The following is a 40,838-nucleotide window of genomic DNA, read 5'->3' as shown; positions in this document are numbered from 1 at the left end:
GGCGGCGTGACTCCAGGCAAAGGAGGCACCACTCACCTGGGCCTGCCGGTGTTCAACACCGTTGCCGAAGCTGTCAAAGCCACCGGCGCTGACGCATCGGTCATCTACGTTCCGGCTCCTTTCTGCAAAGACTCGATCCTGGAAGCTGCATTCGCCGGCATCAAGCTGATCGTCTGCATCACTGAAGGCATTCCTACCCTGGACATGCTGGATGCCAAGGTCAAGTGCGACGAGCTGGGTGTTACCCTGATCGGCCCTAACTGCCCAGGTGTCATCACTCCGGGCGAGTGCAAGATCGGCATCATGCCAGGTCACATCCACTTGCCAGGTAAAGTCGGTATCGTGTCGCGTTCCGGCACCCTGACTTACGAAGCTGTGAAGCAGACCACTGACGCCGGTTTCGGTCAGTCGACCTGTGTTGGTATCGGTGGTGACCCGATTCCGGGTTCGAACTTCATCGACATCCTGAAGCTGTTCCAGAACGACCCACAGACCGAAGCGATCGTCATGATCGGTGAGATCGGGGGTTCGGCTGAAGAAGAAGCGGCTGCCTACATCAAGGCAAACGTGACCAAGCCGGTTGTTTCCTACATCGCTGGTGTGACTGCTCCTCCGGGCAAGCGCATGGGCCACGCAGGTGCAATCATCTCCGGCGGCAAAGGCACTGCAGACGAGAAATTCGCTGCGCTGCAAGACGCTGGCGTGAAAACTGTCCGTTCGCTGGCAGACATCGGCAAAGCCTTGGCTGAGCTGACCGGTTGGGAAATGAAGAAGTAAGCATCGCTTGCTGATCATTGTCTGATCGACAAAGGCCACCTTCGGGTGGCCTTTGTGTTTTCCGGAGATTTTTTATGTTTACCCAAACCCTGTAGGAGTGAGCTTGCTCGCGATGGCTGTGTGTCTGATTCATTTTCATGACTGGCACGCAGCTATCGCGAGCAAGCTCTCTCCTACAGTCCGGATATCAATCAATATGTAGGATATTTCCGAAATGCGACACGGATGTGCATGCATCGGTCGGTCTGCCCTGTAATGGCGCGTGAAATAGGGTAGGCTACCCGCCATTTTGCTCGGTCAGCCCCCAAAAGGCGCTGCTGTGCCCAACGGGCCTGTCCTAAAAGGATGGGCAGCATTTCCCTCCACCCATTGGGAAATCCTCTTCTTAATTCCGATTCTGCAGTGTGGTTTCTTTAATGAAAGTGTTGAAAGGCCAGGACATCCTGGCACTTGGCTTCATGACGTTCGCGTTGTTCGTGGGTGCTGGCAATATCATCTTCCCCCCTATCGTGGGTCTTCAGGCGGGTCCTCATGTGTGGATGGCGGCGCTGGGCTTTCTTGTCACAGCGGTAGGCCTGCCCGTGGTGACCGTCGTGGCGCTGGCCAAGGTCGGCGGTGCCATGGACGCCCTGAGCAGTCCGATCGGTAAAGTGGCAGGCACTGTGCTCGCTGCTGTTTGTTATCTCTCCGTAGGGCCGCTGTTCGCAACGCCGCGCACCGCCACCGTTTCCTTTGAAGTGGGTCTGGCGCCTCTGACTGGCGAAAGCCCGCTGGCGCTGTTTCTCTACAGTCTTGTCTATTTCCTGCTGGTGTTCTGGATTTCGCTGTATCCAGGACGCTTGCTGGACACCGTCGGACGCTTCCTGGCGCCGCTCAAGATCATCGCTCTGGCGGTGCTCGGTATCGCCGCCTTCGCGCTGCCTGCCGGTGACGTGGGTACGGCACAGCCGGCGTATGTCGCTGCACCGTTCTCTCAGGGCTTCATCAATGGCTATCTGACCATGGATACCCTGGGCGCGCTGGTGTTTGGCATCGTCATCGTCAACGCCATTCGTTCCCGTGGCGTCGAGTCGCCACGCTTGATCACTCGTTACGCCATCATCGCAGGCCTGATTGCGGGTCTGGGGCTGGCGCTGGTGTACATCAGCCTGTTCCGTCTGGGTTCGGGCAGCCATGCGGTGGCGGCTGAAGCCACCAACGGCGCAGCAGTGCTGCATGCCTATGTGCAAAATACCTTCGGTTCGCTGGGCAGCGGTTTCCTGGCCGTGTTGATTTCTCTGGCCTGTCTGGTCACGGCAGTGGGTCTGACCTGCGCCTGCGCCGAATATTTCAGCCGCTTGCTGCCGCTGTCCTACAAGACGCTGGTCATTCTGCTGGCGGCGTTCTCGCTGCTGGTGTCCAACCTCGGCCTGACCAAACTGATCCAGTTCTCGATCCCGGTGCTGACGGCGATTTACCCGCCGTGCATTGCGCTGGTCGCGCTGAGCTTCTGCAAGGAGTTCTGGCGTTCCCAAGGGCGTGTGGTGGCTCCGGTGATGCTGGTGTCATTGCTGTTCGGTACGGTCGATGCGATCAAGGGGGCCGGTTTCGGCGATTATTTGCCTTCTGCCGCTGCACACCTGCCACTCAGTGAGCAGGGCCTCGCCTGGTTGATCCCGTCGCTGATCACCCTGTTCGGGGCCTTTGTGGTCGATCGCGTGATGGGCAAGCGCAGTGAAGCGCTCGCGTAGAGGGCGCGCATGGGGTTGACCCGATTGCTGTTCAATGACGCTGCAAAAAAATAAAGCCCGCTAAATGCGGGCTTTATTTTTTTGAATCTTTGGAACTTACGGCTTAGTTGTCGCGGGTGCCTGCTCGTTCGCCTCTTTCGCGCGCTCTTGAGCCGCTTCGGCATTCTTTTGTGCAGCTTCCTGGCTTTCTTTGGCCGCTTCGTTCACTTTGTCTTGAGCCTGTTGCATCGACTCTTGAGACTGTTGGGCAGCCTTGTTGGCATCCTGTTGTTTATCCTCGGATTTTTTATCGCAGGCAGCGAGGCCCAGGGTGGCAGAGAGCATGAGGGCAATGGCTAAAGTCTTACGCATGGGGTGTTTCTCCTTATTGAACATCGACGTGCCTTCGAACACGTGCTAATTAATTTGGTTCCCTCTTTTGTGGGAATAAATAGTGCGCTGTTTCAGACGTGTTACGCCGGAGTGTGCGAATGTTCTGATTAATCGTTTTTGCCCTTGGCTCAGCGGACGCTACCTCCGTTAGACAGGCGTTAGTTGTTCATGAAGATTGTGCGAATTGAAAATCCGCACCCTTGAAATCCCCACGCCCGTCCCCACTTTGATGACAACCCGCCGTCCAGCCTTGTGCTGTCGGGCCTTTGGGCGGCAACCCTATTCGTGTGGACTGATTGGAGTTTGATGACCATGAGTGTGGAAACTCAAAAGGAAACCCTGGGCTTCCAGACCGAGGTGAAGCAACTGCTGCACCTCATGATCCATTCGCTGTATTCGAACAAGGAAATCTTCCTGCGTGAGCTGATTTCCAACGCGTCCGACGCGGTGGACAAGCTGCGCTTCGAGGCGCTGTCCAAGCCTGAACTGCTGGAAGGCGGTGCCGAGCTGAAAATCCGTGTGAGCTTCGACAAGGCCGCGAAAACCGTGACCCTGGAAGACAACGGCATCGGCATGAACCGCGACGATGTGATCACCCATCTGGGTACCATCGCCAAATCCGGCACCGCTGATTTCATGAAAAACCTGACTGGCGATCAAAAGAAAGATTCGCACCTGATCGGTCAGTTCGGGGTGGGTTTCTACTCGGCGTTCATCGTGGCGGACAAGGTTGATGTCTACAGCCGCCGTGCCGGTACTCCCGCCAGCGAAGGCGTGCACTGGTCGTCGAAAGGCGAGGGCGACTTCGAGGTCGCGACCGTCGAGAAAGCCGAACGCGGCACCCGTATCGTGTTGCACCTGAAAAACGGTGAAGACGAATTCGCTGATGGCTACCGTCTGCGTAACATCATCAAGAAATACTCCGATCACATCGCTTTGCCGATCGAACTGCCAAAAGAGCAGATCGCCGTGGAAGGTGAGCCTGCGCCAGCGGAGGAGTGGGAAACCGTCAACCGCGCCAGCGCGCTGTGGACCCGTTCTCGTACCGATGTGAAGGACGAGGAATATCAGGAGTTCTACAAGCACATCGCCCATGATTTCGAGAACCCGCTGAGCTGGAGCCACAACAAGGTCGAAGGCAAGCTGGAGTATAACTCGCTGCTCTACGTCCCGGCCCGTGCGCCGTTCGACCTGTACCAGCGCGAAGCGCCACGCGGCTTGAAGCTGTACGTGCAGCGCGTGTTCGTCATGGATCAGGCCGAGTCGTTCCTGCCGCTGTACCTGCGTTTCATCAAGGGTGTGGTGGACTCCAACGACCTGTCGCTGAACGTCTCTCGTGAAATTCTGCAGAAAGACCCGATCATCGACTCGATGAAGTCGGCGCTGACCAAGCGCGTGCTGGACATGCTGGAGAAGCTGGCGAAGAACCAGCCGGAAGAATACAAAGGCTTCTGGAAAAACTTCGGCCAGGTGATGAAAGAGGGCCCGGCTGAAGACTTCGCCAACAAGGAAAAAATCGCCAGCCTGCTGCGTTTTGCGTCCACTTCTGACGAGAGCGGCGAGCAAAGCGTGGCATTGGCCGATTACCTGGCCCGCGCCAAGGAAGGTCAGGACAAGATCTACTACCTGACCGGCGAAAGCTACGCACAGGTCAAGAACAGCCCGCATCTGGAGGTCTTCCGCAAGAAAGGCATCGAAGTGCTGCTGCTGACCGATCGCATCGACGAGTGGCTGATGAGCTACTTGAGCGACTTCGACGGCAAGGGTTTCGTCGACGTGGCTCGTGGCGATCTGGATTTGGGCAAGCTGGACTCGGAAGAGGACAAGAAGGCCCAGGAAGAAATCGCCAAGGACAAGGAGGGGTTGATCGAGCGTCTGAAAGCCGCACTGGGCGATGCAGTCAGTGAAGTGCGTGTCTCCCATCGCCTGACCGACTCACCTGCGATTCTGGCCATCGGTGAGCAGGATCTGGGTCTGCAAATGCGTCAGATTCTGGAAGCCAGCGGGCAGAAGGTTCCGGATTCCAAGCCAATCTTCGAATTCAACCCCACTCACCCGCTGATCGGCAAACTGGACAACGAGCAGAGTGAAGACCGCTTCGGCGAGTTGTCGCACATTTTGTTCGACCAAGCAGCGCTGGCTGCGGGCGACAGCTTGAAGGATCCGGCCGCTTATGTGCGCCGTTTGAACAAGTTACTGGTCGAACTCTCGGTTTAACATCGCAACACGTCAAAACCCGCTTCGGCGGGTTTTGTCATTTGAACTTCCTCATATTTTCAATCGTAGGAGTTGGCAATGAGCAACGTTACTGTGGAGTCCGTGGTGTATCAGATTGACGGCCAAAGCTATGAGAGTCGTCTGGTGTTCAGCGAAGGCGCGAAAGCGGTGCCGGGTCTGGTGATGGCGCCCAACTGGATGGGCATCAGCGAAGACGCTGAACAGATTGCCATGCAGGTGGCCGCCAAGGGTTACGTGGTATTGCTGGCTGACCTGTATGGCCAGGGCGTGCGTCCGACCAATGCCGACGAAGCGCTGGCCGCGATGATGCCGCTGAAGAATGATCGTGGTTTGCTGAACAAACGCATGCAGGCTGCGTTGGACCAACTCACCGCACAAACGTTAGCGGCGGTGGACAAAGCCTCACTGGCGGCGTTCGGTTTCTGCTTCGGCGGTTGCTGTGCGCTGGAGCTTGCGCGTACTGGCGCTCCACTGAAAGCGGCAGTGTCGTTCCATGGAACGCTGGACACTACCAACCCGGCCGATGCCAAAAACATCAAAGGCAAGGTGCTGGTCTTGCACGGCGCGTCTGACCCGCTGGTACCGAAAGAGCAGTTGCCTGCGTTTGAAGCTGAAATGAATGCGGCCAATGTGGACTGGCAACTGCTGAGCTACGGCGGGGCGTTCCACTCCTTCACTGATCCGCATGCCAACAACCCGGGCGTACAGATGTACAACCCGACAGTTTCCAAGCGTGCGTTCACCGCCATGCACAATCTGCTGGATGAAGTGTTCGCCGGCTAACGCTATTTAGCTGGCACCCCGCTAAACCCTGTGGGAGCGAATTCATTCGCGAGAGGTCAGTACATCCGACGCTGATGTGTTGGGTGTGCCACTGTTTCGCGAATGAATTCGCTCCCACAGGTTCTGTGCTCGACGCGTCGTTCGAGTGTTACTTCCTGCCCGCTGGCAACTCAATCCTCGCCACTTCCCCCGGGACCGTCGGCCAGTCCCCGGCCGCCCATTTCGCCCTTGCCTGATCGATCAGCGCTGGATCGCTGGCGACGAAATTCCAGTTCATTCTTCTCGGACCATCCAGCGGTGCGCCGCCGATCAGAACCGCGTGGGATTCGCTGTTGGCACACAGCGTCGGCTCGCTGCCAGCATCCAGCACCAGCAGACTGCGAGGCTCCACTGGCTCGCCGTCCAGTTCCATGCCGCCTTCAATCACATACAGTGCTCGCTGTTCATGTTCCGCCGGGATCAACAGCGTTGTCGCCGCTTGCATCTTGAGTTCGGCATACAGCGTCGGTGAGAGCACCGGAACCGGGGAGGTCAGGCAAAACCCGGTCCCCGCGATCATACGAATCGCGATGCCCATGGCGTCGCTCAATGGCAGGCTCGTGGCGGGGTGATGGCTGTAATGCCCGGCACCTTGCTCATGCTCCTGGGGAGAGGCCAGCCAGACCTGCAAGCCATGCAGCCGTGAGCCGCTCTCGTGCAAGTCCTCCGGGGTGCGTTCGATGTGGGCGATCGCCTTGCCTGCGGTCATCCAGCTCACTTCGCCGGGCAATACGCGCTGATCGCTGCCCAGACTGTCCTTGTGCTGAATCTCCCCTTCAAACAGATACGTCAGGGTCGACAGGCCGATGTGGGGGTGTTGGCGAATGTCCATTCCGCTGTCAGGCGCGTAAGTGGTTTCCAGCATGTGATCGAAGAACACGAAAGGTCCGACGCTGCGGCATTGAGCGGAGGGCAGGGGGCGCAGAATCGGCTGGCCTTCGACGTCTTCGGCACGGGGTTTGATCGTCAACATGTCAGGGTTCTCATGGGGCTTTGCAACAGCATACAAGGGCAAAATCTCACCGTCTGGATCGTCTGTGCTGACATATCCAATCGAATGGTGGTTATTACGAATCGCTCTCAAATAAATCACTTAATTGTCCTACAGAATCTAGCCTGTTCAGCCGATACTGGAGGCGTTGACCAGCCGCACTTTGAAGGCAGGATTTTGGGGAGGGACCCATTGTGACCGTAAGAAACATGAATATCGCGCCCCGGGCTGCGCTTGGTTTTGGGGTGCTGGCGCTGCTGGTTTTCGGTTTGGGTGCTTTTGCGCTGTTGCAGATGTCCAGCATGCGCAAGCAGTCGGATCTGGTGGAGAGCAAATGGCTCCCCAGTGTCATGGAATTGGGCGTTATGGGGCAGGACCTGATGAGGATCCGCACCCTGACGCTGCGTTTGATGGTCGGACGTGATCCTGCGGCCTTGCAGGATAACTACAACAAGATCGAGCAGCTCAAGGTGAAACTGCAAACGGCGGAACAGCGCTATGTCTCGATGATTGAAGCGTCTCGCGAGCGTGAGCTTTACGAGCGTTTCGCGACTGCCAAGCAGGCGTATTTTAAGCGTCAGACACGGGTCATGGACTTTTCGAAAGAGAACCGTCTGGATGACGCGGTGCAAATCATCAATGGTGAAATGAATCAGCACGCCGACACGATGACTCAGGCGCTCAATGAACTGACGGCGCTGAACAAGCAGGGAGCCAGTAACGCCACTGACGCAGCACAGCAGGTCTTCGGCAGTGCGCTAAGTTGGGTGGCCGCCATGATGGTGCTCACGGCGCTGATCACGCTGGTGCTGGCCTGGGGCCTGACGCGCAGTATCGTTCAGCCGCTGGCGCAGGCATTGGGCATCGCGCAGGTGATCGCGGCAGGAGATTTGACCGCTGATATCAAGGTTCAAGGACGCGACGAGCCTGCGCGGCTGCTGGACGCTTTGAAAGCCATGCAACTGAGTCTGCGTCGCACGATCCTGCGCATTTCCGATTCATCGAACCAGTTGGCGTCGGCATCGGAAGAGCTGAGCACTGTCACTGAAGACTCCACGCGTGGCCTGCATCAGCAGAGCCTGGAAATCGATCAGGCGGCGACGGCGGTCAATCAGATGACCGTGGCCGTGGAAGAAGTGGCGCGCAATGCGGTAGCGACTTCGCAAGCCTCGGATGAGTCCGAACGCATTGCTCAACGCGGGCGACATCAAGTGCAGGAGACTGTTGCTTCGATCAATCATCTGGCTCGGGACGTTACCCAGACCGGTGATCAGGTCGAGGTGTTGGCGCAGAAGGTGTATGGCATCAGCAAGGTGCTGGACGTGATTCGTTCCGTGGCCGAGCAGACCAACCTGTTGGCGCTCAACGCCGCCATTGAAGCGGCCAGGGCGGGAGAGGCCGGTCGTGGGTTTGCGGTGGTGGCGGATGAGGTCCGGGCGCTGGCCCATCGGACGCAGTCGTCGACCCAGGAGATCGAGGCGTTGGTGGGGGATATCCGTCAGGGCACCGACCAGGCGGTCGCCGCGATGCAAGGCAGTAACAACCGCGCACGCTCTACCCTGGAGCTGGCGCAGTCCGCCGGTGTGGCGCTGGACGAGATTGCGCTGGCCATTTCCCAGATCACGGAGCGCAACACCGTGATCGCCAGCGCCTCCGAGCAACAGGCGCAGGTGGCGCGGGAAGTGGACCGTAATATCACCAATATTCGTGATCTGGCGCTGCAAAGCTCGGCGGGTGCCAATCAGACGGCGGCGGCCAGCCAGGATTTGTCGCGTCTGGCGACGGACCTGAACGGGATGGTGGGGGAGTTCGCGGTCTGAGGATGACCTCGTTCTGTGGGAGCTGGCTTGCTGGCGAAGGCAGAGTGTCAGTGCCCTATGTATTCGCTGACACTGCGCCTTCGCCAGCAAGCCGGCTCCCACAAGTACAGATCCTTGTCATGAAAAAGGCGCCCCGAAAGGCGCCTTTTCATGTGCGGGAAACGGCTTGAATCACTTGCCGGTCCAGCGCTTCATCACCAGCGTGGCGTTGGTGCCACCGAAGCCGAAGCTGTTGCTCATGACCAGGTTGATCTCGGCGTTTTCGCGAGTCTTGGTCAGGATCGGCAAGTCGGCTACTTCTGGGTCCAGTTCGTCGATGTTCGCCGAACCGGCCATGAAGTTGCCTTCCATCATCAGCATGCAGTAGATCGCTTCGTGAACGCCTGCGGCGCCTAGGGAGTGACCTGACAGGCTCTTGGTGGAGCTGATGGCCGGAGCGTTGGCGCCGAACACTTCACGCACGCCTTTCATTTCAGCGACGTCGCCGACCGGGGTAGAGGTGCCGTGGGTGTTCAGGTAGTCGATGGTGCCGTCAACGGTGGACAGCGCCTGCTGCATGCAGCGGATGGCACCTTCGCCGCTTGGGGCGACCATGTCGTAGCCGTCGGAAGTGGCGCCATAGCCGACCAGCTCGGCGTAGATCTTCGCGCCACGGGCCAGAGCGTGTTCCAGCTCCTCGACCACGACCATGCCGCCACCGCCCGCGATGACGAAACCGTCACGGTCAGCGTCGTAGGCACGGGAAGCTTGCTCTGGGGTTTCGTTGCGCTTGCTGGACAGGGCGCCCATGGCGTCGAACAGGAACGACTGGCTCCAGTGCTCTTCTTCACCGCCACCGGCGAAGACGATGTCCTGCTTGCCCATCTGGATCTGTTCCATGGCGGTACCGATGCAGTGAGCACTGGTGGCGCAGGCAGAAGCGATGGAGTAATTCAGGCCCTTGATCTTGAATGGCGTTGCGAGGCATGCCGAAACAGTGCTGCTCATGGTGCGGGTCACGCGGTATGGACCGACGCGCTTGACGCCTTTTTCACGCAGGATATCCAGCGCTTCCATCTGGTTCAGGGTCGAAGCACCACCTGAGCCTGCGATCAGGCCGGTGCGTGGGTTGGACACCTGCTCTTCGGTCAGGCCGGAGTCCTTGACCGCGTCCTGCATCGCCAGATAGGCGTAAGCAGCGGCGTGGCCGACAAAGCGGTAGACCTTGCGGTCGATCAGTTCTTCCAGATTCAGATCAATGGAGCCGGATACCTGGCTGCGCAGGCCCATTTCCTTGTATTCCGGATTGAAGCGGATACCAGGGCGGCTGTTACGCAGGTTTTCGGAGACGGTCTCTTTGTCATTGCCCAAGCAGGAAACAATGCCCAGACCGGTGATAACGACGCGGCGCATGCGAATACCCTTAGAAATCGTCAGTGGAGGTGAAGACGCCGACGCGAAGGCCTTCGGCGGTGTAGATTTCACGGCCGTCCACGCTGACCGAACCGTCGGCGATCGCCAGGTTCAGCTTGCCTTTGAGGACGCGCTTGATGTGAATGTTGTAGGTGACTTTCTTGGCGGTCGGGAGGACCTGGCCGAAGAATTTCACTTCGCCCGAACCCAGCGCACGGCCGCGGCCCGGCAGGCCTTGCCAGCCCAGGAAGAAACCGACCAGTTGCCACATGGCGTCGAGGCCCAGGCAGCCTGGCATGACCGGGTCGCCTTCGAAGTGACAGCCGAAGAACCACAGGTCCGGAGTGATGTCTAGTTCGGCGACCAATTCACCTTTGCCGAACTTGCCGCCTTCCTGACTGATGTGGGTGATGCGATCCATCATCAGCATGTTGGGGGCGGGCAGTTGCGCGTTACCTGGGCCGAACAGCTCGCCGCGACTGCAGCGCAGCAAGTCTTCCCGGGTAAAGGCGTTTTGTTTGGTCATGCGAGCTCCTCGATAATCCTGTGCGGCTGGGTGTGGCTATTTGTTTCACCCAATCTGGCCAGCGGGTTGTCCCGCCGCTGGCAGCCTACTCATAGACTATTGCGTTGTAGTGAAAGTCACAGCACAGGTGAAATGAATGTACACCTGTACACTGAAATTGTCCGTTCGCGCGCGTGCGCGGGTCGATCACGGCACACAAGACTGCCGCAATTTATCATTTATCGCCAGTCGCAGATGCTTTAATGGTCAGCCAGCGCTGCAAAACCTGCTGTAAATCAGTGCGTTTGAAGGGTTTGGCCAGGTAGTCGTTCATGCCCGCCTGTAAGCAAATATCGCGATCGCCGTGCCGGGCGTTCGCCGTCAGCGCAATGATGGGCAGGGTGTCGAGCCCCGGTAGTTCGCGAATTCTGCGGGTCGCTTCGTAGCCGTCCATGACTGGCAAGCGGCAATCCATGAGGATCAGTGCATATTTTTCCTTGCTGGCCATGCTCACCGCTTCGGCACCGTCGCCCGCTGCGCTGACCTGTAAACCCAGACTGCGCAGCATGGCCTCAACCACGGTGCGGTTGACGGGGTTGTCCTCGACCAGCAGCACGCAGCCGTCGCGCTCCTGAGGCATTTCGCCCACGGCGCCCGGCGTGGGTAAAGGGTCTTCCTGAGCCACGCGCTGCAACGGGATTTGCAGCGTGAATACCGAGCCGATGCCTTCGCTGCTTTGTGCGCGCAATGAACCGCCCATGCGCTCAGCGAGATTGCGTGCAATCGGCAGGCCCAGCCCGGTGCCGCCGTAGCGTCGGGAAATGGAATTGTCCGCCTGCTGAAAGGCGTCGAACATCGACTCCACCAATTGCGCCGAAATGCCGATACCGCTGTCACGCACTGCACAGGTGAAGAGGATGTGTTGGGCATCGGTCTGTTGCCACCCAGTCTCGACCCGCACGCTGCCGAACTCGGTGAATTTCAGGGCGTTCCCGATCAGGTTGACGAGGATCTGACGGATGCGGGTCGGATCGCCCTTGACCCGCAGCAGGTCCATTCCGGGAGGCAGTTCCAGTTCCAGTGCCAGGCCACGTTGTTGTGCGTTGTGAGCAAACGCCTGTACGGAGGTGGCGATCAGGTCCGCGAGGTTGAACGAAATGTTCTCCAGCTCCAGGGCATCGCGCTCGAAACGGGAGAAATCGAGGATGTCGTTGATGACGCGCAACAGATGCTCGGTGGATTCGGTGGCCAGTGCCGCATACTCGGCCTGTTCCTCGGTCATCCTGGTGGTTTCCATCAATTGCAGCATGCCCAGCACGCCATTCATCGGCGTGCGCAACTCGTGACTCATCATGGCCAGAAACTCGGATTTCGCGCTATTGGCGCGTTCGGCTTCCTCCCGGGTCCTGATCAACTCGTCCATGGCTTTCTTCTGCTCGCGGCTGGCCTTCTCCAGGCCCAATGCCAGGTTGTTGATGTGGCGTGCCAGATCGCCGAGCTCGGCGTCGTCGGCCACCGGCAGCGGCGCAGTGTAATCGCCATGCTGAATGGCTTTGACGGCATCGCTCATGGCGCTGATGGGTTGAGACAGGCTCAGGGACAGACGTCGCGCCAGAATGTACGTAAACAGCAGGGCGAACAGCGCGAGAATGCCCGCCTTGAGCAGGATTTCCTGTTCCCTGAGGTTAAAGGCATCGCTGGACATGCCTACCAGCACGCGGCCCAGATAGTCTTCGACTGGGACGCTGGCGATATCGTCGATGTCGTCGGAATGATTGCCTTCGGATTTGATCTGTTGCAGGCGAATGGGGGCCTGAAACACTTCCAGTTGGTGTGATCGGACGTTGTCTGTGGTCTGTTCGACGTGGACGAGCACTTTGCCCGCGCTGTCCTGAACTTCCAGGAAGCGGACGTGGGGCGTGCTCATGGTCGCCTTCATCAGGCTTTCGAGCACTTCGTCGTTGCCCACGATCACGCCGTATTCGGACGCTGGGGCCAGTTGGTTGGCAATCAGTTGGCCTGTGTGGGTCAGTTCCTGACGCAGATCCTGAATGCGCACTACGGTGAAAAAACTGATCAGTAACAGGGTCAGCAGCAGGGCCGGGCCGAGGCTGAGAATCTGCGTGCGGGTGCTGATGTTCCAGCCGCGTTGTGCCGTCAAGGCCGGACTCCCGCCTGTCGTGAGTGCAATGTTCATTGAAAGCGCCCTAACGATAGCTCATCAGCGGCGCGGTGGAATTTTCACAAAGTGCGCGCATCTTAACCGAGCCGTAGGGAATTTCCTCGTGAAGAGTAGGGTGTCCGCCATTCGCATCTGGCTGTCGTGTTTTGCCGCTGGTGGCGAGCACGGCGCTCCGTATAATGCTGCCATCGCCAGTTCCGATGGCCCTAGATGGATTGTTTTATGACCCAACAGCAACCGATCGCCGTTCTGGGTGGTGGCAGCTTCGGCACGGCCGTGGCCAATTTGCTGGCCGAAAATGGCCACCGGGTCCTGCAGTGGATGCGCGACCCCGAGCAGGCCGAGGCGATTCGCGTCAATCGCGAGAATCCGCGTTACCTCAAAGGTATCAAGGTGCTCGATGCCGTGGAGCCGGTGACAGACCTGCAAAGCGCATTGAGCCAGAGTCAACTGGTGTTCGTTGCGTTGCCCTCCAGCGCGCTGCGCACGGTGCTGACCCCCCATGTCGAGCTGTTGACCGGCAAAATGCTGGTCAGCCTGACCAAGGGTATCGAGGCCCAGACCTTCAAACTGATGAGCGAAATCCTGGAAGACATCGCGCCCAAAGCCCGCATCGGTGTGTTGTCCGGGCCGAATCTGGCCCGTGAGATCGCTGAACATGCGCTGACGGCCACGGTGGTGGCCAGTGAAGACGAGGCGCTGTGCCAGGCGGTTCAGGCCGCGTTGCATGGGCGCACCTTCCGCGTCTACGCCAGCGCCGACCGTTTTGGCGTGGAGCTGGGCGGCGCGCTGAAGAACGTCTACGCGATCATCGCCGGCATGGCGGTGGCGCTGGGCATGGGGGAGAACACCAAAAGCATGTTGATCACCCGCGCGCTGGCCGAAATGACCCGCTTTGCGGTCAGCCAGGGTGCCAACCCGATGACCTTCCTGGGGCTGGCCGGTGTCGGTGATCTGATCGTGACGTGTTCGTCCCCCAAAAGCCGCAATTATCAGGTCGGTTTCGCGTTGGGGCAGGGGCTGACGCTGGATGAGGCCGTCACCCGTCTGGGCGAGGTGGCCGAAGGGGTCAACACGCTCAAGGTGCTCAAGGTCAAGGCCCAGGAAGCCCAGGTCTACATGCCGCTGGTGGCGGGGCTGCACGCCATCCTGTTCGAAGGGCGTACGCTGGAGCAGGTCATCGAACTGCTGATGCGCGCCGAACCCAAGACCGATGTCGATTTCATCTCGACCAGCGGTTTCAACTAATACCCGCTGGCTCAAGGAGAGACCTTTGAACGAATCAAAATTCAAGCAGCACGAATCGATCCTGCTGCGCATCCTGTGGATGCTGGTGTTTGCCGTGGTCTGGGAAGTCGCAGCCGTCGTGCTGGCGGTGGTGGTGCTGGTGCAACTGGCGTATCGCCTGTTCTATGGGGCGCCGAGTCTGAGCCTGATGTCGTTCGGTGACAGCCTGAGTCAGTATTTTGCGCAGATCGGCCGTTTTGGCACGTTTCACACTGACCAGAAGCCTTGGCCATTCGCCGACTGGCCCGCGCCGCGCCCACCGGAAGGCGAGGCTCCGCACACCGTGCCGGCTGCTGCGCACCCGGTGCGGGATGAGGAACCGAAACTATGAAAGTGTGGATTCTGCGTCATGGCGAGGCTCAGTACCGCGCTCGTACCGACGCCGAACGCGAGCTGACCGACAACGGCCGCCAGGAGGTGCTGACCAGCGCGGCGCACCTGCTGGGCCAGTCGCTGCGCTGGATCATCGCCAGCCCCTATGTTCGAGCGCAGCAGACCGCTGAGCTGGTGCGTCAGGCGTTGGGGTTTTCCGAGTCGATCGTGACCGTCCCCTGGCTGACGCCGGACAGCGATCCGCGTAAGGTGCTGGACAATCTGGACCTCTATGCCTCGGACGACGTCTTGCTGGTCAGTCACCAGCCGTTGGTCGGCTCGCTGATCGGTCTGGCGGTGCATGGCAACGTGCAGCAGGCCCACGGAATGCACACGGCGAGTCTTGCTGAACTGGAGGCAGATTTCCCGGTGGCGGGTGCGATGAACCTGATCGGGGTCAGGCATCCGGGGTGATTCGGCCTCGGCCCGGCAGATGATGTTCTCCTGTGGGGGCCGTTCAACTGTGGACTATTCAATAATAAGGACAACCCATGAGCCTATGGCGTGACACCCCCAACCTCGACGCGCTCAACGCGATGCAGAAGAACACCATCGGTGAGCAACTGGACATCCGTTTCGAAGCGTTCGACGATCAGTCTCTGACCGCCAGCATGGTGGTCGATCACCGCACACACCAACCCTACGGCCTGCTGCACGGTGGTGCGTCGGTGGTGCTGGCAGAAACGGTCGGTTCGTCGGCCAGCTACCTGGTCATCGACTCCAGCAAGTATTTCTGCGTCGGGCTGGAAATCAACGCCAACCATTTGCGGGGCCTGCGCAGTGGTCGGGTCACGGCGGTGGCGCATCCGGTGCACATCGGTCGCACCACGCACGTCTGGGACATCCGCCTGACCGGCGAAGACGGCAAGGCCAGTTGTATTTCGCGCCTGACCGTTGCGGTCGTGCCGCTGGGTGAGCAGCCGCCTGCACGCTGAATGCGTCTGCGCTGGCCGGAGTGTCATCCCCGATGGCACTTCCGGTCATTGCCGCCGTGTCAGGCTCACGCACACAATTGCAGCCTGATCACGGTTTCTGGATGCGCCGGCATGACTCAACACGTCTTTTTCGCTCACGCCAACGGCTTCCCGTCCGCCACGTACGGCAAGTTGTTCGCAGCGTTGGGCGATGAGTTTCACATCACTCATCTGGCGCAGCACGCCCACGATCCGCGTTTTCCCGTGACCGACAACTGGCCGAATCTGGTGGACGAGTTGATCCATCACCTGCGTGAACAACCACAGCCGGTCTGGGGGGTTGGTCATTCGCTGGGCGGCGTTTTGCATTACCACGCGGCCTTGCGGCATCCGGAGCTGTATCGCGGAGTGGTCATGCTCGATTCGCCCGTGCTGACGCGTTTCGATCAATGGATGATCCGTGCGGCCAAGCGTTTCGGTTTCATCGACCGCATCACCCCGGCAGGGCGCACGCTGGGCCGACGTGAGGTGTTCAGCGATCTGGACGCTGCGCGGCATTATTTTTCGGGCAAGACCCTGTTCCGCCGTTTCGATCCCGAATGTTTCGAGGCCTATCTGCTGCACGGTTTGCAGCCGGACGGTGATCGATTGCGCCTGCGTTTCGATCCCGCCACCGAGATCAGCATCTATCGCAGCGTGCCGCACACCAGCCCTGGCGTGGCCCGTCACCTGCAAGTGCCGTTGGCGCTGGTGCGGGGCGAACACAGTGATGTGGTGCGCCGCCATCACGCGATGTCGGTGAAAAGCATGCGTGAAGGCGTGTATCTTTCGGTGCCGGGCGGGCACATGTTCCCGCTGGAACACCCCGAGGACACCGCGCAGATGCTCAAGAACCTGTTTTCCCGCTGGGCCACACCTGGCCAGGTCGTCACCCGGATGCAGCCCCGTCAGCGAGCTCGCGCATGAGCTGTGCGGTCGAAGAGATTCGGCTGAGCCTGCCGCACATCGAACTGGCGGCCCATTTGTTCGGGCCGCAAGATGGCTTGCCGGTGATTGCGCTGCATGGCTGGCTGGACAACGCCAACAGCTTCGCTCGCCTGGCGCCGAAGCTCAAAGGCTTGCGCATTCTGGCGCTGGACATGGCCGGGCATGGCCATTCCGATCACCGCCCGCTGGGTGCCGGTTACGGTTTGCCGGATTACGCCCATGACGTGCTGCATGTAGCGCAGCAGATGGGGTGGGAGCGGTTTTCGCTGCTGGGGCATTCGTTGGGTGCCATTGTCTCGGTGATCCTCGCCGGGTCGGTGCCGGATCGTATCAGTCGTCTGGCGTTGATCGACGGCCTGATTCCGCCGTTGGGCGAGCCTGAAGGCGCGGCGGAACGAATGGGCACCGCCTTGCTGGCGCAACTGGCGCAATCGAGCAAGCGCAAGCCCGTTTACGCCGAAATGGACCGAGCGGTCGAAGCCCGCATGAAAGGCATGGTCGCTGTCAGTCGCGAAGCTGCTGAGCTGTTGGCGCAGCGTGGCCTGATGCCGGTGCCGGGCGGTTACACCTGGCGCAGTGACAGCCGCCTGACACTGGCGTCGGCGATGCGTCTGACGCGCGCCCAAGCTTTGTCCTTCGTGAATGCCATTCGTTGTCCTGCACACCTGGTGGTTGCCGACCTGGGCATGCTGGCGCAGAACACCGCGCTGCTCGACAGTGTTTCGTTCGAGGTCACTGTGTTACCCGGTGGGCATCATCTGCATCTGAACGACGAGGCGGGCGCGACCTCTGTTGCAGACTGTTTCAATCGGTTCTTCGCCGTTTCTTGACTTGCGCAGCGCAACTGTCGAGGCTGGGCGGGTTGAAACAGGAGACTGCACGATGGACCACCGCCCACACTCGATTCCCTCCCTCGGACTGCGCTCGCGTGCGGTCGTGATGGCCCCCACGATGATCCGCCCATGAGCCTTTCCACGCGTGCTGCCTGCACGCTCGGCTGGCTGCTGTGCCTGACCGGTTACGCCACGACCGGTCTGGCCGCCGATGTCGCGGGCAGTCAGGACTTTTCCAACTTGCCTCGGCCGACTGACGCTGAAATCGTCGATTACAAGCCCGCTGCGAACCTTGAGCGCATTTTTCCCATGGGCTCGATTCGCAAGATCAGCGGCCAATTGCGCTTCGATGGCCAGGTGGCTTCCCGTGGCACCGCCAGTGCCGTGACCTATCAATTACCGCCAGAGCGGTCCGCCGACGAGGCCTTCACGGCCGCTCGCGAAGCCTTTCAGCAGCAGGGCGCGCAGTTGTTGTTCTGGTGTCAGGCCCGGGACTGTGGTGAAAGCAGCTTGTGGGCCAACGAAGTGTTCAGCAACGCGCGGCTCTACGGGGCCGACAACGGACAAGCCTATTTGCTGCTGCGCCTGTCGCCGGACAGCGACACGCTGGTGGCGTTGTACAGCATCACTCGCGGCAATCGCCGCGCCTTGCTGCATGTCGAAGAGTTCCAGGCTGACGCGCCGCTGGGCGAGGTGCTGCCCACCTCTGCGACCCTGCTCAGAGAGCTGAAGAGCTCCGGTGATCTGGACTTGCCTATGCTCAAGGGTGAGCCCAAACAGCCATGGATCACTTTGCTTTCACGAGGGCTTAATCTGGACAGCACCTTGCGTGTGACGCTTTCCGGGCCGCAGGCCGAGGCGTGGCGTGAGGCTTTGGTCAACAACAGCGTGCGCGCAGCCCGACTGGAAATCGGCAGCAAGCAGACTCAGGGGCTGGTCGTCGAACTCATTCGCTGAGGAGTGTTTTATCTCAGGCATTCAGTTGCTGTTCAATTGGTGTAAGGCGAGCGTCGACGTTCGCCGTTATGCTGCGCGTTCTGGATTTCTCTTCTACGGTATGACCCATGTTCAATAACGATCGCCTGTTGGTGCAGATTCTGCTGCTGGCACTGCTGGGCGCCTGCCTGTGGGTGATGGCGCCGTTCTGGTCTGCGCTGTTCTGGGGGGCGGTGCTGGCGTTTGCCAGTTGGCCGCTGATGCGCCTGTTGACCCGCGCGCTCAATGGCCGGGAGTCAATGGCCGCGAGCATTCTGACCCTCGGCTGGATGGTACTGGTGGCCGCGCCATTGGTGTGGCTCGGGTTCAACCTGGCTGATCATGTGCGCGATGCCACGGCGTTCGTTCGCGATGTGCAGGTCGATGGCTTGCCCGACCCACCCGCCTGGTTGGGCAGCATTCCCTTGGTCGGGGAGCGATTGGTGGGCTACTGGAACACCATCGATCAGCAGGGCGCGGCGATGCTGGCCACGCTCAAACCCTATCTGGGGCAGGTGGGTAACTGGCTGCTGGCCCGTAGTGCGCAGATCGGCGGGGGCATCCTGGAGCTGACCCTGAGTATCGTCTTCGTGTTCTTTTTCTACCGCGACGGTCCGCGTCTGGCGGCGTTCGTGCTGAGCCTGCTGGAGCGGCTGATCGGCGACAAGGCCCAGTATTACGTCGATCTGGTGGCCGGGACGGTCCAGCGGGTGGTGAACGGGGTGATCGGTACGGCAGCCGCTCAGGGCATTCTGGCGTTGATCGGTTTTCTGATCGCGGGCGTGCCGGGAGCGCTGGTCTTGGGTATTGGCACGTTTTTGCTCAGTCTGGTGCCCATGGGGCCGCCGCTGATCTGGATTCCGGCCACGGCCTGGCTGGCCTGGAAAGGCGAGTACGGGATGGCCGTGTTTCTCGGTTTGTGGGGCACGTTCATCGTCAGTGGTGTCGACAACGTGCTCAAGCCGTATCTGATCAGCCGTGGCGGCAACTTGCCGTTGGTGATCGTGCTGTTGGGGGTGTTCGGCGGGTTATTGGCGTTTGGCTTCATTGGCCTGTTCATCGGCCCGACGCTCTTGGCCGTGGCTTATAGCCTGCTGCTCGACTGGGTCGCTGACAGCCGCGCACGGCAGGTGCCCAAATAACGCGCACTGAAGATAAAAAAGCGCCGCCGGACCGGATCCGGCGGCGCTTTTTTATCAGGCGGAAATACTCACGTATTTACCGGCCGTCGCGTTGCTATTGAGGTTGTAGCGGTCGCTGAGGGCAGCAACCATGCGATTCAACGCCTCAGTGGCCTGCGTCGTGGTGGTCTGCTGCTGAGTGTTGTCAGGCTTGAGCGCCGCACTCAACTCGTCGGCGTTGACGCCACCACTGCTGTCGGCGTCCAGGGCACTGAACAGCGAATTGATCGCGTCGGTGCTGGTGGAACTGCTGGAGCCGCTGGTCGAGCTGCCACTTTGCAGGGCGCTGGTCAGTTCGGCGGTCGTGATGCTGCCGTCGCCATCGCTGTCCAGGCTGCTGAACAGGTCGCTGGAGTCTTGCGCGGGCGGCGGAGGCGGTTGTTGAGCCTGTTGCAGGCTGGCGGTCAGCTCTTCGAGGCTGACGGTGCCATCCTTGTTGGTGTCCAGTGCGTCGAATACCTGAGTGCTGTCGGCGCTGCTGTCCGAACTGCTCAGCGCGGCGGTCAGTTCGTCGCTGCTGACGCTGCCATCACCGTCGGTGTCGATGGCGCTCAGCAGGTCCTGGGCTTCATCCGCCGCCGAGCCGCCGTCCATCTGCGTCGGTGGCGGCGGTGGCGGGGTCATGGACGCCAACTCGTCGGCGTCCAGGCTGTCATCGTCGTTGCTGTCCAGATCGCTGAACGCCTTGCTCAGACTGACCGTGATGCCGTCTTTGGAATCGGAGGACAGGGCTGAACTCAGTTCATCCTTGTCGATACTGCCGTCACCGTTGGTGTCGAGCTTTTTCAGCAGGTCGTCGGCGAACTGCTTGCTCTTGTCGGTGCTGCGGGTGGAGCTGCTTGAACTGATGTAGCTGGAATAACTGCTGCTGCCGCTGATACCTGTGACCATCGGACTGACTCCCCATCAGATGAATGAAGCCGGTACGGTGTACCGGCTTATGCAGCGTCGCGGGGTGGGATGTCGTGGGTATGTGGTGTTTGTAACGCGAGTCTTACGGGGGCAGGTACATCGCGGGTGCAGGTTCACCCTGTGGGCGCCGCCTTGAAGGCAAATGCGGTGAATCAGGTCTTTGCGTGACAACTGACAGGACCCCTTCGCCAGCAAGCCGGCTCCCACAGGAGTGTGTGCCGAGTCATAGGTTCGTGATCGACGCCGGTTCTGTGGGAGCCGCCTTGGTGGCGAAGGCGGTTAACCAGCCAACGTAGAATTTCCCACAGTGATGGGGCGTTTTGGTGAGTGAAGGTTGCCCCGACATGTTTTAGCTGCGGGCGTTCAGATCCGTGGCAAATCGATCGATGCCGTCAGGCCGCCGCCGGGAGTTTCTTCCAGGCGCAGATCACCGCCCATGCGCCGGGCGGCTTCGCGGGCGATAGTCATGCCGATGCCCACGCCGCCCGAGTTTCGGTTGCGCGACCCCTCAACCCGGTAGAACGGCTCGAACACCGCTTCACGCAGTTTTTCCGGGATGCCTGGCCCGCGATCGACCACGCGGATCAGCAGGCGATCACTGGAGTCCTCAATCTCCACCCGCGCATGCCCGGCATAGCGCAAGGCATTGTCGATCAGGTTGTGCAGACAGGAACGCAGGGCCATGGGCTGGGATTTCAGCGGTCGGCAACTGCCGCTGGCTTCGACGTCATCGCCATTGTCCTGAGCGTTCTCGGTCAGCGACTCGATCAGCGCCTGCACGTCGAAATACTGCAAGGCCTCGCTGGTTCGCTGCTCATTGAGGTAGGTCAGCGTGGCGTCGAGCATGCCGATCATGTCGTTCAAATCTTGCGTCATCTGCCCGTGCAGCTTGGGCTCCTCGATCTGTTCGACCCGCAGTTTCAAACGCGCCAGCGGAGTGCGCAGGTCGTGGGAGACCGCCGCCAGCATGCGCCCGCGCTGTTGCACCTGCTCACGAATCCGCTCCTGCATCAGGTTGAACGTCGCAGCGGCCTGGCGCGCCTCGCGGGGACCGGTGATGGTCAGCGGTGGGCTGTCGAGGTTTTCGCTCAGGCGTTCGGCGGCATCGCTGATACGCCGGACCGGCCGACTCAGGGCCTTGGCGCCGAACCAGGCAGCAATCACCAGGGTGATCAACTGGAACAGCAGCGGAATCAGCGGGATACCGAAAAACGGTGGTGGCGGACGGCGCATTTCTTCCGCCGCCATGTCGTCGTCCGGTTTGTCCGGGTAGCCGCGCGGCATGTCCTGCGCGTTGTGTGGCGGTGGAGGCGGAGGCGGGCGATGAGGGTCGTAGTAGTGAAACCAGATGAACGCCAGCAGGTGCGCCAGAATGATCGCCAGCAGTGCGCCGCCGAACAGTCGGGCGAACAGGGTGTCAGCCGAGCGGATCAACCAATCTCCCTGGCGTCGAACATATAGCCTTCGCCCCGTACGGTCTTGATCAGTTGAGGGGATTTCGGATCGTCACCGAGCTTCTGGCGCAGGCGCGAGACCAGCAGGTCGATGCTGCGATCAAAGGCTTCGATGGAGCGGCCGCGGGCGGCGTCCAGCAGTTGTTCGCGGTTGAGCACGCGACGCGGACGTTCAAGGAACACGCGCAGCAGGCGGAATTCGGCGTTGGACAACGGCACCACCAGCCCGTCCGGCGCGGTCAGTTGGCGAAGGACGCTGTTGAGGCGCCAGTTGTCGAAGCGCAGCGTGGTACGTTCTTCGGTACGGTCATCGCGCACGCGGCGCAGGATGGTCTGGATGCGGGCTACCAGTTCGCGAGGTTCGAACGGTTTGGCCATATAGTCGTCGGCACCCAGTTCCAGACCGATGATGCGGTCGGTGGGTTCACAGCGTGCGGTCAGCATCAGGATCGGGATATCCGACGAACTGCGCAGCCAGCGGCACAGCGACAGGCCGTCTTCGCCGGGCAGCATCAGGTCCAGCACCACCACGTCGTAGGTTTCTTCGGCCAGCGCCTGGCGCATGGCATTGCCGTCGGTGACGCCAGTGCTCTGGATGTTGAACCGGGCGAGGTAGTCGCACAGCAGTTCACGGATCGGCACGTCGTCATCGACGATCAGCGCGCGGGTGTTCCAGCGCCGCTCTTCGGCCGGTGCGTTGGCGGTGGTGCTGTCAGGGGTCGTTTGCATGGTGCTGCCGCCATGGTGATGCCGCCGGGAAGGGCTGCGAGTGAGGAACGACGCTGCCATGCTACTTCGCTGGCGAGCGGGGCGGAAGGGTGCGGGTAGCAGGTGTCTGTGGATTGTCGTGAATGTATCAGAAAAGCTACAAGCCGCCATTCGGGTGTGACCCCCACCCTTTTTTGTGGGAGCCACCAAGGCGGCTCCCACTTGATTGCGTTCAGCCATGGAGCGGCCTGCACGTGATCGGCAGTTTTTACACTTTCTTTATGCCCCACGCCCACCCTTGATCTCGTTCCTTTACACCCCTCATGAAGACAATTCCCACACGGTAATCGCCGTATGACGGAGAGTGTTTTCATGAGCGTTCTGGATGGGGTGTCTCTGCTGTTGGCGGCAGGGTTATTCGTGTATTTGCTGGTGGCGCTGTTGCGTGCTGGCCGGGTCGAGGAGTGACGGCCATGCACGGTTATGACTATCTGCTGATTCTGGCGTTCTTCGCCCTGGTGTTGCTGCCCGCGCCGCTGTTGGGGCGCTTCTATTACAAAGTCATGGAAGGCCAGCGCACCTGGCTGACCCCGGTGGTGGGGCCAGTCGAGCGCATCTGCTATCGGCTGTCCGGTGTCGACCCGGCCGTCGAGCAAAACTGGAAGACGTACACCCTGGCCCTGCTGGCGTTCAACCTGGCGGGGTTTGTCGTGCTGTTCGCCATTCTGCTGTTTCAAGGCGCGCTGCCGCTCAACCCACAAGGGCTGCCGGGCATGGAGTGGTCGCTGGCGTTCAACACGGCGATGAGTTTCGTCACCAACACCAACTGGCAGAGCTACAGCGGAGAGGCGTCTCTGAGCTACCTGAGCCAGATGGCAGGGCTGACCGTGCAGAACTTCGTCAGCGCCGCGACCGGCATTGCTGTGCTGGTGGCGTTTTGTCGTGGGATTGGCCGCCGTTCGACGCAGCATCTGGGCAACTTCTGGGCCGACATGACACGCGCCACCCTCTACGGCCTGCTGCCACTGTGCCTCGTACTGGCGTTGTTTCTGGTGTGGCAGGGCGTGCCGCAAACCTTCGCCCATTACGTGGACGCGGTCACCCTGCAAGGTGCTGATCAGACCCTTCCATTGGGGCCAGCCGCCAGCCAGATCGCCATCAAGCAACTGGGCACCAACGGCGGCGGCTTCTTCGGCGTCAACTCGGCGCACCCGTTCGAGAACCCGACGGCGTGGAGCAACCTGTTCGAGTTGGTCTCGATCATTCTGATCCCGGTAGCGCTGGTGTTCACCTTTGGCCACTACGTCAAGGACATGCGCCAGAGCCGCGCTATCGTCGCCTGCATGTTCGTGCTGTTCCTGATCGGTGGTGCCGTGGCGCTGTGGGCCGAGTACCAGCCCAACCCGGCGCTGCACATCGCCAATGTCGAGCAGACTGCGCCGATGGAGGGCAAGGAAACCCGCTTCGGCACCACGGCCACCGTGCTGTGGGCGACAGCCACGACCGCCGCGTCCAACGGCTCGGTCAACGGCATGCACGACAGCCTCAATCCGCTGAGCGGCATGATTGCGCTGGCCAACATGATGGTCGGCGAAGTGATCTTCGGCGGTGTCGGCGCAGGGTTGTACGGGATGTTGCTGAACGTGCTGATCGCGGTGTTCCTCGCCGGATTGATGATCGGCCGTACCCCGGAATACCTCGGCAAGAAGCTACAAGCCCGGGAAGTGAAATTGCTGGTGGCGACGCTGATCGTCATGCCGGTGGGCGTGTTGGTGTTCGGTGCGCTGGCCGCCTCGTTGCCCGGCCCGGCAGGCGCGGTGAGCAACCCCGGCGCCCATGGTTTCAGCCAGTTGCTTTACACCTACACGTCAGCCACGGCGAACAACGGCTCGGCGTTCGGCGGTTTCAGCGCCAATACCCTGTTCCACAACCTGATGCTGAGCCTGGCGATGTTCATTGGCCGCTTTGGCTACATCCTGCCAGTGCTGGCGCTGGCGGGCAGTCTGGCGGCGAAGAAGACCGCGCCCCTGGGCCTGAACAGTTTTCCGACCCATGGCCCGCTGTTCGTCACGCTGCTGACCGTGACCATTTTGCTGGTGGGCGGCCTGACCTTCCTGCCGACTCTGGCGCTGGGCCCGATTGCCGAACACCTGAGCCTGGGTTTCTGAGGATCACATCATGAATATGCGTGCTGCTGTACCCAAAGACGTTGCACCGAAACAACCTGAGCAGATCGCCGAATCCGTGAAAACCGGCTTCGCCCAACTGTGGCGTCCGGCGCTGATTCAGGCCTTCTTCAAACTCGATCCGCGCCAGTTGCAACGCGCACCGGTGATGCTGGTGGTCGAATTGACGGCGATTCTGACCACCGTGTTGTGCCTGATTCCCAACCCCGCCGTGCCGACCTTCGTGGCTGTGCAGATCGCGCTGTGGTTGTGGTTCACCGTGCTGTTCGCCAACTTCGCCGAAGCCTTGGCCGAAGGCCGGGGCAAGGCTCGGGCCGACAGCCTGAAAGCCGGAACCGAAGGCCTGAAGGCTCGTTTGCAAGGCGCGACCGGTGCGTTCATCACGGTCAACGCCAGCACCCTGCGCAAAGGTGATGTGGTGCGGGTCGAGGCCGGTGAGTTGATCCCCGGCGACGGCGAGGTCATCGCGGGTATCGCGGCGGTGAACGAAGCGGCAATCACCGGTGAGTCCGCTCCCGTGATTCGCGAATCCGGCGGCGACCGCTCGGCGGTCACCGGCAACACCCGATTGGTCTCGGACTGGTTGTTGGTGCGCATCAGCAGCAACCCTGGCGAATCGACTCTAGACCGCATGATCGCGCTGGTGGAAGGCGCAAAACGCCAGAAAACCCCTAACGAGGTGGCGCTGGACATTCTGTTGATCGGCCTGACCCTGATCTTTCTGCTGGTGGTCGTGACCCTGCAACCGTTCGCCCATTTCGCCGGGGGCAACCTGCCGCTGGTGTTTCTGGTGGCATTGCTGGTGACGTTGATTCCCACCACGATTGGCGGCCTGCTTTCGGCTATCGGGATCGCCGGGATGGACCGTCTGGTGCGCCTGAACGTGATCGCCAAGTCCGGCCGCGCCGTGGAAGCCGCAGGTGATGTGCACGTGTTGCTGCTGGACAAGACCGGCACCATTACTTTCGGCAACCGTCGTTGTGCGGCGGTCTATGCGGCTCCTGGCGTCAGCGGCAAGGAACTGAGCGAAGGCACGTTTCTGGCCTCGCTGGCGGACGACACGGCTGAAGGCAAATCCATCGTCGAGTACCTGCGTGCGCTGCACTCAATGAACGAGCCTGCACCGAGCCAGCTCACCGCCGTACCGTTCAGCGCTGAAACCCGCCTGTCCGGGGTGGATTTCGACGGGCGTGTTTATCGCAAGGGTGCGGTGGATTCGCTGTTGACATTCATTGGCCGTGATCGCGCCGATCTGCCCCTGACCCTCTCCCGCGAAATCGACAAGATCGCCAAGACCGGTGGCACGCCGCTGCTGGTGTCGGTCGACCACACGTTGCTGGGCGTGATTCACCTCAAGGACGTGGTCAAACCGGGCATTCGCGAGCGTTTCGATGAGCTGCGCAAACTGGGCATTCGCACCGTCATGGTCACTGGCGACAACCCGCTGACCGCCGCTGCCATCGCCGCCGAAGCGGGCGTGGACGACGTGCTGGCTGAAGCCACGCCGGAGAAAAAACTGGAGCGCATCCGTCAGGAGCAAAACGACGGGCGTCTGGTGGCCATGTGCGGCGACGGCGCCAACGACGCCCCGGCGCTGGCCCAGGCGGACGTTGGCATGGCGATGAACGACGGTACGCAGGCAGCGCGGGAGGCGGCCAACATGGTCGACCTGGACAGCGACCCCACCAAGCTGCTGGACGTGGTGCAGATCGGCAAGGAATTGCTGGTCACCCGTGGCGCGCTGACCACCTTTTCGATTGCCAACGACGTGGCCAAGTATTTCGCGATCCTGCCCGCGTTGTTTGCCGCCATTTACCCGCAACTGGGCGTGCTCAACATCATGGGACTGACCAGCCCACAGAGCGCCATCCTGTCAGCCATCGTCTTCAACGCGCTGATCATCGTGGTGCTGATTCCTCTGGCCCTGCGCGGCGTGCGGGTGCAGGCGGCGAGTGCGGCGCACCTGCTGCGGCGCAACCTGCTGATCTATGGGCTGGGCGGGATTGTCGTGCCGTTCGTGGGGATCAAGTTGATCGACCTGCTGTTGACCGGCCTGCACCTGGTTTAAGTGCTGTGCTCTGATTGAATTGAGGATTGAATGATGTCGACTATAGTGCGTCCCGCCGTGAGCCTGATTGTGTTGATGACCTTGATCACCGGCGGGGTTTATCCGCTGGTAGTGACCGGCGTTGCGCAGACGGTGTTTCCGGATCAGGCCAATGGCAGCCTGGTGTATGACGATCAGGACAAGGTGCGGGGTTCGGAGCTGATCGCGCAGAGCTTTACTGGCGAAGAGTGGTTTCACCCGCGGCCCTCGGCGGGAGCGTTCGCTACCGTGTCCAGTGGCGCGAGCAACCTGGCGCCAAGCAACCCGGCGCTGGCCACGCGAGTGGCGGATGACGCGGCGAAAGAAACGGTCGAAGGGCAGGGGCCGGTGCCGTTGAATCTGCTCACCACGTCGGGCAGCGGCCTGGACCCTCATCTGTCCCCTGCGGCGGCCGATTATCAGGTGACCCGTGTCGCCTCCGCCCGGCATCTGTCACGAGAGACGGTGCAACGATTGGTGAGCGAGAACACCTACAATCCGCTGATCGGCCCGCCGGTGGTGAATGTGCTGGCGTTGAACCAGAGTTTGAGTGAGTTGCCGACCGCAAAACAGTAAATTGATGGCCGGGACGATTGATTATTACCGCTGACGCGAATCCCTTGTGGGGGACGATCAGAAATCTTCGGCTCAGCGCGATGATTGTGGGAGCCGGCTAGCTGGCGAATGCATCTTGTCAGTCATTCGAACATTGCTTGATACACCGTTTTCGCCAGCAAGCCGGCTCCCACAACGTTTGTACCGGAGCCAGTCAACAAACAGGACACCCCACGTGAACTCAGACACCCGCGCCGACGCCTTGCTGGCTTCTCTCCCCCGAGATGACCGTGGCCGTCTGAAAGTATTTCTCGGCGCAGCCCCCGGCGTGGGCAAGACGTTCGCCATGTTGCAGGCCGCCCACACCCAGTTGCGTCAGGGCGTGTCGCTGCTGGTCGGCGTCGTCGAAACCCATGGTCGCGCCGAAACCGAAGCCTTGCTCGGCGGCCTGCCGCAGTTGCCCATGCTGCGTTCCGAATACCGTGGAGTGATGCTCGAAGAGATGGACCTCGATGGTCTGCTTGCCGCAAAACCGAAACTGGCACTGGTCGACGAGCTGGCCCACAGCAATGCGCCCGGCAGCCGTCACGCCAAGCGCTGGCAGGACATTCAAGAGCTGCTCTCGGCGGGGATCGACGTCTACACCACGGTCAACGTCCAGCACCTGGAAAGCCTCAACGATCAGGTGCGCGGCATCACTGGCGTGCAGGTGCGCGAAACCTTGCCGGACTGGGTGTTGCAGGAAGCCTATGAACTGGTGCTGATCGACCTGCCGCCCCGCGAACTGCTGGAGCGCCTGCGCGACGGCAAGGTTTACGTGCCGGAGCAGGCGCGCGCGGCCATCGACGCGTTCTTCACTCAGACCAACCTCACTGCGCTGCGTGAATTGGCCATGCAGACCGCGGCGGCGCAAGTCGATAACGATCTGGCGCAAGGCTACCGGCAACTGGGTCAGGCCGCGCCTGCGGTGCGCGGGCGTCTGTTGGTGGGGGTCGATGGCGATGCCCAAGCCGAGCGGCTGGTGCGCCATGCCAGTCGCGTTGCCCAGCGTCGGCACCTGCCGTGGAGTCTGGTGCATGTCGACAACGGGCGGTTTTTCGATGAACTGGCCCGCAGCCGTCTGCAAAGTGCTCAGCAACTGGCCGAACGGCTGGGCGGCGAAGTCGTTGTGTTGCGTGCGCCGGAGGTGGCCAAGACCCTGATTCAACACGCCGCCGAGCGTCGCGCCAGCCTTGTGCTGGTAGGCCAGTCCCGGCCTCTACTGCGCCGGCGCGTGTTCGGTGGCGGGCTGGCGGCGCGCCTGTTACGCAATGCACATGGGTTGGAAATCAACGTGCTCGACAGCGAAGCACGTCCTGATCAGCCTCGCTCCATCACCCCGCGCTCGCTGCGCTGGTTCGATTATCTGTTGGCGGTGCTGGCGACGGTCGGGGCCAGTGCGCTGGCGTGGGCGGTGTCCAGCGTGTTGGCTTTGCCCAACATCTCGCTGGTGTTTCTGGCGGCGGTGCTGTTGGTGGCCGTGCGCAGTAGTGTGGGGCCTGCGATGGTCTGCTCGGTGCTGTCGTTTCTGGCGTATGACTTCCTGTTCATTCCGCCGAATTTCTCCCTGAGTATTCAGCGCGAAGAAGACGTGCTGACCCTGTTGTTCTTCCTGATGATGGCTGCGTTGACCGGCAACCTCGCGGCCCGTCAGCGTCGGCAGTTGCAGGCATTACGCGACACGCAGGAAGAGACCAGCGAGCTGCTCGACCTGTCGAAACGACTGACCGCAGCGACGGACAGACAGGCCGTGCTCAGTGCCGCCGAGCATCATTTGGCGGGGTGGCGCGAGCTGCAGCTGTGCATCCTCGATCACGATACAGCCCAAGGCTGGAAAGTCGAAACAGGAGGGCCGCTGGAGTTCGTCGAATTCGAACGCGCCGCCGCCGATTGGGCCTGGCAACACGGCCAGCCTGCGGGCAAAGGCACGGGCACTCTGCCATCGGGCAGTTGGTGGTGGCTGCCGTTGTGGGTCGACGACGCGCCGCTGGCGTTGCTCGGTGTCAGGCCACGTTCGGGGCAGGATTTTACGGCTCAGCGCCGACGCCTGCTGACCGCGCTGAGCCAGCCCTTGGGTCAGGCGCTGGCCCGTGCTCGTCTGGCTGAGGACCTGGAAGCCGCGCGTTTGCACGGCGAAACCGAGCAATTGCGCAGCGCTTTGCTGGCATCGGTGTCCCACGACCTGCGCACGCCGCTGACCGCCATGCGCGGCAGCATTGACAGCTTGTTGGCGTTGGGCGAGGCGATTCCCGTGGACGACCGCCGCGAATTGCTGGAGGGCACGCGCGATGAAGCCGAGCGCCTGGACCGCTACATCCAGAACCTGCTGGACATGACGCGCCTGGGCCACGGCGCACTGAAACTGGCGCGGGACTGGGTCTCGCCCGGTGACATCGTTGGCAGCACGCTGAACCGCCTGCGTGCGGTACTGGCACCGTTGCAGGTCATTACCGATCTGCCCGCCGAACTGCCGTTGCTCTACGTTCACGCTGCGCTGATCGAACAGGCGTTGATCAATGTGGTGGAGAATGCGGCGCGGTTTTCGCCGCTTCATGGCCGTTTGCAGATTCAGGTCAGCGCGTCGGCCGAGGAACTGGTATTCGCGGTCAGCGACGAAGGCCCCGGCATTCCCGAAGCCGAACGGGCGAAGATCTTCGACATGTTCTACACCGCTGCGCGGGGCGACCGCGGCGGACAGGGCACCGGACTGGGTCTGGCGATCTGTCAGGGCATGGTCGGCGCCCATGGTGGGCGTATCAGCGTCGGCGAGGGTATCGACGGACGCGGCACCTGCATCAGCCTACATTTGCCATTGCAGGCGCAGCCTGAGGCGGAAATGGAGCAGGCGTAGTCAAGCGGCTTTGCGGTAGGCTGGCGGCCATCCTTTGTATGCGTTTTTTTGTGGAAGCCGCTTCATGGGTGATGGTGGGAGGTCACAGTCCTCATTCGCCAGCAAGCCGGCTCCCAGAAGGGCTGTGCTCGACCTCAATCTCGCATTCGACTCTGAACATGTGGGAGCCGGCTTGCTGGCGAAAGCGATGCATGAGTTACCTCATCTCTAACTGATATACCGTTTGACAGGATTTCCATGAGCCAGACCCCCACCATCCTGGTGATCGACGACGAGCCGCAGATTCGCAAATTTCTGCGCATCAGCCTCGCGTCACAAGGCTACAAAGTGCTGGAAGCCGGAACTGGCACCGAGGGTCTGAGTCAGGCCGCGCTGAACAAGCCCGATTTGCTGGTGCTCGACCTGGGCCTGCCAGACATCGACGGCCAAAATGTGCTGAGCCAATTCCGCGAATGGTCGAGTGTGCCGGTGCTGGTGCTTTCGGTGCGGGCCAGCGAGGGTGAGAAAGTGCGCGCGCTGGACGCCGGGGCCAATGATTACGTGACCAAACCCTTCGGCATTCAGGAGTTTCTGGCGCGGATCCGTGCGCTGTTGCGGCAAGTACCGGACAGCAGCCAGACAGAGGCAGCGTTGGTCATCGGCCCGCTGACGGTCGATCTGGCGTACCGTCGGGTGCTGCTCGACGACAACGAAGTCGCCCTGACCAAGAAGGAATACGCCGTGCTGGCCCAACTGGCCCGCCACCCAGGTCGGGTGATCACCCAGCAACAACTGCTCAAGGACATCTGGGGTCCGACTCACGTGGAGGACACCCATTATCTGCGTATCGTGGTCGGCCACTTGCGGCAGAAACTGGCTGACGATCCTGCGGCCCCGCGATTCATCATGACCGAGGCGGGGGTGGGGTACCGACTGATGGTGCTCTGATGCGTACCCGTGGAACTCGCCCGTCATCGGGAAATTACCGTATTTGGTGCTCCGAGTTTCATGGGTCCCACACAGTCGATCTCTCTCGCTTGCGTGAAATTTCCGAATTCTTTTAACCCCCTTGTGCTGGAAGGTAATCCTATCTAGCCTTCTCCTCATCGATATAGCAGATCTCCCCTTTGGCTCCTCGTTAATAAAATACATAGGCGGTCGCGGTGCGCTCAGTCGATGAAGTGATTATTGCCAAATTAGAAAACAAGTAAGACGTTTCTGAAAGTTGCCTTGGGGGCTGGAATGTTCCCGGTCGTCTCTATATCGTGCTGCCCGTCAAAAGCACTGGGGTGCGTTAGACATTTAACTCTTTTGGTTTGCCATCGGTCTGTGGGTGGTTTGCAAGTTTGTATTAAACGGAATGTTTATATTCGATCACGCTCGCGTCCGGTCAAGGAGAAGTCATGGCCTCGAACAGTTTTCAAAATGAAGTGCCGAAAGCGCGCGTCAACATCAAACTCGATCTGCACACCGGCGGCGCCCTGAAAAAGGTCGAGCTGCCGCTCAAGCTCATGCTGATGGGGGACTACAGTAACGGAAGGGAAACGGCCCCGTTGTCAGAACGGCACAAGGTCAACATCAACAAGAATAATATCGACAGCGTGTTATTCGAGTACGCGCCCAGTGTGAAACTGACCGTAGAAAATATCGTGGCAGGAGAGGGGGGCGAGGCTGGCGTTGCGCTTGAGTTTCGCGCCATGAAAGATTTTGAACCCGAGCACGTCGCCCGGCAAATTCCGGCGTTGCGTGCGCTGTTGGCCATGCGCAATTTACTGCGTGACCTCAAATCCAATTTGCTGGACAACGCAACGTTTCGCCAGGAACTGGAACGCATTCTTCGAGACGATACATTGAGTGACGGACTTCGCGCCGAGTTGGCTGCCTTGGCCACGGAATAGTTATCTCGGTTTTACGTGGTTTTCTTATAGGGAATATTCATGTCTGTAAATAATACCGGCGCGACTTCGCGCGACGCTCCCGTATTGCCGGAAGAAACGCAAAGTGTTTACGGGGACTTGTTCAGCAAGATCAATCTCAGCCCGGTTGAAACCCTGGGCAACATCGAATCGTTCCAGAACATTGAAGCGCTGTCTGATGTCTCGACCGACGAGCGGGTGACCGCGGCTGTCAGTGTATTTCTCGATCTGTTGAAACAGTCGTCGCGCAAAGTGCAGCGCCTTGACAAAACCCTGCTCGACGAGCACATCGCCGCACTTGACTGCCAGATCAGCCGTCAACTGGATGCGGTCATGCACCATCCTGATTTCCAGCGCGTCGAGTCTACCTGGCGGGGTGTGAAGTCGTTGATCGATCAGACTGACTTCCGTCAGAACGTGCGCATCGAATTGCTGGATGTCAGCAAGGATCATCTGGTCCAGGACTTTGAAGACGCCCCGGAGATCACCCAGAGCGGGTTGTACCTGCACACGTACACCCAGGAATACGATACCCCCGGCGGAGAGCCTATCGCGGCAGCCATTTCAAATTATGAGTTCGGGCGTGGCCCGCAGGACATTGCGCTACTGCGCAATATTTCGAAAGTCGCGGCGGCAGCGCACATGCCTTTTATTGGGTCCGTGGGGCCGGCGTTTTTCGGCAAGCAGAGCATGGAGGAAGTGGCGGCGATCAAGGACATCGGCAACTACTTCGATCGAGCCGAATACATCAAGTGGAAGTCGTTTCGCGACAGCGATGATGCGCGCTACATCGGCTTGACCCTGCCACGGGTACTGGGACGCCTGCCGTACGGTCCCGACACCGTTCCCGTGCGCAGCTTCAACTATGTCGAAAGCGTGAAAGGCGTCGACCACGACAAGTACTTGTGGACCAATGCGTCATTTGCCTTTGCCGCGAACATGGTCAAGAGCTTCATCGCCAATGGCTGGTGCGTGCAGATTCGAGGGCCGCAATCCGGTGGCGCCGTCCAGGATCTGCCGATTCACCTCTACGACCTTGGTACGGGCAATCAGGTCAAGATTCCGTCGGAAGTCATGATTCCCGAAACGCGGGAGTTCGAATTCGCCAATCTGGGTTTCATCCCGCTGTCGTACTACAAGAACCGTGATTACGCCTGTTTCTTCTCGGCGAATTCGACGCAGAAACCAGCGTTGTACGACACTGCTGACGCCACCGCCAACAGCCGCATCAACGCGCGCCTGCCTTACATCTTTCTGCTCTCACGCATTGCCCATTACCTGAAGCTCATCCAGCGAGAAAACATTGGCACCACCAAGGACCGCCGCCTGTTGGAGCTGGAGCTGAACACGTGGGTCAGTGGGCTGGTGACCGAAATGACCGATCCGAGCGACGACCTTCAGGCGTCTCATCCGCTGCGTGAGGCGCGGGTGATCGTCGAGGACATCGACGACAACCCCGGCTTCTTCCGCGTCAAGTTGTTCGCCGTGCCGCATTTTCAGGTGGAAGGCATGGACGTCAACCTGTCGCTGGTTTCGCAAATGCCCAAGGCCAAGGCCTGAGTCTCGCAGGGAGTCTGAGCGATGAAGATTGACCGCCCGCTGTGGGCCGCAGGTGCGCTGCTGTCTCAGCAGCAATTTCAACAGCAGGCTCGCTGGGAAGCGTGGAGCCAGGAGCGTCTGGCGCATTTGTCATGGGTTCATCCGTGGGGTGTTCAGGCGGTGCAGTTCGATCAGCAGGCCTTGATGCTGGGTAAGCTCAAGGCCAGTCGGTTAAGTCTGCAGCTGCCGGACGGCACACCGATCGACACCGATCATGTGGACCGTTTGCCCGACGCACTGGCACTGGATGCTCTGCCCGCCACGCTTCAAGAGGCGTTGGTGCTGCTCGCATTACCGCTTGAACAGGGCAATGGCGGCAATTGCCTGTTCGACGGCGAGCGTGCTGTCCGACCGATGCGCTACCGCCAGGACTGGCGCAACGTGCAAGACATCCATGGCGACGAGGCCCAGTCGATGGGCGTGCTGGAACACGTCCTGAGCCTGCGCTTGTCCTGCGACAGCAACGCGGATTACGTCACGTGCCCTGTCGCCCGCCTGGCACGCGACGGCCAGGGCGCCTGGACGCTGGATCCGGACTACGTGCCGCCCTTGCTCAGCTTTGCGGCGCATCCTGGGCTGTTGGTTCAACTGGACAATCTGCTCACGCAGGTGGCTGCCAAGCGGCAGCGTTTGATGGGCATGCGCCGGGAAAGCAATCAGCGCATGGCCGACTTTGCCGTAGCGGATGTGTCGCTGTTCTGGCTCCTCAACGCTCTCAACACCTATCAGCCGGTATTGGCCGATGTGCTGAAGTATCCGAACCGGCACCCCGAAGCCGTGTACCTGGAGCTGATCAGGTTTGCAGGCAGTCTGTTGACGTTCTCGCTGGAGCACGACATTGACCGTATTCCGGCGTACAGCCATGAGCACTTGAGCAGCGTTTTTCGGCCGCTGATGCAGACGATCTCCACGTTGCTCGAAGCCAGTCTTCCGTCCCGCGTGGTCACGCTGGAACTGGAGAAGAAGGGCGCCAATCGCTGGCAGTTCAAACTGCATGACCCGCGTCTGTGCGAGCCGGAGGGCGCCGATTTTTACCTGTCCGTACGTTGCCGCGAGTCGGCGGCATTCCTGCAAAAGGAGTTTCCGGTGCTGTGCAAGGTCGGGACGCCTGATGACGTCTTCCAACTGCGTAACAGCGGGCGGGACGGCACGCTGTTGCAGTCACTCAGCCACGTTCCGGCGGCGATCCCGTTACGTCTGGAAAACCAGTATTTCGCCTTCGATTTCAAACATGCTCAGGGGCGGGCAATTCTGAACGAAGGGGTCTGCGCCCTTTACATCTCCAAGCCTCTGGATGACCTGAAACTCGAACTGTTTGCGGTGTTGCGCACATGAGCCTGTTCAAATCCACGACCTCGCCCTTTGCTGGCGTGAACACCGATGAGTTGCTGCAGGACAGCTACCTGCTGATCATCGAACTGCGTCAGGGAGGCCGGGCCAGAAGCAACAATGAACTGTGGAACCTGTGCGCCGCGCAGGTTCAACACGTACGTGACGCGCTCCAGAGGGCGGGTTTCAGTCAGCGCAGCATTGACAGCATCAGCCATGCGCAATGCGCGCTGCTCGATGAAACCGTGTTTACCTGCGCCGAGGAAACCGCGAAGGAAACATGGGCCCGCGAGCCGCTTCAGGTGCGGTTCTTCAATCGTCATCAGGCGGGCGAATTTCTTTATGAGGAAATGCGTGAAGCCTTGCGTGCGCCAGTCCTCGATCCTCACGTCCTGACGGTGTATCAGCGAGTGTTGACGTTGGGGTTTCTCGGGCGCTACAGGGACTTCGACCACCCGGAGCGGCAGGAGCTGGTCCACGCGCTGCGGGAAAAAGTGCTGCACTGGCGCATCGGTCCTGCGCTAGGCAGGCAACTCGTTGGCAGACGGCTGTCAGACGCATTTCGGTGGCGAGGCTCGCCAGTGCTTCATGGCCTGCTGGCGACGATGCTGCTCGCCGGGCTCTGGTGGGGGCTGGATCAGCATTTGTCGGATCTGATCGCGTCGATGGCTCCGGTGCGGGGAGCGCTCTGATGACGCTCAAACTGACCCGGATGCTCTACCTGTGGACGGCGGGTTTGCTGCTGGCATTGTGCGCGATCCTTCCTCTGGCGACGATGCATCGTGTCCTCGCGATCTTGGTGGTGATGGCGCTGACAACCCTTGCGTGGCTGATGGCCGGGCGCAGGGCGCCGCCTTCGCCGGATTGCGCTGAAACGCTGGCCCGATTGAAATCGGCAGGCAGGGTGCCTGTGGTGCTGGTCTGCGGTGACGGCCAGACCGAATCGCCGTCCCCGTTGGGCGGTGAGGCCGAGCGCCTGCGCGTCACTCGTTCCGGGGTGTACCTGGCAATCCCCGATGTGTTGCACCTGCCGGAAACCGTGACGCGCCTGATCGCGCAGTACCCGGATTGCCGTGATCGCTTGCGCGTGATGTTCGTGGTCAATGCGGTCGAGCATGATGATGCGTCGGCGCTGGCGGGTCATGTGCGCACCTTCTGCCACCAGTTGGCGGTGGCTCGCAGGAGCCGTGCGCCACTGCCGTTGATGCTGGTGAGTTATCAGCAGACTGTCGTAACCGATCCCGTGTGGTTCAGTTGGCACGCCGGCGGCTCAGATGCATTGGTTCATGATGCCGGTGCGTGCCTGACCGCAGCCGACTGGCAACGTGCAGAGCAACAGGACGATCGCCTGAAAGCCTGCATTCAGGCCCATCACGCAGCGCATTGGTTGGGCGAACGCGTCCTCCCGCACATGAGTGTGCGAATGGCGGTCTGTTCAATAGCCGCCGTGCCGATACTGCCTCGATCCGTTGAGGGCAACCTGTGGCAACAATGGCTCCAGGGCAAGATCGCGCTGGCGCAGGCGGTTCCCGATGTGCCCGGGATAGCATTGCCGCTGCCCGATCCACTGCTGCCGTTACTGCCAAGGCCGGTGGCGCGTACTGCCCGACGTCGTGCCTTCACGATTGCGCTATGGGCATTCACCTCGGCTGCCGCCATCGCGCTGCTCAGTTCCGACCGGCAGAACATGTTGTTGCTGCGTCAGGTCACGGATGACGTACACCGATACACCGTGATCACGGCGGCACAACGGCGTGATCAGCCGGAGTTTGCGCGTCAGGAACAGGCCATCGAAGCCCTGCGTGAAGACCTTTCCTTGCTGGACAACTACTGGCGGCATGGCGAGCCGCTGTCGCTGGGGTTTGGCCTGTACCGGGGTGAGCAGTTGCGCGCGCCCTTGCTGGCCATGATTGCCGGGCACCACCCACCGCCCCATGACCCAGTGGTGCAACTGATCGTCCCCATACGCTTGAACAGCCTGTCGCTGTTCAGCAGCGGCAGCGCCCAGCTCAGGCCTGATTCGACCAAGGTGCTGATCAACGCTTTGCAGGGGATCAAGGCTCAGCCGGGTTGGCTGATTGTGATCAGTGGCCATACCGACTCCATCGGCAGCGCCGAGCACAACCTGCTGCTGTCCCGCTCCCGTGCGGCCGCAGTACGGGACTGGATGCAGCGCATGGGGGACATCCCTGCCCGTTGTTTCGCGGTGCAGGGTTTCGGCGATACCCAACCGATCGCCAGCAATGACAACGAAGCCGGTCGCCGTGCGAACCGCCGTGTCGACATTCGTCTGGTGCCCGAAGCGGAGGCCTGTATGCCTTCCGGCTCGGTCGCTGACGTTTCCACCCCTGCCGCATGACGCGGCACACAACGCTGTAAACAAGGAGCTTCACATGGCTATACCCGTTTATCTGTGGCTGCAAGACGATGGTGGCGCAGAGATCAAAGGTTCGGTCGACGTTCAGAACCGGGAAGGCAGCATCGAAGTGTTGGCCCAAGATCACAACGTCTACATCCCCACCGACAGCAACACCGGCAAGCTGACCGGGGCACGGGTGCACACCCCGTTTCGTTTTACCAAGGAAATCGATGCGTCCAGCGCGTACCTGTACAAGGCCGTGACTTCCGGGCAGACCCTCAAGAGTGCCGAATTCAAGTGGTACCGCATCGACGATGCCGGTCAGGAAGTCGAGTACTTCAACACCCGGCTGGAGAACGTCAAGGTGGTCGGCGTGGCGCCGAAGATGCACGACGTCAAGGACCCCTCGAAGGAGAAACACAACCATCTGGAGATGATCGAGCTGCGCTACGAAAAGATCATCTGGACCTACAAGGACGGCAACATCATTCACTCCGACGCCTGGAGCGAGCGTCCGAGCGCATAACCCGCCACGGCACGCGTGGTGGACCACGTGTGCCGTTTCCCCGACATCCCCTGACCCCAGAACAAGGATGTGCCCGATGGTACAGAACCCCACCCGTTTGTTGCGTCGCCTGAACCCTTACTGCGCTCAGGCATTGAGTTCGGCCGCGTCGTTGTGCCAGACCCGCGCGCACCCCCATGTGAGCGTCGAGCACTGGCTGTTCAAGCTGTTAGGGCAGGCCAATGGTGATCTGCCCCTGATCGTGCGCCGCTACGAATGGGACATGGAGGCGCTCTGGACAGGGCTGTGGAATCATCTGGACGCTCTGCCTCGCAGCATGCAGGACAAGCCGCGGTTGTGCGGCAAATTACAGAAACTGATCGAAAATGCCTGGTTGCTGGCGTCACTGGACGGCGACCATGACCGGCTGCGCTCAGTCCATCTGCTGGGTGCTCTGATCGAGATGCCGGAACTCTTGACCTGTGAAGCGGCGTGGCCGTTGCTCAGTCTGAGCCGGGTGCAGCTCGAACAACTCGTGCCTTTTCTCCACGAACATTCTGAAGAAACACAACAGGCTCGACAGGATGAACACCTGGTCCAGCCATATGTGGCAACGGACGAGGTGACCGGGCCTCCCGTTGCCACGCCGTCTTCTCATACGACCCACGAAGCGCTCGACGCCTTCACTCAGGACCTGACCGCCAAAGCCGAAGCTGGACAGCTCGACCCGGTGTTCGGGCGCGACGATGAAATCCGTCAGGTGATCGACATCCTCAGTCGTCGCCGCAAGAACAATCCGATCCTGGTGGGCGAGCCGGGTGTCGGCAAGACCGCACTGGTTGAAGGCCTGGCGCTGCGCATCGCCCAGGGCCAGGTGCCGGACAGCCTGAAAACGGTCCGCGTGCATTCGCTGGATCTGGGTCTGTTGCAGGCGGGGGCGGGCGTCAAGGGCGCCTTCGAACAGCGGCTGAAAAACGTCATTCAGGCCGTGCAGTCGTCGAGCAAGCCCATCCTGCTATTCATTGACGAAGCGCACACGTTGATCGGCGCCGGGAATCAGGCCGGGAGTGGCGATGCCGCGAACCTGCTCAAACCGGCATTGGCGCGGGGAGAATTGCGTACCATCGCCGCGACCACCTGGGCCGAGTACACCCAGTATTTCGAACGCGATGCCGCGCTGGAGCGCCGCTTTCAGAAGGTCAAGGTGGATGAGCCTGACGATGCGACGGCGTGTGTCATGCTGCGGGGCCTCAAGGCCAGCTACGCCCGGCATCACGGCGTGCACATCCTTGACGGGGCAGTGGAAGCCGCAGTCAATCTGTCGCGCCGCTACCTTACCGGCCGCCAGTTGCCGGACAAAGCCGTCGACCTTTTGGACACCGCCAGCGCACGGGTGCGCATGAGCATCGATTGCGAACCTCATGCACTGGTGCGGCTCAAGGCTGAACGCGCCTCGCTGGAGGTGGAAAGCCAGGCGCTTGAGGCCGATCGACAGGTGCACGGCATTCAGGCCCAAGGGCGTCTGGCAAAGATTGCCGAACGTCAGGCCGAACTCGGTGAACAACTGGTAACGCTTGAGCAGCAATACCGCGAAGAGTTGCGCCTGAGTCACGACGTGCTTGCCATGCGCCGTGGTGAATCCCCTCAAAACGACTGCGCACTGTTGCGCCAGGAGCTGGTCCGGATTCAGGGTGCACAACCCCTGGTCTCGCTGGACGTCGATGCGCGCAGTGTCGCTGAAGTGGTCGCCGACTGGACCGGCGTGCCACTGGGCAATCTGCTCAAGCACGAGCAAACCCGCCTGCTGGAGCTGGAGCAACAACTGGCGCAGCGCGTGATCGGCCAGGACCACGCGCTGAGCGCGCTGGCACAGCGGCTGCGTGCGGCCAAAACCGGCCTTACCGGCGAAGATGCGCCGCTGGGTGTGTTCCTGCTGGTGGGGACCAGCGGCGTCGGCAAGACCGAGACCGCGCTTGCGCTGGCCGATCAGTTGTTCGGTGGCGAGCGTTCGCTGATCACTCTCAACCTCTCTGAATATCAGGAAGCGCACACCGTCAGCCAGCTCAAGGGTTCGCCGCCGGGTTACGTCGGTTACGGTCAGGGCGGCGTATTGACCGAGGCCGTTCGCCAGCGACCCTATAGCGTGGTCCTGCTCGACGAAGTGGAGAAGGCCCACCGTGATGTACTCAATCTGTTTTATCAGGTGTTTGATCGTGGCTTCATGCGCGACGGGGAAGGGCGAGAGATCGATTTTCGCAACACCGTGATCGTTATGACCTCCAACCTGGGCAGCGATGCCTTGCAGGCCTGTCTTGAGCAACAGCCCGACGCGCCTGACGCGACGTTGCACGAACGGCTGCGGCCCATCCTGCGCGAGCATTTCCAACCCGCGTTGCTGGCCCGTTTCCAAACCCTGATCTATCGCCCGCTGCACGCGTCGGCGCTCAGAACCATCGTCACCCTCAAATTGGACAAAGTGGTACAGCGCCTGCGTCGCCACTATGGGCTGAACGGCCAGATCGACGAACGCCTCAGCGATGTATTGGTCGACGCCTGCCTGCTGCCAGACAGCGGTGCGCGTAACATCGACAGCGTGCTCAATCAGCAGATTTTGCCAGTACTGAGCCAGCAGTTGTTGCAGCGTCAGGCGCTGGGCCAGCCCACACAAAGCGTCACGCTGAGCTATTGCGATGAAGAGGGCATCACCCTTGAATTTTCCGAAGGCGCGACCGCCGAATCGCTGAACGAGGAGAGCGCCGATGTTTGAGCCTTCTCGTCTGTTCTTCGACCACTCCCGCCATACCCTCTGGGTCTGCAGCCTCGACACCACCCTCGACGTCCTGACCTTCACCGGCACCGAGCGCCTGAGCGAGCCGTTCACCTACCGGATCGAATTCACCTCGTCAGATCAGGACATCGCCGCCGAGCGCGTGCTCAACCGTCAGGCCCGTTTCAGCCTGCACGCCGTGCCCGACCCGCTGG

The 40,838-nt window shown here is 60.8% G+C and carries 35 protein-coding genes; 27 read left to right on the top strand and 8 right to left on the bottom strand.

Annotated features, from left to right (window positions below):
- On the top strand, positions 1-777 hold a 777-nt coding region (gene sucD / locus ACI2KB_RS28560; protein ID WP_404640375.1), incomplete at its 5' end, for a succinate--CoA ligase subunit alpha.
- A gap of 416 nt (positions 778-1,193) precedes the next feature.
- The gene (gene brnQ, locus ACI2KB_RS28555; RefSeq protein ID WP_404640373.1) at positions 1,194-2,507 is read left to right on the top strand and encodes a branched-chain amino acid transport system II carrier protein; all 1,314 of its coding nucleotides are present in this window, start codon (positions 1,194-1,196) and stop codon (positions 2,505-2,507) included.
- Positions 2,508-2,603: 96 nt separating this feature from the next.
- Here brnQ and ACI2KB_RS28550 read toward each other — a convergent pair whose 3' ends face one another.
- Positions 2,604-2,858 carry a hypothetical protein gene (locus ACI2KB_RS28550; RefSeq protein ID WP_404640371.1) on the bottom strand — a complete coding sequence of 85 codons (255 nt, stop codon included), beginning with the start codon at positions 2,856-2,858 and terminating at the stop codon, positions 2,604-2,606.
- Between the two features lie 333 nt (positions 2,859-3,191).
- Between ACI2KB_RS28550 and htpG the strand changes: the two genes are divergently transcribed.
- Both htpG and ACI2KB_RS28540 read left to right on the top strand, forming a co-directional pair.
- Complete coding sequence (htpG, locus tag ACI2KB_RS28545) at positions 3,192-5,096, top strand: molecular chaperone HtpG (protein ID WP_404640369.1); 1,905 nt, start codon at positions 3,192-3,194, stop codon at positions 5,094-5,096.
- 78 nt (positions 5,097-5,174) lie between these two features.
- Positions 5,175-5,900 (top strand): dienelactone hydrolase family protein, encoded by a 726-nt coding sequence (locus ACI2KB_RS28540; protein ID WP_404640367.1) that lies wholly within the window; start codon positions 5,175-5,177, stop codon positions 5,898-5,900.
- Positions 5,901-6,048: 148 nt separating this feature from the next.
- Here the strand turns inward: ACI2KB_RS28540 and ACI2KB_RS28535 are convergent, their stop codons facing one another.
- Positions 6,049-6,912, bottom strand: coding sequence for a pirin family protein (locus ACI2KB_RS28535; protein ID WP_404640365.1), 864 nt, complete (start codon positions 6,910-6,912; stop codon positions 6,049-6,051).
- A 212-nt stretch (positions 6,913-7,124) separates the two neighbouring features.
- Here ACI2KB_RS28535 and ACI2KB_RS28530 point away from each other — a divergent pair, with 212 nt between their 5' ends.
- Positions 7,125-8,750, top strand: a complete 1,626-nt coding sequence (locus tag ACI2KB_RS28530) for a methyl-accepting chemotaxis protein (protein ID WP_404640363.1) — start codon at positions 7,125-7,127, stop codon at positions 8,748-8,750.
- A gap of 171 nt (positions 8,751-8,921) precedes the next feature.
- Here ACI2KB_RS28530 and fabB read toward each other — a convergent pair whose 3' ends face one another.
- The 3 genes from fabB to ACI2KB_RS28515 form a co-directional block, all read right to left on the bottom strand.
- Positions 8,922-10,142 carry a beta-ketoacyl-ACP synthase I gene (gene fabB / locus ACI2KB_RS28525; RefSeq protein WP_404640361.1) on the bottom strand — a complete coding sequence of 407 codons (1,221 nt, stop codon included), beginning with the start codon at positions 10,140-10,142 and terminating at the stop codon, positions 8,922-8,924.
- A gap of 10 nt (positions 10,143-10,152) precedes the next feature.
- Positions 10,153-10,668 carry a 3-hydroxyacyl-[acyl-carrier-protein] dehydratase FabA gene (gene fabA / locus ACI2KB_RS28520; RefSeq protein WP_404640359.1) on the bottom strand — a complete coding sequence of 172 codons (516 nt, stop codon included), beginning with the start codon at positions 10,666-10,668 and terminating at the stop codon, positions 10,153-10,155.
- 214 nt (positions 10,669-10,882) lie between these two features.
- The gene (locus ACI2KB_RS28515; protein ID WP_404640379.1) at positions 10,883-12,808 is read right to left on the bottom strand and encodes a response regulator; all 1,926 of its coding nucleotides are present in this window, start codon (positions 12,806-12,808) and stop codon (positions 10,883-10,885) included.
- Between the two features lie 243 nt (positions 12,809-13,051).
- On the opposite strand from ACI2KB_RS28515, the gene ACI2KB_RS28510 reads away from it, so the two are divergent.
- The 8 genes from ACI2KB_RS28510 (at position 13,052) to ACI2KB_RS28475 (ending at position 19,339) form a co-directional block, all read left to right on the top strand.
- Positions 13,052-14,077 (top strand): NAD(P)H-dependent glycerol-3-phosphate dehydrogenase, encoded by a 1,026-nt coding sequence (locus tag ACI2KB_RS28510; RefSeq protein ID WP_404640357.1) that lies wholly within the window; start codon positions 13,052-13,054, stop codon positions 14,075-14,077.
- Positions 14,078-14,102: 25 nt separating this feature from the next.
- Positions 14,103-14,447 carry a DUF4389 domain-containing protein gene (locus ACI2KB_RS28505; protein WP_404640355.1) on the top strand — a complete coding sequence of 115 codons (345 nt, stop codon included), beginning with the start codon at positions 14,103-14,105 and terminating at the stop codon, positions 14,445-14,447.
- Positions 14,444-14,902 (top strand): phosphohistidine phosphatase SixA, encoded by a 459-nt coding sequence (gene sixA, locus ACI2KB_RS28500; RefSeq protein WP_404640353.1) that lies wholly within the window; start codon positions 14,444-14,446, stop codon positions 14,900-14,902. Before ACI2KB_RS28505 ends, sixA begins: the two co-directional genes overlap by 4 nt.
- A 77-nt stretch (positions 14,903-14,979) precedes the next feature.
- The gene (locus ACI2KB_RS28495; protein ID WP_404640351.1) at positions 14,980-15,423 is read left to right on the top strand and encodes a hotdog fold thioesterase; all 444 of its coding nucleotides are present in this window, start codon (positions 14,980-14,982) and stop codon (positions 15,421-15,423) included.
- Positions 15,424-15,534: 111 nt separating this feature from the next.
- Positions 15,535-16,368, top strand: a complete 834-nt coding sequence (locus ACI2KB_RS28490) for an alpha/beta fold hydrolase (RefSeq protein ID WP_404640349.1) — start codon at positions 15,535-15,537, stop codon at positions 16,366-16,368.
- Complete coding sequence (locus tag ACI2KB_RS28485; RefSeq protein WP_404640347.1) at positions 16,365-17,219, top strand: alpha/beta fold hydrolase; 855 nt, start codon at positions 16,365-16,367, stop codon at positions 17,217-17,219. The genes ACI2KB_RS28490 and ACI2KB_RS28485 overlap by 4 nt, the downstream gene beginning before the upstream one ends.
- 132 nt (positions 17,220-17,351) lie before the next feature.
- Complete coding sequence (locus tag ACI2KB_RS28480) at positions 17,352-18,179, top strand: DUF4892 domain-containing protein (protein WP_404640345.1); 828 nt, start codon at positions 17,352-17,354, stop codon at positions 18,177-18,179.
- 107 nt (positions 18,180-18,286) lie between these two features.
- A complete protein-coding gene (locus ACI2KB_RS28475) occupies positions 18,287-19,339 on the top strand; it encodes an AI-2E family transporter (protein ID WP_404640343.1) in 1,053 nt (350 codons plus the stop codon).
- A gap of 54 nt (positions 19,340-19,393) precedes the next feature.
- On the opposite strand, the gene xopAW is transcribed toward ACI2KB_RS28475, so the two are convergent.
- The 3 genes from xopAW to ACI2KB_RS28460 all read right to left on the bottom strand — a co-directional run bounded on the left by xopAW (position 19,394) and on the right by ACI2KB_RS28460 (position 22,473).
- A complete protein-coding gene (gene xopAW, locus ACI2KB_RS28470) occupies positions 19,394-20,269 on the bottom strand; it encodes a XopAW family type III secretion system calcium-binding effector (protein WP_404640341.1) in 876 nt (291 codons plus the stop codon).
- A 384-nt stretch (positions 20,270-20,653) separates the two neighbouring features.
- The gene (locus ACI2KB_RS28465) at positions 20,654-21,724 is read right to left on the bottom strand and encodes a sensor histidine kinase (RefSeq protein WP_404640339.1); all 1,071 of its coding nucleotides are present in this window, start codon (positions 21,722-21,724) and stop codon (positions 20,654-20,656) included.
- Entirely contained in the window at positions 21,721-22,473 is a 753-nt protein-coding gene (locus ACI2KB_RS28460) for a response regulator (protein ID WP_404640337.1), read from the bottom strand. Before ACI2KB_RS28460 ends, ACI2KB_RS28465 begins: the two co-directional genes overlap by 4 nt.
- 351 nt (positions 22,474-22,824) lie before the next feature.
- Here ACI2KB_RS28460 and kdpF point away from each other — a divergent pair, with 351 nt between their 5' ends.
- The 14 genes from kdpF to ACI2KB_RS28390 form a co-directional block, all read left to right on the top strand.
- On the top strand, positions 22,825-22,920 hold the full coding sequence (gene kdpF / locus ACI2KB_RS28455) for a K(+)-transporting ATPase subunit F (RefSeq protein ID WP_037009437.1): 96 nt from the start codon (positions 22,825-22,827) through the stop codon (positions 22,918-22,920).
- 5 nt (positions 22,921-22,925) lie between these two features.
- Positions 22,926-24,620 (top strand): potassium-transporting ATPase subunit KdpA, encoded by a 1,695-nt coding sequence (kdpA, locus tag ACI2KB_RS28450; RefSeq protein ID WP_404640335.1) that lies wholly within the window; start codon positions 22,926-22,928, stop codon positions 24,618-24,620.
- Between the two features lie 10 nt (positions 24,621-24,630).
- Positions 24,631-26,706 carry a potassium-transporting ATPase subunit KdpB gene (gene kdpB, locus ACI2KB_RS28445; protein WP_404640333.1) on the top strand — a complete coding sequence of 692 codons (2,076 nt, stop codon included), beginning with the start codon at positions 24,631-24,633 and terminating at the stop codon, positions 26,704-26,706.
- A gap of 33 nt (positions 26,707-26,739) precedes the next feature.
- Positions 26,740-27,300, top strand: a complete 561-nt coding sequence (kdpC, locus tag ACI2KB_RS28440; RefSeq protein WP_404640377.1) for a potassium-transporting ATPase subunit KdpC — start codon at positions 26,740-26,742, stop codon at positions 27,298-27,300.
- A gap of 214 nt (positions 27,301-27,514) precedes the next feature.
- Positions 27,515-30,169: a DUF4118 domain-containing protein gene (locus ACI2KB_RS28435; RefSeq protein ID WP_404640331.1), complete on the top strand. Its 2,655-nt coding sequence runs from the start codon at positions 27,515-27,517 to the stop codon at positions 30,167-30,169.
- 237 nt (positions 30,170-30,406) lie between these two features.
- Positions 30,407-31,096, top strand: coding sequence for a response regulator (locus tag ACI2KB_RS28430; RefSeq protein WP_404640329.1), 690 nt, complete (start codon positions 30,407-30,409; stop codon positions 31,094-31,096).
- Positions 31,097-31,551: 455 nt separating this feature from the next.
- Positions 31,552-32,046 (top strand): type VI secretion system contractile sheath small subunit, encoded by a 495-nt coding sequence (gene tssB / locus ACI2KB_RS28425; RefSeq protein ID WP_404640327.1) that lies wholly within the window; start codon positions 31,552-31,554, stop codon positions 32,044-32,046.
- A 39-nt stretch (positions 32,047-32,085) separates the two neighbouring features.
- Positions 32,086-33,624, top strand: coding sequence for a type VI secretion system contractile sheath large subunit (gene tssC / locus ACI2KB_RS28420; RefSeq protein ID WP_404640325.1), 1,539 nt, complete (start codon positions 32,086-32,088; stop codon positions 33,622-33,624).
- A 21-nt stretch (positions 33,625-33,645) separates the two neighbouring features.
- Positions 33,646-34,998: a type VI secretion system baseplate subunit TssK gene (gene tssK / locus ACI2KB_RS28415; protein ID WP_404640323.1), complete on the top strand. Its 1,353-nt coding sequence runs from the start codon at positions 33,646-33,648 to the stop codon at positions 34,996-34,998.
- Positions 34,995-35,684, top strand: coding sequence for a type VI secretion system protein TssL, short form (tssL, locus tag ACI2KB_RS28410; protein WP_404640321.1), 690 nt, complete (start codon positions 34,995-34,997; stop codon positions 35,682-35,684). The genes tssK and tssL overlap by 4 nt, the downstream gene beginning before the upstream one ends.
- On the top strand, positions 35,684-37,351 hold the full coding sequence (locus tag ACI2KB_RS28405; RefSeq protein ID WP_404640319.1) for an OmpA family protein: 1,668 nt from the start codon (positions 35,684-35,686) through the stop codon (positions 37,349-37,351). The genes tssL and ACI2KB_RS28405 overlap by 1 nt, the downstream gene beginning before the upstream one ends.
- 34 nt (positions 37,352-37,385) lie before the next feature.
- The gene (locus ACI2KB_RS28400) at positions 37,386-37,877 is read left to right on the top strand and encodes an Hcp family type VI secretion system effector (RefSeq protein WP_404640317.1); all 492 of its coding nucleotides are present in this window, start codon (positions 37,386-37,388) and stop codon (positions 37,875-37,877) included.
- Between the two features lie 76 nt (positions 37,878-37,953).
- Positions 37,954-40,623, top strand: coding sequence for a type VI secretion system ATPase TssH (gene tssH, locus ACI2KB_RS28395; RefSeq protein ID WP_404640315.1), 2,670 nt, complete (start codon positions 37,954-37,956; stop codon positions 40,621-40,623).
- A partial coding sequence (locus tag ACI2KB_RS28390) for a hypothetical protein (RefSeq protein ID WP_404640313.1) occupies positions 40,616-40,838 on the top strand: 223 nt, incomplete at its 3' end. The genes tssH and ACI2KB_RS28390, both read left to right, overlap by 8 nt.

The sequence above is a fragment of the Pseudomonas sp. NPDC088444 genome, from assembly GCF_044900175.1.
Taxonomy (GTDB): Bacteria; Pseudomonadota; Gammaproteobacteria; order Pseudomonadales; family Pseudomonadaceae; genus Aquipseudomonas.
Note: the sequence above shows the minus strand (reverse complement) of the source record. Positions and strands in the feature narration are given on the sequence as shown.

Excerpts from the sequence above, each read along its gene's own strand:
- fabB (WP_404640361.1), bottom strand. The coding sequence starts at position 10,142 with ATGCGCCGCGTCGTTATCACCGGTCTGGGCATTGTTTCCTGCTTGGGC.
- kdpA (WP_404640335.1), top strand. The coding sequence starts at position 22,926 with ATGCACGGTTATGACTATCTGCTGATTCTGGCGTTCTTCGCCCTGGTG.
- brnQ (WP_404640373.1), top strand. The coding sequence starts at position 1,194 with ATGAAAGTGTTGAAAGGCCAGGACATCCTGGCACTTGGCTTCATGACG.
- ACI2KB_RS28460 (WP_404640337.1), bottom strand. The coding sequence starts at position 22,473 with ATGCAAACGACCCCTGACAGCACCACCGCCAACGCACCGGCCGAAGAG.
- tssL (WP_404640321.1), top strand. The coding sequence starts at position 34,995 with ATGAGCCTGTTCAAATCCACGACCTCGCCCTTTGCTGGCGTGAACACC.
- kdpB (WP_404640333.1), top strand. The coding sequence starts at position 24,631 with ATGAATATGCGTGCTGCTGTACCCAAAGACGTTGCACCGAAACAACCT.
- ACI2KB_RS28405 (WP_404640319.1), top strand. The coding sequence starts at position 35,684 with ATGACGCTCAAACTGACCCGGATGCTCTACCTGTGGACGGCGGGTTTG.
- htpG (WP_404640369.1), top strand. The coding sequence starts at position 3,192 with ATGAGTGTGGAAACTCAAAAGGAAACCCTGGGCTTCCAGACCGAGGTG.
- ACI2KB_RS28430 (WP_404640329.1), top strand. The coding sequence starts at position 30,407 with ATGAGCCAGACCCCCACCATCCTGGTGATCGACGACGAGCCGCAGATT.
- tssH (WP_404640315.1), top strand. The coding sequence starts at position 37,954 with ATGGTACAGAACCCCACCCGTTTGTTGCGTCGCCTGAACCCTTACTGC.
- ACI2KB_RS28485 (WP_404640347.1), top strand. The coding sequence starts at position 16,365 with ATGAGCTGTGCGGTCGAAGAGATTCGGCTGAGCCTGCCGCACATCGAA.
- ACI2KB_RS28550 (WP_404640371.1), bottom strand. The coding sequence starts at position 2,858 with ATGCGTAAGACTTTAGCCATTGCCCTCATGCTCTCTGCCACCCTGGGC.
- sixA (WP_404640353.1), top strand. The coding sequence starts at position 14,444 with ATGAAAGTGTGGATTCTGCGTCATGGCGAGGCTCAGTACCGCGCTCGT.
- kdpF (WP_037009437.1), top strand. The coding sequence starts at position 22,825 with ATGAGCGTTCTGGATGGGGTGTCTCTGCTGTTGGCGGCAGGGTTATTC.
- ACI2KB_RS28535 (WP_404640365.1), bottom strand. The coding sequence starts at position 6,912 with ATGTTGACGATCAAACCCCGTGCCGAAGACGTCGAAGGCCAGCCGATT.
- tssB (WP_404640327.1), top strand. The coding sequence starts at position 31,552 with ATGGCCTCGAACAGTTTTCAAAATGAAGTGCCGAAAGCGCGCGTCAAC.
- tssK (WP_404640323.1), top strand. The coding sequence starts at position 33,646 with ATGAAGATTGACCGCCCGCTGTGGGCCGCAGGTGCGCTGCTGTCTCAG.
- ACI2KB_RS28480 (WP_404640345.1), top strand. The coding sequence starts at position 17,352 with ATGAGCCTTTCCACGCGTGCTGCCTGCACGCTCGGCTGGCTGCTGTGC.
- ACI2KB_RS28400 (WP_404640317.1), top strand. The coding sequence starts at position 37,386 with ATGGCTATACCCGTTTATCTGTGGCTGCAAGACGATGGTGGCGCAGAG.
- ACI2KB_RS28510 (WP_404640357.1), top strand. The coding sequence starts at position 13,052 with ATGACCCAACAGCAACCGATCGCCGTTCTGGGTGGTGGCAGCTTCGGC.
- fabA (WP_404640359.1), bottom strand. The coding sequence starts at position 10,668 with ATGACCAAACAAAACGCCTTTACCCGGGAAGACTTGCTGCGCTGCAGT.
- ACI2KB_RS28475 (WP_404640343.1), top strand. The coding sequence starts at position 18,287 with ATGTTCAATAACGATCGCCTGTTGGTGCAGATTCTGCTGCTGGCACTG.
- ACI2KB_RS28495 (WP_404640351.1), top strand. The coding sequence starts at position 14,980 with ATGAGCCTATGGCGTGACACCCCCAACCTCGACGCGCTCAACGCGATG.
- kdpC (WP_404640377.1), top strand. The coding sequence starts at position 26,740 with ATGTCGACTATAGTGCGTCCCGCCGTGAGCCTGATTGTGTTGATGACC.
- ACI2KB_RS28540 (WP_404640367.1), top strand. The coding sequence starts at position 5,175 with ATGAGCAACGTTACTGTGGAGTCCGTGGTGTATCAGATTGACGGCCAA.
- ACI2KB_RS28490 (WP_404640349.1), top strand. The coding sequence starts at position 15,535 with ATGACTCAACACGTCTTTTTCGCTCACGCCAACGGCTTCCCGTCCGCC.
- xopAW (WP_404640341.1), bottom strand. The coding sequence starts at position 20,269 with ATGGTCACAGGTATCAGCGGCAGCAGCAGTTATTCCAGCTACATCAGT.
- tssC (WP_404640325.1), top strand. The coding sequence starts at position 32,086 with ATGTCTGTAAATAATACCGGCGCGACTTCGCGCGACGCTCCCGTATTG.